Genomic DNA, 55,484 nt, shown 5'->3' with positions numbered 1-55,484 from the left:
GAGGACGACGTGCACCCGGTCGTAGCCGGTGGCGGTCAGGCCCCTCGTGGCGCGGTCGGTAACGTCCTGGTCGATGTCCAGGGTGGTGACCTCGCCGTCCGGCCCGACGATTTCGGCGATCATCGCGGCGTTGGTGCCGCTGGAGCCGATCTCCAGGACGTGGTGGCCGGGCTGGAGGTCGGCCTGCTCCAGCATGAACGCTTGGATGCGGGGAGCGGAGACCGAGCTGATCGCGACGCCGTGCTCGTTCCGCTTGGTGATCACGACGTCGTCCACGTCGTACGCCTGCTTCGCGGGTGCCTCGGGGACGAAGAGTTCGCGGGGCACCGTGCGGAACGCGCGCTCGACGCCTTCGCTGGTGATCTTGCCTTCCGCGAGCAGCTTGTCCGTCATCGCCGAGCGCAGCTGCTCGGGAGTGTCGGTGCTGGTGACGTCGGTCTCCACCGTGTCGGGCATGGGGACTCTCTCTCGTGTGATGATCAGTCAACTGCGCATATCGAGATCGCAGTTCGAAGCTGACAGCGTACGGTTCGCCACTGTCGGTGGTGGCCGGTGGGCGGCGGCGTCGTTGGCGCCGCCCACCGGGTCACCGGTGGACATTCGGCCAGGTGAAGCGGGATGGGCCGGGGAGTCCGGGGGCCGGCTGCCCGGGGTATCACACCCTCAGTGGTTAGCCAGGGCAGTCGGGGTCATCGGGGTTGCGGTCACGGGCTGTTTGCCCGGGTGATCCGGGCGTCCAGGCGCTCCATGTCCCGGACGGAGGCCAGCGCGGCATACCGGTCGAGACTGGCGCTGTACCAGGCGAGCGCCGCCTCCTTCGACCCGGAACGCTCGGCGTCCTGGCCGAGGAACTCCGTGGCGTGGGCGGCCCAGTGGGCGTGGCCGATCGCCTCGAAGCCCTCCAGAGCCTGGGTGAGGGCGGTGACGGCGAGGTCGTGTCGTCCGGCCAGGGAGTGAGCCTCACCCAGGAAGGCCAGGGCCCGGCTGGCGTTCAGCGGGTCCGGCGGCTTGAGCAGGGCCAGACTCGCGTGGGCCTCCGAGAGCGGCGCCACTCCGTCATCGGGGAATCCTTGGCGGGCGGCGGCCGAGCCGAGCAGGATGTCCGCCAGCGCGGCGCCGCGGAGGTCTTCGAGGTCCTCGTAGATGCGGGCAGCCTCACTGAGGTGGGTCACCGCGTCGGCGTACTGCCCGCCGGTCCACAGGCACGCGCCGATGCCCATCGTGCACTGGGCGATCCCACCGAGGTCCTCGTCGGCACTCGCCAGGTCGAGGGCTTCCTGGTAGCGCTGGCCGGCCTCGGCGAGCCGACCGGTGCCTTTCAGCGCCAGGGCCAGGGTGGTGGTCATCTCGCGGATCGCCAGGCGGTCGCCCCAGATCAGGGCGGATCGCAGGCCCTGCTCGTGGACGGCAGCGCTCAGGTCGAGCCGCCGCAGGCGGTGGAAGAGCGGCCAGAGGTCGTAGATCAAGGTGACCAGCGCCTGGTGCTCGCCGAGGGCCCGCGCGGCGTCGAGGGCGGGCTGGACGGCGGGCGTGATGCTCTCCAGCCACGCCAGGGCGGTGTGATCCGAGTCGAAATGGACTGGCTCGCTGGGCAGGTGGCGGTACTCGCGGGGCAGCACGCGGTGGTGCGGGGTGAGCTGCTGGACGGTGGCGTGCGCCGTTGCGATCAGGACGTCCAGGTAGCGCTGGACGACCATGGTCCGGATCTCGTTCGGGTCCGTGCCGAGAGCGGCGGCGCAGAACTGATCGCGCAGGGCAGGCCGGAACCGGAACACCTCGCCGCGGCCGGCGAACCGGCCGGCGTGCTCCAACAGGTGCCGGGCGGTGAGGTCCTGGAGCAGTTGCACGGTTTGGACGACCGGGGTCGCGGTCGCCGCAGCGGCCGTGAGCACGTCGAAGTCGGGTGCGGGCAGCAGCGCCAGGAGCCGCAGCAGCCGGGCCTCCGGCTCGGGCAGCGACTCGTAAACGAGCGCGGTCGTCATCGTGACAGCCTCCGAAGTCGTGGGTGCGGCAAGCGCCGGGTGCTCACTGAGGGGCCGGGCCGGGTCGAGGACGGCCTCCCCTGCGGCCAAGCCGACCGCGAGCGGGATGCCGCCGCACGCCCGCGCCAGCGCGGCAGCGGCCTGCGGCTCGGCGTGCACCCGCTGTTGGCCGACGATCCGACCGAGCAGCAGCAGGGTGTGCTCGGGTGAGAGCGCCTCCAGCCGGTGGTGGTGTGCGCCGTGGGCGGCGAGGGCGGGCAGCGGCATCGTGCTGGTCACGACGACCGCGCACTGCGAACTGGCGGGCACCAGCGGCAGCACCTGTTCGGCCGCGTCGGTGTCCTCCAGCACCACCAGCAGCCGCCGGGTGGCGCTCACCGACCGCCACAGCGCCAGAAGCTCATCGGTATGCCACGGCAGTGCCTCGCCGTCGCCGAGGCCGAGTGCCCGCAGCAGGGCCCGGGTCACCTCGGCGACCGGAGCCGGGCGGCCGGCGGCGCGCAGCCGGGCGACCAGCTGGCCGTCCGGGAAACGGGCGGCGGCCCGGTGGCCCCAGCGGGCGGCGAGGGTGCGCTTGCCGACGCCGTCCGGGCCGCTGATCACCGCGACCGGTGCGGTGGTCGGGGGCGGGTCGGCCAGTGCAGAGTCGAGGAAGGCGAGCCCCTCCGTGCGGTCGGTGAACACCGCAGGCACGGCGGGGAGTTGCCGCGGGGTCGGCCAGGCCCGCCGCTCGGGGTGGAAATGGATGGTGTGGACGTCGCGCGCCTGGACGGCGTTACGGACCTGGGAGGAGCCGTCGATGCGGTTGCTCACCGAGCTGTGGGTCACTACGCCTCCACCCCCGTGAGGATGGGCAGCGCCGGGCCGGCACCGGTTCCGGCCTGCGCGGACCTGCGCTGGGCGGGCAGTGCGACAGCCTGGTGCTGCTGGGCGAGGCAGGAGTCGACCAAGGCGAGCATGGAGAACGCCTGCGGGAAGTTCCCCAACTGGCGCCCGGCCACCGGGTCGTACTCCTCTGCGAGCAACCCGAGGTCGTTGCGCAGCACCAGCAGACGGCCGAGCAGCTCAAACGCCGCCTCCTCGTCGCCGATGGCGTGGAGGGCGTCGGCGAGCCAGAACGCGCAGGGCAGGAAGGCGCCCTCGCGACCGGCCAGGCCGTCGACGTTCGCGCCCGAATCCTGAGTCGGGTAGCGGTGGACCAGACCGTCTGCGTTGGCGAGTTCGCGCTGCACCGCCTCCACAGTGGCGATCACCCGCTTGTCGTCGCCGGGCAGGAACCCGAGCGCGGGGATCAGCAGGAGAGCGGCGTCCAGGTCCTCGCCGCCGTAGTACTGCGTGAACACCCCACGCTGGTCCAGACCCCGCGCGCACACGTCGGCGTGGATCTCGTCGCGCACCGCGCGCAGGTGCTCCAGCCTCGCCGGGGCGGCCTGGGCCCGGCGCTCCAGCAGCGTGACGAGCCGGTCGAAGAACACCCAGGCGAGGATCTTGGAGTGGGTGAAGTGCCGGCGCGGCCCGCGCACCTCCCAGATACCCTCGTCCGGCTCGCGCCACCGCTGCTCCAGTACGTCGGCCTGGAGGAGCAGCCACCGGTCGGCGTCCGGGTCCGGGTCGAGCCCGGCGTCCTCGGCAGCCAGCAGGGCGTCGACAACCTCGCCCGCGACGTCGAGCTGGAGCTGGCCGGCGGCGCCGTTGCCCACCCGGACCGGACGGGAGCCCTCGTAGCCGGGCAGGTGCTCCAGGACGTACTCCTCCATGCCCATCTCGCCGCCGATGCCGTAGAGCACACCCGGGTCGGTGGGGTCGACGAAGGCCAGCAGCCAACCGCGGAACACCCTGGCCTCGTCCAGGAATCCGCACCGGCTCAGGGGCTTGATCGCCAGCGACCAGTCGCGCAGCCACGCGAAGCGGTAGTCCCAGTTGCGCTCACCGCCCAGGGCCTCGGGCAGCGACGTCGTGGGAGCGGCGACCATCCCGCCGAACATCGAGCACATGGTCTTGAGGGTCACGACGGACCGCAGGACCACCGACCGCAGCGGGCCGCCGTACGTGCACGCGGACGCCCAGGACTCCCAGAAGCGCAGGGTGTCCGCCAGCTCGGTCAGGCCATCGTCGGGCGCGGGCAGCGGCAGTCCGGCGAGCTGCCAGGACAGGGAGAGCACCACCTTCTGGCCGGCCGTCACCGTGAAGTCCGCCTGCGCCGGGCCCTGCTGGCCTACGGAGTGCAGCGGGCCGTCGAGCCAGTAGACGTCGTGTCCGCTGGTGGCCACGAGCCGGGTCTGACCGGTGCACTCGACGCGGTGGAAGACCGGGCTGAGGCTCCCGTAGCCGGGGCGCGGATGGAACTCGGAAGCGAACGCGGTCTGGCCGGTGAGCCCTTCGACGATCCACACGAGCCGGGCCGGGGCGAACCCGGTCGCATCGGGCGCCGGCATGAACACCGTGACGCGGGCCGAGCCCAAGGGGGTGCTCCACTCCTGTTCGAGCACCGAGGAGGCCCCCACGTAGCGGCGCCGAGTGCCGGGCGTCGGCGCACCGTCGCCGTCACGCGCGGGGGCGACGCGCCAGAACCCGTGCTGGTCGCTGCCGAGCAACGCGCTGAACACGGCGTCGGAATCGAAACGGGGCCAGCACATCCAGTTGATCGTCCCGTCGCGGGTGACGAGAGCAGCGGAGCGGGTGTTGCCGATCAGGGCGTGGTCCTCGATCGGCGGGGCGGACAGGGTGCGGGGCATGGTGGGTGGTCCTGACGGTGGGTGGAAGGGAGGCGGGGCAGCGCCGGGTCAGCTCTCGCTCGGCGGGGGCGACTGCTCGCCGCCCCCGCTGAGCGGGACGTCCGGCCAGCCCTCTCCAAGGACCCGTTGCGTCACGACGCCGGACAGCAGTGCGACGGCCGCCGCCTCCTCGCGGGAACGGACGCGGAGTGCGACGAGGATCTGGTGGATGTAGGTCCTGACCGTCGCCTCGCTCAGGCCCAGCCGCGCGGCGGTCGCCGGCATGGCCTCTCCCGCGACGAGGGCGGTGAGGATCTCGTGGTGACGGCGAGGGAGCCGGAGGTCGGTGAGGTCGCGTGCGGGCACGTCCTCGGCTCGAACGAACCCCCAGCCCACTCCGAGGGCGGCGGCACGGTAGCGGTGCGGCGTACCGAGTTTGGCCGTCAACGCGGCGATGGCGGCGCCGACAGCCGACTTCTCGATACCGGTGGCGCGGCTGACCGCAGCGTTCAGAGATCCGCGAGCCACCTCACGGAGCAGCAGGACATCGGCCTCGGACAAGTCGGGCCTGGCCATCATGAGAGGGGGCATGACAACACTCCTCGTAAAGGGATGAGGTGCGGGGGCAGGGGGCCGAGCGGCTACTGGGTGGACTGGGGCCGGTCGAGCGCGGCCAGCAGGTGGGGGCCGATCCGGCGGGCGCAGTCGCGGCCGATGGTGACGATCAGGTCGCCGCGGTGGACGAGGGCGGCGGCCAGGGCCTCGGGGGCCGGCTGGTCGGGTCCGGGCTCGGGCGCCACGAACGTGCTCTCCGAGCTGGTGCGGAGGAGCGCCTCGGTGCCGTCGTCGTAGTGTCGCTGGGATCGGGAAGGGGTCGAGCAGACGGGCAGGAGCACGGTGTGGTCGGCGGCGGTGAGGGCTTCGGCGATCCGCCTGGCGAGCGCAGCGGTGCGCAGGTGGCCGACAGGCTCGTAGAGCGCGACCACCGCGCCCTCGGTGAGCATCCGGGCACCCTGGAGGTCGGCCGCGATCTCGTCCGGGTGCTGGGCACGGGACTCGACGACGGTGACGCCGCCTGCTGAGCCCAGCCGGGTGAGCGAGCCCTGGACGCCCGGGAACGCTCCGAGTCCGTCCGCGACGTCGGCGAGGGGCAGGCCGAGCGTCCAGCCGGTCGCGCAGGCCGCCGCGACGCCGAGAGCGGCCGTTTTGCCGGTGACGGGCACGGTGAGAGTGGCCCGGTCGCCTCCGGCCTGGATGGTGAGGTGGTGGTCCTCCCCGCTCCACAGCTGCTGGAGGACCTGCACGTCCATGCCCTGGCCCCGGCCCACTGTCACCACCCTGGGGCCGGGAGTCAGGCGCAGGCGCTCCAGCAGCTCGTCGCAGCCCGGCTGGCCGGCCCACACCACCACGCTCTCGCTGCGGCGGGCCAGGGCCTCGATCTCGTCCAACGCCTCCTCGTGGGTCCTGAAGGCCGGCGGCGCCGCATCCACTGCGGTGACCAGGGTGACCGCCGGGCGCAGCCCGGCTCCCAGGGCGCGGTGAGTCCAGCCGGGTAGCGGTGCCTCGTGCAGAGCGGAGTCGGGGACCAGGTCCACCACCAGGACGTCGCCGCTGCCGTCGTAGCCGGCCGCGTCGCCGATCGGGGCAGCGTCGAGAATCCAGCCCGGGTCGCGAGCAGTGAGGGCACAGGTCAGCGCGGCGGCGGCGGTCGCGACGGTGTGGCTGCCCACCACGGCCACGGTCGTGGGCACCGTCTTGGCCAGCAGCTCCACCGCGCGGGAGTAGCCCAGCGACGGCAGACCCCGGCCCGTCGCCAGGTTCAGGATCTCCGGCACCGCCGCGTCGTGCCCGCCCCAGATCAGCGAGGTCGTCGTGCCCGGCACCACCGGGTGCAGCATGACGCCGGTGCGGCCGAGCCGCCGAAGCAGTTCGCCCCCAGGGCCCTCCTGCTCCGGCGCGACCGTCACCCGAGCGCCGCGCCGGACGAGGTACGACGCGAGCCCGGTCATCCCCGGGCTCTGCGGGTCGACAAAGTGAGGGGCGCCCAGAACATCCGGCAGGGGAGCCGGCCGCGGGCAACCCCGGCCGGCACGCCCGACCGGTGCCGCCTTCACGCCGCCACCAGCGCGAGGACGCCCTGCTCCGCAAGGCCGATCATCCGCTCCAGCAGCTCGCCCAGATCCGTGTCCTTGGTGCAGACCACGGCGAGCATCGACTTGTCCGGCGCGCCCACCAGCGTGAGGTTCTGGCCGTACCGGTCCTCGATGATGCTGTGCCCCCACCCGCCGCCGCCACCGGAGGCGACGCGCCCCACGATGTCGACGCCGGTGGTGCTCACGGCACTCAGCGCTGCCATCGCGGCAGCCCACTTGTCCGCCTCGTCGCGGTCGACTCCGGGCGAGGTGCCCGCAACGAGCCCCTCGGGGCTCACGTGGACGGCGGCCACGGCGCCAGCGGTGCCAGCTACCAAGTCGCCCAGGAAGGGCGGCTGCGGGTGTGATGGCTGCACGATTGCTCCTTGGACAGACGGTGTGCGGGGGTGGTGGAAGGAACGGCTGAACGTAGAGGGCCACCCGTCACGGGCTGCCCGGTTCGCGTGCGGGCGCCGACCGTGGGGTGCCGGCGCGTGTGGCGCGATGCGCATCCGGGCGACGGCTGACGGGTACCTGCTCCGAGCGGCGGCCGTACAGGGCCTGGCCAGGGGTGTCGAGCGCTCCGGCCGCCAGAAACGAGCCCAGCTCACCGACGACCACCGCCAAGCACTCCCAAGCCTCGGCGGTATCAACCAGCATCGAACGGGTCCACGTCACCACGCCCTGCGCGGTGCCGGCCTCCAGCGTGTCCTGCACGCCACGCCAGCCCACTCGTTCCTCCACCGGGGGCAGTAGCCCCGCGTCGATGAACACGGCAGCAACCACCCACTCGCGGGTCTCCGCGTACTGGCGGCAGTGGGTCTCCAACACGCCGCCCGGGTCTCCACCCGGCGAGGCGATGTAGATCGCTACGGGCACCCGGCCCGGCGATCGCGGCACGTCCGAAGGCATGCCACTACTGTCACGGCTACGTCGCTCTAAGCGAACCCGCGAGCCGTACGACTTCCGAAGATCGCGGAAGGGTGAAGTCGTACGGGGCATACGACTTCCGCTGCAGCACCATGACGCAGCGTCAGATGCAGGCCGCTGGGCTCGGTTCGACCGGGTCCACGTCCAGCAGCTGGGCCACCTTGGTGGCGGTGCCGGGGCCGTCCGCGAGAACGGTCGTGATCCCCAGGGCTTCGGCGGGCACCAGGTTCGGTCGGTGGTCGTCCACAAAGACGCACTCGGGGCCGACCAATCCCATGCGCTCCAGCGTGCGCTGGTAGATCACTGGGTCCGGCTTCGCGACTCCCTCAAGTCCGCTGATGACTCGCACATCGAAAAGGTCCCAAATCCCCGTCTCCAAATACGGGTTGTAAGGGTCGAAGCCGTAGCTGTTCGACAGCAGGGCCACGACGATGCCGGCGGATCGGGCGCGCTCCGCCAGCTCCACCATCTCCGGCACTGCCCTCACCCTGCCGTGGGCGCGCCCCATCAGGTTCTCCCCGGAGACGCCCATGAGCGCCGCTGTCTGCCGGTTCCATTCGACCTGCGGCATCCGGCCGAGCTCCAGCTCCACGTACAGTGCCCGCCCTGCGGGATCGTCTTCCAGCGTCCGCCGCCAGGCATCGGCCGGCAGCCCCTCGCTGGTGCACCACACCCGCGAGGACTGGCCGATCGGAGTGGTCATCACTCCCGCGAAGTCGAGTATCAGGCCGCGGTAGGACGACAACGGGCACTCCCAGGCTGAGGGGTCGGAGCAGTGCTCACCGGACGACCGGCGAGGTCCCCAGGATCTCAGACAATTTGCGGATTCGGCTGTTCCCAGCGCGACCTGCCCGTTGGATGATCACCCCGGGGATGGCCTGGTGCTTGGCCCACTCCGGATGCGCCGAGCAGACCTCAAGCAGGGTGTCGAGGGAGGATTCCCACTGTCGCGAGTCGCACTGGGCGAGCGCGATGTCCAGCTGCATCCGGTTGTGCGCCGCCTGCGTAAGGCCGGACGGATCGAACCGCCGGGAGAGGTCCAGTGCCTTGGCCGCGTTCCCGAGGGTCACATTGATCCCCACGGCCTGCGCACCCGCATAGCTCGGACCGTACTGCATACCGTTTCCGAAGACGTCGCGCCCCAACCGCGCCGCCACCGCATGCGCCTGGGAGAGCAGATCAGCAGCCCGGTCGGAGTCCCCGAGCCGGCTCGCCGCGACGGCGGCGAAGGTGATGTTCTTTCCGTACGCGGCCAGCAACCCTGTTCCGGCCTCGGAGAACCTCGGCTCGGCACGGGTCGCGGCGGCTTCGGCCTCCCGCAGCGCCTGTTCCACCCGAGCGTCCCGCAGCAGCACCCGCGCCCGCGCGGAGCCCAGCATCGACACTCGCACCGGATCGGCTGCCAGCTTCGCGTGCTGGAGGGCGTGGCCGACCGACGAGTAAGCCAAATCCCTCGCACCAAGGAAGTTGGCGATCAACCCGGCTGCACGATAGGCATCTGACATCAGGCCGGCCGCAGCTGCTTCCTGGTCGACCGACGCCGCTTGGGCGAACAGCGCCACCGACCGCAGGAAGGGCGCTACCAACGAACCGGCCTCGGCGTACGCCCCGCGCCAGTAGACCCGCCACATCCGTTCGGCGGCCTCGGCGAGGTCGGCCTGGCCCGGAGCCGCGCTTTCGGCCGGGTCGGCGAGGACACCAGCAGCGGTGTCGTGAACCGTCCGGGACAGCTCGCGCAGCATCGAGCGCTCGTCCCGTCCCATCCCGCGCCGCGGGGCCTGCTGGCCGAGAATCACCGAGACGTCGGAGTGCAACGCCTCCGCCAGTAGCAGCAGCGTCGGCAATGACACCGTCTTGTCCTGCTCGGCTTTCTGGATCGTGTGCTTCGACAGCCCGCTACGTTCCGCCAGTTCGGCCTGCGTCTCCTTCCCTCGGAGCATCTTGATCCGCTCGCCCGTGGTGAAGTCCTGCCACTGACTCACTGGTTTCCCCTCCACTGCTTCTGCTCTTGGACCGTAGCCGCCTTAGTGCGCCGGCGGAGGGCGCTTACCTAGGAACGGGGTTCCTGTGCGGTGAAAAATAGAAGGATCAAGCTATGCGCGCTGGAACTTCCCGTTCCTGATCCTGTGGAAGAAGTCTTCGGTTCCGACTCGGCGAACATCAGGGGTTGCTGTTCCGGGTTCTGCGGGGACCGCGGTGATGGCTCGCGGCAGAAACGTGACCCTGACTCCCCCGGCTGCGACATCCGGCGCGATCGGCTGCGCGGCCTCGCCCTCAGGATGGGCGTAGTCGGACGTAGGCCAGGCCGGGCGCACGGTCGAGGTCGAGGGTGAAGCCTTCGATGTCGTCCTGGTCGCTGGGCAGGGTGAGGGTGTAGCCGGTTCCTGCCCAGGTGGCAGGCCCGGAGGAAATGAGCCGGTCGGGGGTGCCGCGGCGCCACAGGTGGAGGGTGTCGCCGGTGCGGGTGAGCCGGAGGGTGCCCGGGACCTGGTCGCAGGCGAAGCGGCCGAGTTCGCGGCGGGGCTGGTTGCCGTCGTCCTCGCGGTGGTCGGCGGCGGCCGTCGTGACCGGGTGCCGCGCGCGCCCGGCCGCCAGCGGCAGCAACTGGTCCAGATCCTGGCCGGAGTGCTGTTCCAGCGAGCGGAGCACGGCGGCTCCGGCGTGGCCGGCGGCCAGGTCGGTGGTATTGGCCAGGCAGATGATCCGCAGTCCGTCGCGGGTGAGGTGGGTGGCGGCGGAGAAGCCGTGTTCGTGGCCATAGTGGAAGACGGCGGTGTGTCCGGGGCGGGGGTCGGCGTACAGGCCGGGCCCGTACAGGTAGGGCTGGTGGTCGGCCGTCCGGTAGCCGAGGGCCTCCTGCCAGGGCAGCGGGTTGGTGTCGTGCTGCCACAGCTGGTGGAGGTGGCCGAGCCAGCGGTCGAGGTCGCCGGTGGTGGTGAACAGGGTGCCGGGGCCGGGCAGGGCGACGGGGGTCTGGGTGTGCTGCCAGCCGTCCCGGGTGGGCCGGTAGGCGGCTGCGGCGCCGGGGATGACCTGGCGGGGGTCAGTCTGGAACCAGGTGGCGTGCATGCCGAGCGGGTCGAAGATCCGGCGGCGGGCGAGGTTGGGCAGATCGGTGCGGTGGACGGTTTCGAGGAGTTCGGCGAGCAGGAGGTAGTTGGTGTTGCTGTAGAGGAACTGCCCCTCGGCCGTGGCGCGTTCGCGCTGCCGGTAGGCGAGGGTCCGTAGGTCGGCGGTGGTGTAGTGGTCGAGGTCACGCATCCCGGCGAGGGAGAGCAGGGATTCGGCGTCGCGCAGGCCGGAGGTGTGGGTGATCAGGTCGGCGATCGTCACGTCGGCGAGCTTGAGCTTCGGCAGCAGGTCGGCGGCCGGCTGGTGGAGGTGGATCAGGCTGTCGCGGGCCGCCAGCAGGACCAGGTGGGCGGTGATCTGCTTGGCGACGGAGCCGGTGTTGACGACGGTGGCGGGCCCGATCGGGACCTGGTGCTCGATGCTGGCCAGCCCGGTATGCCAGCAGGCCGGCTCCTGACCCGGGCGCCGGACGAGCAGGGTGAGGCCGGGGGCACCTTGGCGGTCGGCGGTCACAGGGTGAGCGCCTGGCGGTGGACGGCGGCCAGCCGCTCGCGCAGGCCGTCATCGCGGACGAGTTCGAGGGCATGCGGGTGGTCGGCGGCGGTGGCGGCGAGGTGGCCGCGCTGCTGGTCGAGGTAGGCGACCAGGAAGCTCCGCACATTGCCTTCGGCGTGCTCCAGCACCTTGGCGGTGTAGAGCATGGTGAGGGGAAAGGCCCAGCAGGCGTGGAGGAATCCGAAGGCGGGCCTCATGCTCTGCTTCCACGGGGAGTAGAACTCGGCCTGGTCGTCAATCTTGGTACCGGTGGCGGCGAGGGCGTCGTTCAGCCAGTTGTGACCGGCCTCGTGGATGAGGTCGCGGGCCAGGACGACCGGTTCGCCGACGTGGTCGGTGAAGACGGTGCCAGGCAAGCGGGTGATGGTCCAGCTGTCGAGGGTCTGGCCGAGCTGCCTTGTCCGCAGCAGGACCACCACCACGGCGTGGGCGGCCAGCAGCGTGCCGAAGCCGGTCAGCTCCGCCATGGCGAACGCGCCGACCGCCAGGGTCCGCAGGGGGATCGGCGCCTGTTCGGTGTCGGGGCCGAGCACGTAGTACGGGGTCTCCGAGATCGGGGAGCGGGGCAGGTCGGTGAGGTCGGGGGCGATGACGATGCGCGGGCCGACCGAGGCGGAGATGAACGGGGCGTCGACGTGCGGGTTGGCGGTGTACCAGTCGAAGGTGGCCCGCTCACCGGAGCGGGCGGCCCTCTCGGCTCCTTCGAGGACGTGGTGGGCCAGGCAGTAGTCGGCGGCCTGCCCGAGGCCCGAGGGCGCCGGTTCGGTGCCGGGGCGAAGGACCGTGTGGATCTTGCGGGTGCGGTCGTGGTGGAGGCGGGTGATCGGCGGGAAGTCGAAGACGCCGGGGTTGTCCACGCGAGGGCTCCTGTCTGGGAAGGGGGTGGCCCGGGGCCGGGCCCGCCGCGGTCGGGTCCGGCCCCGGGTTGGTCACCGCCGGCGTTCAGCGCGCCGGACGGCTACGGATGTTCAGGAGGCGTCGGTCGGCCAGCCCTCGGCGGAGACGCTGGAGGTGTGGGCGGTGGTGCGGACGGTCTCGTCCTCGCCGCGCAGGTCCTCGACGGCGTCGAGGAACTCGGAGATGCGGTCGTTGTCCATGTGGGGTCCTTCTCCTTCTGAGCGATTCGGATGGTGCTGTTGCGTGCCCGTGCGGTGGTGCGTGCTCGGGCAGCGGGCGGTGATCGCGCCCGGGTCACGTGGGCCTCCCCGGTCAGTGCTAGGCGGTGCGAGCGGCGGTGCGGAGTGCGTCGGCCAGGTCGGCCATGGCGGGGCGATCGCCGGGCTGGTCGGCGAGCGCGGCGACGACCAGGGTCCGCAGCACTGCGGGGATGAGGGCGAGGTTGGCGTGGCCGCCGAGGCGGGGGATGTCCGCGCTCAGGTAGCGGTAGACGAGGACGGCGAGGCTGAACACGTCGGCGGCGGCGGTGGCCTGCTGGTAGCCGGTGATGTACTCGGGCGGCCAGTGGACCTCGGGGGCGCGGTGGTTGGGGCCGCGCGGGATGCTGAGGCGGCGGGCGGCGCCGAGGTCGGTGATCAGCCCTCGGCCCTGGTGGATGAGGATGTTCTCCTGGTAGACGTCCCGGTGGACGATGCCGCGCTGGTGCAGCGCGTCCAGGCCCTCGGCGACGTCGGCGAGGATGTTCAGGCCCTCGTCGGTGTCCTTGTAGGAGGCCATGAAGGTGCGGAAGTTCCCTCCGTCGCACAGCGGCATGGTGTACCAGTCGAACCGCTCGCCGGTGCCGTGTTCGATCAGGGGGACGACGTGGTCGGTGCCGGAGGCGGCCTGGGTGAGGTCGCTCTCGTGGCGGAAGTCCTCGCGGGCCAGGGCCCGTTCGGCCTCGCTCATCTGCGCGTACCAGTAGAAGCCGTAGGCGGCGGGCCGCTGGTCGGCGGGCAGTTCGGCCAGGACGTGGTTGCTGCCGAAGCCGGCCTTCAACACGACGGGCTGGCCTCCGGTGCGGTGGGCGGCGACCAGGGTGCTGGCGCGGGTGAACGCGAGGAGGTCGCTCACGTGCCAGCCGTCCGCGCGGAGCTGGTCGAGGACCCAGGCGGCGGGGTGGAGGGGGTGGAGGTTCATCAGCTCGCTTCCTCAGGTCGCGGACGGGCGGGTGGAGCCATGCAGGTGGGCGAGGCAGTCGGCGGCCAGCTGGTCGAGGTCGGCCTTGGTGGTGCAGGGCCGCTGCCAGACCTCAAGGCCGGTGCAACGGGTCCAGGCGGTGGCGGCCTGCGGGTAGAGGTCGCCGAGCCGTTCGGCGGCCTCGGGGCGGTCGGTGAAGCGCGGTGCGGTCTCCCGGCCAGCCAGACGGGCCTGGCACAGGTCGGGCTCGGTGGTCAGCAGGACGGTCAGCTGCGGGCGGGCCTGGTGCTGTTCGGCGAGGCGCTCGACGCACTCGGCGACCGAGCGCCGGTGGACCAGGGCGAGCAGGCAGGCCGTGGACAGGCTCAGCCGGTCGGCGAGGACCGGGCCGCGGGCGAGCGCGGGGGTGAGGTTGAAGCGGGCGTGGAGGGTGAGGTCCCAGCAGGCCGCTTCGACGGCTTCCTCGGGGTCGTCGGAGCTGTGTCCGGCCCGCAGCCGCACCAGTGTGCGGGTGGCCGCGAGGGAGAGCCAGGAGAACTGGCCGGTGTGGTCGAGCGGTATGCCTCGGGTGCGGGCGTCGGCGAGGAGTCGGTCTCGCAGGGTGCTCTTTCCGGCGCCGGGTAATCCTTCCAGGGCTACGAGCACGGGCGTCAGCTCCTCGGTTCTTCGGCGGCGAGCCAGCTGATGAACTTCGCGCACCGCCCGGCGGTGACCGGCAGGGTGCCGTGGGAGAGCTGGGAGCCATACAGCAGCGCGGTGCCCGGCGCCGGGGCCACAGACCAGCGGGTGCGGGGCATCTGCTGGAACCAGGCGGCGGAGTTGTCCGCGCCGTCGTGGGCCAGCCACATGCCCTCCGCGTAGCCGTTCGCCGTGGCGTCGGGGGCCTGGCGGTACCAGAGCCGGTCGCTGGAGGCGGTCTCGACGTAGAAGTCGCCTCCGGCGTCGGCCTGGGTGATGACGACGCTGATGCCGGCGATCTGGCGGGGCCAGGCGAGCGGGTCGGGGGCGATGCCGTCGAGGTGGCTGGTGATGTGCTGGCCTTCGCCGTACTCGACGTACGTCCACGGGCGGCACACGGTGATGGAGGGCATGACCCGGGCCAGGGCCGGGCGGGCGCGCTCGAAGGCGTCCTGGAGGATCTTCTCCGCCTCGGCGGGGATGCCGGGGATCTCGACGCGGCCGGCGGGCTCGTAGACGGCCATCGCCTGCTCGTGGCTGTGGCCGGGGATCTCGTGGATGGAGGTGCGGCGCTCGTCGCCGAAGCGGGTGGCGTCGTCGGCGGCCAGGACGTCGTGCATCAGGGTGGCGAGGTGGAGCCGCTCGGCCGGGTCGAGGAAGTTCTCGATGCTGCCGACGCCGGTGGTCTCGGCAATGTGGATCACGGGGTGGGCCTCCTTGTTTCGAGGACGCGGCGGATGTCGTCGAGGTCGGTGCAGTGGTTGAGCCAGCTCACGACCGGGCTGCCGCCTCCGGCCAGGGGGTCGCGCCACAGGGCGAGGAGTTCGCCGGTCAGCGGCAGCTCGCCGGTGCCGGGCAGCAGCCAGGATCGGGCCGTCTCGCCGGCCTGGGCCGCGGGGCAGGGTGCGTGGTGCTGGTGGACGAAGACGCGGGTCAGCCGGGCGGCGGCGGCCTCGCGGCACGCCTGCCGCATCGGAGCGTTGGGCTCGGGCCGCTGGTAGGCGCGGTGCTCGGTGGCTTCGACGACGGCGGTGGCCGAGGCGGCGACCCTGCACGTCGCACAGCAGGTGGGCCCGTGCGACGGGCACCGTCCGGCCCGCGCGCCGAGGGTAGCGGCGGCCTCGTCGAGGACCGCCCACGCGCTGTGGGCCAGCAGCCCGCCCGCGTCCGGCCGCGCAGGTCCGGACGGGGTGCGGTGGTTGCAGCACGGCTCACCGCCGGCGGCGGCCGGGGCCGGGGCGAGGGCGGGTTCGATGAACAGCGCGTGGAAGTAGGAGATGCGTCCGAGCAGTTGGTGGACGGTCACCTCGTCGCCGGGCCTCATCCCGCCACCGCCCGGTCCACGGCGGCCGGGGCCGGGAGCGGGCAGGAGCACGTGGTGCCGGTCGGGTGCTCAGCCGTCAGCGCGGCGGCCAGAACGCGGGCGGCGGCGCCCAGGTCGGCGAAGTAGGCGTCCCAGTCGTGCCGGTGGTCCGGGTGGAGGCTGAGGTCGAGCACCGGGACGGTGGTGCCCGACGTCTCGCAGGTCAGCTCGGAGCGGGCGACCCGGACCTCAATGCCGCCCGGCAACGCGGGGGCGGCGGCGGTGGCCGCGCGGCACAGGGCCGCGGCGGTGCGGGCGTACTCGGCGCGGTCGCGCGGCAGCAGGCCGACCCGCAGTTCGGCCGGGTCCAGGTCCAGGCCGCCGTACTGGTGGCCCTCGCAGCTGTCGTAGGTGATCAGGCCCCAGCCGATGGTGAGGGCATCGACCAGGGGCCAGACGCCGTCCTCGATCGCCTCGCGCCACTTCGGGTGGGCGGGGTCGAGGTCGTCGGCCTCGTGGACACCGGGCAGGCCGACGGTGTTGATGTTGCCGTGCTCGCTCGCCTGCAGTCTTACCTCGGCGCGGGTGGCGGCGGGGTCGTCCCAGCGGGCGGTGAAGGCGTTCACGTCACGCATGCTGTTCGGCGTGCGGGGGTGCCAGCGAAGGGTCCGGCACCAGGCGCCCTCGGGATGGGCGGGCTGGGCGAGGAGCGCGGCGATGCCGTCGATCACGCGCATCCGGTAGTCGCAGTAGGCGTCGCCGTCCGCGGCGGGGTCCTGCCGCCAGCGGGTGGCGATGCAGCCGCCGCCGCAGGTGCTGCGGTAGTCGCAGCCCGCGCACTTGGCCATCAGCGCCTTGCCCTGGCTCAGCAGCAGGTTGCCCTGCTGGAGGCGGGCCAGCTCGTCCTGGCCGGTGACATCGTCGAGCTGGGCCAGGCGGGCCTGGGGCCAGGGCAGTTCGTCGCAGCTGCCGAACCGGTTGTCGGGGTAGAGGGTGAAGACGTGGTCGCACTTGAGGTCGGAGAAGTGGCAGAAGCCGCTGCCTAAGCCGCGCAGGCGCCGGATCGTGGAGACGGCCGGCTCCAGCTTGAGGCGGGTGAAGTGCCCGGCGCTGATCCAGTGGGCGGTGGCGGCCAGCACGAAATCGGCGTACTCGTCCGGGTGGATCGCCCACGCCGGACCGCCCTCCCCCGCGAGAGCGGCCTGCTGGAACAGGCGGCTGGCCGGGACGCGTCGAGCCCGGACCGCGGTCGAGCGGCGGATGGCGCTGTCGAAGGCGGGCACGAAGCTGACCGCGTTGACCGCCGCGAAGGCGGCGAGGTGGTCCAGCACCTGCTCGGCCCGGCCCAGCACGGCCGGGGTCACGGTGGTGATGACGCCGACCTTGCGGCCCCGCTCGGCCAGCAGCTCCAGGGCCGCCGCGACGCGCGAGTAGACAGGCTGGCCGTCGTAGCCGAGGCGCCAGGCGTTGCCCTGGGCGTCGCCGTCCAGGGAGACACCGATCTGCAGGTCCGGGTACAACTCGTCGAACAGGTCGAGCCACGCGGCGTCGAGCTGGACGCCGTTGGTCTGCATCGACACGCACACCACCTGCGGCTGGGCGGCGAGTTCGCGCAGGACCTCGGCGATGGCCTCGCGGCCGGCGGTCAGCGGCTCCCCGCCGTGGAGCTCCACGGCGAGCGGGCGGTGCCGGAAGAGCCGGGCCAGCTGTCCGATCTGGTCGGCGCTGATCCGCGCTCCGCCGGGCACCTCCTTGCGCTTCTCGTAGCAGTGGGGGCAGTCGATGTCACAGGTCTCCCCGCGCAGCTTGACGATCACCGACACCGCGGTGCTGGTGTCCTCGGGGTCCAGGCTCCGGTAGAGCCGGTCGATCGGGTGCTGTTCGGTGGTGCGGTGCATCGGCTGCCTCCCATGCTGCCGTGACCGGTCGGGATCAGTCGGACAGGCGTCCCAGCAGGGCGCCCTGGCCGGACTGGAGGATGTGCGCGGCCTCCAGCGGAATCCAGAAGCACTCGAAGTGGGTGGGCTCCTGCTCACCGTCGTGGTCCTCCTGGCTCATCCACCGCTCCGGGGTGGGCTCGGTGAGCTCCAGGTGGAAGACGTGCCGGCGCTGGATCTCGAACCGGTACGGGCTGAGGTCGTACTCGGCCTCGCCGAGCTTGCGCACGATCTTGAAGTCGTTCAGGCCGGTCTCCTCCCGGGCCTCCCGCAGTGCGGCGGCCTCCGGGGTCTCCCCCGGGCGGATGCTGCCGGCCGGGACCTGGATGCCGACCTCCTCGTAGCTGTAGTCGGTGTGCCGGAACACCAGCAGCCGCCCGTCGCGCACGACGTAGACGAGCACCTTTTCCTTGGTGACCTTCTCGGGCATTGGAACAACCTCCACGCGGTCGGGACTGATCGTCTGGAGCTTGCGGGAGCGCGGCTCCAGCCCCTCGGCCCGGCCGACGGGACGGGCTGGGGAGCCCACGAGTCTAGGTCACCTGAGTGTCCGTCAATTCACCTTCGCCCAGCTCGCGCCAGGGCAATCGGACCATTGCGCGACGGGATGATCAGCCGGGCGCCACGGCCATCGCCCGCGACTCCCCAAAGGCACCCGCGCCCTCGCGGGCGGTGGGGCCGATGGTGAACCGAACCTCCTTGCCCCGCGGAAGGAGCTCGGTCTCCAGCTCGCCCACGAGGCGAGAGAGCAGGAGGAGCCCTCGCCCGCCGGTCGCATCCCGCTTCGGCACCCGGGCCAGCGGCGGCCGGTCGTCGAAGTCGGTGACGCCGACGCGGACGCCGCCCGAGGTCTCCCGCACTAGCAGTTCGCCCCCGCCTCCGGTGTGCAGGAAGACGTTGGTCAGCAGTTCGGTCACCCCCAGCTCCGCCACATCGCTGAACTCGCTCTTGCACCACATCCGCAGCTGGGCCCGCACGATCTCGCGCACGTGCCGCATCATCTCGGGGCGGATCACCGGGATGGCCAGGCGGAACTCACCGAGCTGATCGACGGTCTCGACAGACATGGGCCCTCCGGATGGCTGCGGACACAAGGCTGACCATTGCGCTCTGTGTCCACTGGAGCACTCTGCGCTTGGTCGGGTTTCGATGATGGCCCCGCCATTGCTGAAGGGCAAGGCCCCCTGAGAGGAAAACCTTTCCTTCTGGCGATCTGTCATATGCACCTACTGGCACCGGCACTACCCTTTCGTTGGGACAGTTGAGGACCAGGAGGTGCGATGCCCGTCGAGCCGACCCCGCGCCGAAGGCGCCTCGGGACCGAGATCCGCCGCGCCCGCGAGGCGCTGGGGTGGAGCCAGGACGAGGCCGCCCGGCAGCTGGGCTACCGCGCGCTATCGACCGTCAGCAAGATCGAGAACGGTACCCAGGGCGTCAAGCTCCAGGCCCTCGCCCACTTCTTCGAAGTCCTCCAGATCAGCGACGAGGCTCAGCGCAACCAGTGGCGCGAGCTGGTCCGCCGCGCCGGCGAGCCGGACTGGCACCAGCGCTACCAGGGCGTCGTCGACGACCCTCTCAGTGACTACCTGACCGAGATCGAGGAAGCCGTCGATCTGTTCCACTGGAATTCGGGCGCCTTGCACGGCCTGCTCCAGATCCCCTCGTACGAGCGAGCGATCGTCGAAGGCAGCCGGGCCTGGACCACCGCCGAGGACATCGAGCGCTTCCTCGCCATGCGCACCGAGCACCGCCAGGCCATGGCCGAGCGCCAACCACCCCTGAAAATATGGTCCGTCATCCCCGAAGGGCTCCTGCGGCAGGAGGTCGGCGGGCGGGCCGTCGCCAAGGCCCAGGTCGAGTACCTCATTGACCTGCTAAAGAGCGACCCGAACATCACGATCCAGGTCCTGCCGCTGAGTGCCGGCGCGCACGCAGGCATGGACGGGCCGTTCATGCTCATGTCCTTCGCCACCGGCGCCGACACGGTCACCATCGAGGCAACCCGCGCACGGCTCCACCTCACGGACCCGGAGTCGGTCGAGGTCTATCGCACCACCAGCGACCACCTGAAATCCGATGCCCTCGGCCAGAAGGCATCGCTGTCCCTGCTCAAGACGATCGCCAAGGAACTCGCGTCATGAACAAGAACGACCTCGACCCCGCCTGGCTCGACGACCAACTCGCCAGGGCCGAGTGGCAGACCGCCAGCAGCGGCGGGACCAACTGCGTAGAGGTCGCCTTCCTCGAAAACGCCATCGTCGCGATCCGAGACTCCAAGAACAAGCACAGGCCGCCGCACATCTTCGACGACGCCGAGTACGACGTCTTCGTCGCCGGCATCATGCGCGGCGAACTGCGCAGGCGCTAACCATCCTCGAAGGCGGCCCAACACAAGGTTTCTGGGCCGCCTTCTCACGCCACCACTCTTCTCGTCATGGTCTCCTCCAATGGCAGGTTGGCCCGGCCGAGACCGTGGTCGCCACCACCACTTGGAGCGTGAACGCGTGATCACCCGCCGAGACGCCAGTAGCATCACCGCCGACGCCGAGAACCAGCTCCTCGAAGCCCGCGGACTCACCCCCGTCGACCTGATCGCTGCCGGCACCGAGGCCCGCGTCTACGCCCGCAGCCAGGACCAGGTACTCAAGGTCTACGCCGACCCCGACCAGCTCGGTGCGCTGGAGACCATCGCCGACCTCTACCGGCGCTTCGACCGCACCAGCGTCCCCTTCGCCCTGCCCGAGATCCAGCGCATCGAGCAGCACGGCCCCCTGCTGGCCGTCACCGAGACCCGCCTGCCCGGCACCCCGATGGGCAACGCCCTCGACCTCACCGACCCGGCCACCGAACGCGCCTACCTGGCCGCCGTCCGCGACTTCACCGGCCTGCGCCTGACCAGCCCGCTCGACCGGCGCATGCTCCTCGCCCCCATCCCGGCCCACCAGGGCGACGACTGGCACGCGTTCCTGCGCCGCCTCCTCGCACAGAAGCTCCCCAAGGTGCTGACCCACCTTCGCCTCGACGTCCCGGCCGTGGACCACATCACCGACCGGCTCAGCGCGCGGCTCGCCCACCCCTACACCGGGCCCGAAGGCGTCATCCACGGCGACCTCTACCCGGACAACATCCTCGTCGAAGAGGGCAAGGTCAGCGCCGTCATCGACTTCGGCACCTTCACGCTGCTCGGAGACCCGCTCTACGACCTTGCAGGGGCCTGCGCCTACTACCGGATGTACGACCCGGACCGCGATGAGGTCCGAAACCGCCTGCTCGCCGCCGCCGCCCAGGACCTCCCCACCGACCGGCGCGACGCCCTCGCCGACTACCTCCACACGATCGCCCTGCTCAGCTGCGACCTCTACCCCGAGCAGGACAAGGACATCCGCGTCACCGGCCACTACCAGTGGGCCGCCGGCGTCCTCAACACCCCTATCGTCTGGAAGGGCCGATGAGCTTTCCGCGCGAACACGACCCACAGTCGCGGGGCGTGAGTGCTCCCGCCTACGGCCAAACGCCCTCACCCCCTGCTACGGAGAACTGCTTGGTCGGCGAGTCGCATGTTCGCCTCCATGAGGTCCAGTCCGGCGGCAACGTCCGCTCTGGTGACCTCCCACCAGCCTGCCCGGTCGAAGATCCACCAGGACTCCCGGTAGCGGGCGAAGTCCGTGATCGTCTCGCTGAGGTGATGGGCGCTGCCGTCCGCGAGGGCGGCGTCCATGACGGAGTGGCTGAGGTCAGCGATCATGCCCGCGTCGGAGTTGGTCATCTTGGTCCCCCTCACGGCCGGATGTTCGGCTGGATGCTGGGGGCCTGCTGCACCGGCGGTGGTTGCAGAAGCGGCGCCGGCTCCACCGGGGCGGTCGACGTGACGGCCCTGACGGCGAGGTCCACCTTGGGCTCCGCCCCGGAAGTGCGGGCGGTGACGTCGACGGCGGCGAAGTCCGTGGCGAGCTTCGTCCGGATGTCCTCCGCCATCATCTCCCCCGACAGCTCGATGGCGGCACCGACGACGACCGCCGTGGCGGCGAGACGGGCGAGGTAGTCCAGGCGCTCCTCACGCTGCTCGACGCGAACCTCCACGGTCACCTCGTACGCCTGGGGGTCCTGCTGGTACACCTCCCACTCGACGGTCAGCTGGTCGACCGGTTCGCCCCGCTCCGCCACGACCACGATCGCCTCGTAGACCTCGCGGCGGGGGCCCTCCTCGAACACCTCGGGGTACAACCATGTGCTCACCTCCCGGACCTGCTCCGGGTGTTGGAGCAGGTCCGCCAGTACGGCGTCCTGGCGCTCAAGGTGGGTCTCGACTCGGACCTCCCCCTCCCCTGCCAGCCTCGCCCGTACCTCGTACGGCGCCGGGGCGGGCTCGTTGTACTTGGCCACGGGGGCGGCGTGCTCGGTGTGGCGCATCGCCTGGGCGAGGCGGTCGAGCACTGGGTCCGGTCCACGCAAGCCCGGCGTGGCTGTCCGCAGTCGGTCGACGTGCTGTGCGAGCTCGCGCCGGACGGCCGCCTCCTGGACCATGCGGGAGTAACTCGCGATGGCCCGGGGCTGCGGCGCGGCGTCGGCGAGACGGCGCAGATAGTCGGCGGTGACCCCGGGGATGGCGGTTCGCTGGGCGATCAGCTCCGGCAGCTGGGCGGTCGGGGTGGTCGGACTGCTGGTCCGCGAGTCGATCAGCGCGGTCAGAACGGCACGGTGGGTGGGGTGGGCCATGCGGTCGGGGGTGAGGTAGCCGATGTCGTCCAGCCGCTGGCGGTCGCGAAGTGCAGCACCGATGACGGCTTGTTCGGCACGCAGCACGAGGTCGGGGTGGGTCATCGGGTTGTCCTCGACTTCGTTCCGGTGGTGGCTTCGCGGTAGCGGCGGGCGGCGTTGTCAGCGGCGGCCATCCGGGCGGCGGCGTCTTCGAGCCGTTCCATCAGCTCCGGGTTGACGACGCGCAGCCAGTCGCCGTCGATGTCGACGGCCCACCAGGCCTCGGCGAACTGCACGTACTCAGGGATTCCGGGGCTGATCGGCTTGGCGAGGCCGCGGGCCCGGGCGTCGTCCATCTGGGCTGCGGTGAGGCGGTCCGGGCTACCGGCCTCGGCGGTGTCGGCGTGGGCGGCCAGCAGTCGGCTGGGAATGCCGGCCCAGGGGTCCGCGCCGGCCCAGCGCTTCTGGAGCTCCCGGTCCTCGGCGGCCGGGAACTCCTGTCCACGGTGGCCTGTTCGGCATGCGGTGGCGTAGACGGCGGTCGCGTTGGCCACCACGGTGCGCAGTTCGGCGTGCCAGTAACGAGCGGCCTGGCCAACCTTCTGGTCCGGGGCGGCACCGTAGATTTCCTCCCGCCAGACCTTGAGGGCCCACAACTCTTCGATCAGGCCGGGGTGTTCGGCCCAGCAGCGTGGCAGCCTGGATTCGATGGCCAGCTCGTAGCGGTCGTGGAGCCAGGTCACCCAGTCGCAGAGGCCGCCCCAAGCCGCAATGCGCTCCGGTCCGGTCATCGTGTGCCACTCGACCAACCGGGTACGGGGGCTCGCCTCGGTGGCGGCCGGCTTGGTGCCGGTGACGGGTCCGGGGGTGGCACGGCGCCCGCGCGAGCGGCGGATGCGGGCGTGCGGGCGGTGCTTGACCCTTCCGATCGGCGTGATCGCGGGCTCGGTCATGGCTGTTCCTGGAGCTGGGTTGGCAGGTGCGGGCTGGTCTCGGCAGGGTCGTCCGGGAGCCTGGTGTACTGGTGCCTCGTGTCCGGACGGCTGGCGATCGATGCGGCTTTCCAGTCCGCCATCACGAGGTGCACGGCGGCGTCGAGCGCTTCGATCGACGTGCTCGGGGTGAGCATGAGCCGCCGAAGGTAGGCGGGGGTGTCCATGGTGTCCGCGGTCAGTCGCGCAAGGCGGGGCGACAGTTCCTCGATGCTCCGGCGCACGCGCTCCTCGACGGCGGCAGGGGTGACCGGTTCCGCGTCGGTGTGCAGCGCCAGCATGGCCTCGAAGATGCCGTAGCGCACGTGGGTGGTGAAGGTGTCCACCGGCACCCACCTGCCGAGGTCGTTCAGCTCACGCGGGCGCTGGACGAGGTAGGCGAGCACCAGGTCCTCGTAGTCCGCTCGCGCCCGGCGCCAGTCGCTGAGGGCCACGAACTGCCCATCAGTGAGCGCCCGGTGCTCGGCCCAGTCGTCCGTCGCCCACGAGACGGGGACGACCTCCTGATAACCGGGGCTGAACACGGAGATCACCGGAGCACCCGTGTGGTCCTCGCCGGCGTGGTAGAGGGCGCCGTCGATTCCGCGCACCGGCCCGCTCCACCGCAGGATGTAGTCGGTCTGGGTCTCTGGACGGCGGTGCAGGCCGCGGCGGTGCCGCTGGTCGAACCGGGACTCCCATCGCCGGTCGGCATCGGTCCGCGCGTCGCCCTGGTGCCCGCTCCACGCGGGTCGGACGGTCATGCGGCGTCCTTGATGAAATCGAGGTCGCCCGCCCGGTACCGCTTCGACCAGTCGTTGCTTTCCTCGTACAGCTTGCGGTCGGGGCCTTCGTAGTGGCGCTGCATGCGGACCTTGGTGATGGGGGTGGTGGCGTGGATGACCAGGGCTTCGCGCTTCTCCTCGTCGAGGGTGCGGATCTCGTCCGGGGTGACGGTCTTGCGGTCCTGGAGGGTGGTCTGCATCGTGGCGCCCTGCGCGCCGCTCTGGTAGGTCGTCAGGGACTCGCGGAAGATCCCGGCCAGCTTCGAGAACTCTTCGAGTTCGTCGCCGCCGAGGCCGCCGAGGGCGATTTTGACGGTGGAGCTTCCCCAGAGCATCTCGGCCCCTTCGCGGCCCCAGACCTTGCGGGCCTGGGCCATGTTCTGGAGGACGGCGACAACGTAGATGCCTGAGCCGCCGGCGAAGGACATCAGGTCGGGCAGGTTCGGCAGCGGCGTGACGTTGGCAACCTCGTCCAGGAGCGCGCCCATCGGCGGGTCGAGTCTGCCGCCGGGCGAGCGGTCGGCGAGGCGCTTGGCGGTGCCGAAAACCTCGGAGACGAAGGCCGAGATCAGGGGGGCGAGCGCGGTGGCGTCTTCCTTGTCGACCAGCAGGTAGATGGTGCCGTTGCTGCGCAGCCAGTCCTCGATGTCGATGCCCTGGCCGGCCTTGGGGACGAAGGTGGCGCGGGCCAGCGGCGAGAAGAGGGGCGTCAGCGCGGTCTGCACGGTGGCGAAGAGGTTCGCCCGGGTGTCACCGGGGTTGCGGTAGAGGCCGTCGAGCATCTCGGCGACACCCGGTTCCGCGCGGCGGGACTCGGCGAGCAGCTTGATCGGTTCTTCGAGATGGGCGTTGAAGCCCCAGCGCAGGACGTGCTCCATGCTACGGCCGGTGATAGCTGCGGCGTGCAGCCAACCGGCAAGCAGGGAGGTTGCGGTGGCGCCGAAGAAGCCCGCTCCGCTGGAGTCGGTGGTCTCGCTCTTGCCGATCTTGACCATGAGGTCGGCTCTCTGCATGGCCTTGCCGAAGTCCTCGCAGCCGCTGGTGGGCGACCACTGCACCTGGTCGGGCCAGTCGACCATGCCGGTCGGCAGCATCGCCAAGGTCGGGCCGAGCCCGCGTCGGATCAGCGCGGTCGCGTCGAGGACGTCAGCTCGGACGCTGGTGATGAGCATCGGGCCGCGCCATGCACGAATCCAGGGGATGATCACCTGGCTGGTCTTGCCCTGGCGCGGGGCGGCCAGCATCAGCACGGAGTTCTCGATGCATACCCAGAGCAGCATGCCGGCCACGGTGCGGCCGAGTTGCACCGCGACGTCGTCCGCGGTGATCCGGTGACCCTTGAGCGAGGGCCGGACGATGGGCCCGCGCTTGACCACTGCGGCGGCGGACAGGGTCTTCGACAGCTGGGAGACGGAGGCGAAGCCGCGCACAGAACGGCTCCGCCGAAGACGGCGCAGGGCGAAGGCGCCCGCGGCGACCATCGCGCTGGCGACGATCGCGGCGGCGACGGCGAAGCCGACCGGGCCGGGCAGGTCACGGCGGACGTTCCCGGGCCAGGCTGCTCTCGGGTCGTCCAGGTGGTGCGGCAGTTGCTTGGCGACGCTGAACGCGTCGCCGAACGGGACCGCCGGCCAGACGGCATGGGTGATCAGCCCGGCGACCTGACCGGTGGCCCACGTCCCCACGGTGACGGTGACCATAACGATGATCAGCAGGACGATCAAGTAGTCCGCGGGGCCGTCCAGCACCGGCCTCCGCGCGACGGTCGAGTTCGAGGCGGAGGCCATCTCACACAGCCATCCGCTCGTTGGTGTAGTACAACTGCCGCTCGGCCGGACTCAAGATCGTCTGCACGACGTGGCTGGAGTTCCTGCCGATCTTCCAGATCGCGCGGCCGATCTGTTCACCGCTCCAGGAGGCGATGTGCGCGCACTCGGTGTCGGTCAAGCCGATCACGTCGCGCGTCATCGCCAGCGGTGCGGTGTCCTGGCGCAGGCAAATCCGCACGTCGCAACTGGAGATGAGGTTGCGGGCGATGCTGACCTCTTCGCTGCCCTGGGCGCCGACTGCCTCGAAGTCACTCAACCTGTGCGTGCTCAGAACCTGGATGGTGCCCTGGGCCCGGGAGAGCCGGAGATCGGAGTCGAGCTTGCGGATCATGGCCGGCACGCGCATCGCGCGCCAGAGCTCGTCACGCACGATCAGGCGCACGGGGCCGCCCGGCTCGTCGATAGCCGCTTGGCCCCAACTGCTGACACAGGCAAGGGTCATGGCCACGGTCTCGTCGCCGCGGCCGTCGATCCGGGACAGGTCGACGGTCTGGATCGGCGCGCCGAAGTCGGGCCGTACGGTGGTGGGTCCGTCGAACAGGCCCGACAACGAGCCTCTGACCATGTTGCCGAGGGCGTCGGCGGCCGGGCGGATCATCTCCCGCAGCTCGGTGACGTCGGTGTCCCGGACGCGCAGGTCCTGGGCCATTTCGGGCAGCGGGTCGCGCAGCAGGGCCCAGACCTGCGGGATCGTCGGGTCGGTCAGATGGGTGGCGCCGGTTGCCTGGCCGGAGGCGTGCTTGATGGCGAGGGAGAGCGCGGCTTCCTCGGTCGGCGTGAGGTTGCGGCCGAGACGCATCACCAGCAGGGAGGAGAGCAGCGTGATCCGTCGACGGTGGACTTCGTCCAGGCGCTCGCGCAGTTCCTCCGGGTCGGACGGCAGGTTGGTGCCGAGCGGTCCGCTGTCCAGCGGGTTGAGCCGGTGACGCAGCCCGGGGCCGAGTTCGACCGGCTCGACGCCGAACGCCCGCGCCAGGGAGGCGTATTCGTTCTTGATGTCTCCGAGGATGAACGACCGGACGCCGTAGGCGGCCAGGCGGGTCACCAAGGACTTGATGGTCGCGCTCTTGCCAGTGCCGGGGACTCCGGTGATCAGCAAATTAGGATTTGTGATCAACCCACGATGCAGCCACTCGATCGGATGGCAGGAGAAGGCGCCACCGGAGAGGCAGTCGACGCCGATGTAGGCGCCGGCCGGAGGCATGGAGGCCCCATACAGCCAGGGGTACAGCCCCTGGACCTGCCCGGTGCTACCGCGGAAGACCGGGATCTCGGGCATCCGCGGTGCTCGTCCGGCGAACGGACGGGCGTAGCCGCGCCGGGGCGCGACCGGTTCCCGGCGCGGCTTCGGCGCCTTCCGGGACGCGGGCTTCGGCTGCACCGGCACCGGGCGGCCGAGCACGTCGGTGAGGTCGAGGACGGGGAGGGCGGTGGCGGTTCGACGACGGAACATCAGGCCGCCCTCTTCTTGGGCAGGCCCATGCCGACCGGCAGCGCGCCGATCGCGAAGCCCACGTCCTGGGCCATCCACATGCGCTGCAACTCGATGCTGCCGCTGTTGGCGTCGGCCAGGAGCTCGCTGCACGCGTCCTCAAGGTCCGCGGGGTCGGTGACGGTGACGGTGCAGTAGGCGGTGTAGCGGACCATGCCGTGACCGGCCGCGCGCTCCTGGTCCTGCGCCTCCGCGCGGCGCAGCGCCTGCTTCTCCGCTTCCGGAACGATCTGACCGGTCTTGTGCCGCATGTTGACGGCGACCTCGCGGGCGGTCCGCTCCTGCATGATCTCGCGCTCGGCGGCACGCGGGCTGCGGGGCTCGAAGTGGAGGTTCAGCGTCCGGCGGTACTTCCCTTCGCCCAGCAGCGGGGCGAGGGCGGTGGCGTACACCTTGTTCTTCGGCCAGCTGTGGACGGCGTAGGTGACCGAAACCGCCCCGTCGTGCTCGTACCGGCCGCGCCAGGCGTGGGCGGCGGACGGGCCGGCCGCTGTCGGGCTGACTCCCGCCGCGAAGGGGACTTGGTCGCCTCGGAGGGCGGCGGAGGTGGCTGCGGCGCGGCGCTCTGCGAGCATCCGGCCGGCATGCGGATCAAAGGCGGTCCTCATGACCTCGGCCAGCTCTCGGGGGTTGAGCCAGCTCTCGACCTGGAGGTCTGCGGAGGCGATCGAGGACGTCATGGCCCGGAGATGGCGGACCAGGACGGCGGCGGCTCCGGCGTCGCCGCCGCCTGCCGCCTTGATGGGGCTGGCGGCACGGGCGGCGGACATCGTGATCGCGAGGTACGCCTCCCGCTGGCTGGTTGCCAGCGTGGCGGTGGAGAGCAGCGACTTGGCGACGTCGACCGCGACGGCGGGCGCTTCGGCGGCGACGTGATCGGCGTGCCAGCGCTGGAGCGCGGCACCGGACTCCGGGACGATCCGCTGGAGCGCCTGAATCCGGATGATCGCGTTGCCCTCGGTGCACTGGGACTGGAGCAGCGAACCCCAGTTGGCCACCCGCTGGTCGCGCCTGCTGGAGTCGGCAAGGCCGATGCCGGGGACGCGTACCCGGGCGACCGCCGTGTAGGTGCGGTCGAGACGGTGGTGGATCACCGCGATCGGGGCTCCGCTGCCCCCGTCCGCTTCGAGCACCGCCAGCGGGGCGAGGATGCCGGGCAGATCCAGCCGGGGCTCGTCCGTCTCGGACGCGCGGGGTGCGAAGGCGCCGGAGAGGAAACGATTCTGCCCACGGAAGCGGAGGATTTCGAAGGACATGAAGGCGACCGCCCATTCATCGACCGTACGGCCGGCGATCCGGACGAACGCGAGTAGGAAGAGGACAAACGACACGGGCCAGGTCACAAGTCCGGCCCGGAGGTAGGAGATTGCGAACGGCCAGATCAGCCCGAGGACCCCGGTGCCGACCATCACGGCCCTCTGGGCCGTGAGCCCGAAGAGGAAGGCGACTTTCTCCTGCTGCCACCCGAAGTACGTACGGGTAGCGGTCTCGGTGCTCATGACTTGCCGCCTCCTTCGGAGTGGTCAGGACGGGTGATCTTGGTGGGGGGAGCAGCGGGGCGCTCGACCGGAGCGGCCTGGGCGCGCGGCGTGCCAGAGCGGTCTGCCGGGGCCGGTGCGGGCGCGGTCTGCCCCTGAGCCGACTCGGGCCTCGGGCCGGCTGCGGGTTGGCTGGCCTGGAGCGGCGCGGCGCTGGAGGCGGAGCGGGTCGCAGCGGCCGGTACCTGGGTGGACGTCTCAGGCCCGGCAGGAGCGTCCGCGCCTGCCGACGAACCTGCACTCGGGCCTGCGGACACCGGGGGCATCTCGATGGTGGGCGGGTCGCTGCGCGGGGCACCGGCGACTGGCAGGTCCGGGGTGCTGTCCTGGAGCGCCTGCTGGTGATCGGGTTGCGCGCTGGCCGGCCCCACCGCGTCGGCCTGCGGCTCTTGCTGGTCCGACCAGTCCGGCTTCGGCTGGTCGGGCAGCAGACCGCCCGCAGTGGGCAACGGTGCGCTGGCATGGCGGTTGACGTACCCGGCGGGCTGCGCCGCGTATGGGTTCGCACCCTGTACCCCGGCGTGGCCGGCCATCTTCTCCATGCCACCGGCCAACGAATTGACCGCTTGCTGGGCGGCCTTGACCGCTGCGACGGCGATCATCCCGACCGGCCCCGCTGCGGCGCCGGCTCCACCCGCCGCAGCGCCTCCGGCGCCACCTGCCGCACCACCACCGGCACCACCGGCAGCGGCGCCTCCGCCCTTGCTGGCGAAGCTGTTCATCGTGCGGCCGGCGCTCTCCTGCCCGAACGAATCCGGCGAGGCGCCGGTCGGCGGACCGCCCGCGGTGCTGAGTCGGCCTCCGGCGAAGCCGAGCAGAGCGGCGAGACCGGCACCACCACCGACCTGGACCGATGCAAACGTAAAGAAGCGTGCGATCGCCGGCCACGCCAGGGCAGCGAGCAGCAGGATGAGCATCCCCGACAGGGTCGTCTGGAGGTCCTTCGAGTCGCCCGCGACGTTGAAGCCCAGGGCGAAGACCAGGGCGATGATCGGCTTGAGGATGATCAGCTGGACGGTGGAGGAGACGAGCTTGGACCACCAGGTCTTGGTGGAGTCGGACACCTGGCCTGCCGCCGAGATCGGCGAGGTGGCGACCAGCACGACGATCGCCGCATTGCGCAGGAGCATCTCGAACCAGAGCACCAGCGTCAGCAGGATGCCGATGATGGCGATGATCAGCAGGAGCGAGGCCGCCGTCCCCGGCGTGTAGGAGACGAGCTTGGCGATCTTGTCGCTGAGGGCCTGCTCTCCGCCGAGTGAGTTGTCGACGATGTACTTCGTCAGTTCGTCACTCGCCGCCAACGCGGTGGAGGCGACGACCAGAGTGAGAAGGAACGCCAGCGCCGCCTTGCCGACGCCTACCGCGGCGGTGGCCAGCGGGCGGCCGTCGTGGGTGATCACCGTACGGATGACCTGGAAGACGACCAGCAGGCAGGCGACGAGGGCGGCAACACCGAGGGATATCGCGTAGACGCTCCTGACTCCGTTGCTGGCGAGGTCTGGCGCCGGAATCTTGACGAAGGCCGTGGCGAACGTCTTGAGCAGCTCGGTCGCGGCGTCCGCGAAGGACTTACAGATCGAATCCCACGCGCTGCTCGCCACCTTGCCGGCGGCGTCGCCGGCGAGTCCGCCGAGGACGGTGTCGCCGATGCCAGGAACGCAGTCGAGGGGACTGGTCAGGCCGCAGGCCATGCGAGCCCCCTGGTGGTGGTACTGGTGACCATGGTTATCGCTTCAATTCCTGCCAGCCCTTGGCCACAGCTTGGGGGCTGCCCGGCTCGGCGACGAGGCTGGTGTAGTCGGTGGTGGAGTTGCCCGAGGGGGCAGGGATGCGCCAGTCGTTGGCGGACCAGGTGAGGTCGAGCGGATAGACGCCCATGCGGGTCTGCATCCCGGTGCCGGGAACGCTCGTGGTGTAGGTGGCCAGCAGCAGGACCTGGACGTTGTCGGGGCCGACCGAACGCACCTGGTACTCGATGGGCGACAGGACGACGGAGGTCCCGGGCTGCAACTGGCCATTCTGCGGCAGGCCGAGTCCCTTGCGGGTGGCTGCCGGCCCCTTGGCCAGGGCGTCCGCAGCGCCGGACCAGGAGTCGACGGCGACGAGCCGGGCGACGGCCGCCGCGCGGTCGGACTCAAGGGTGGAGCCGAGCTGGCGCCAGTACTCGACCGCCGCCGAGACAGCGCCTACCGTGGAATGCGGGAAGCCCAACTGCACCCCGTTGACGAGGCGCTCTCCGCGCACGAGCTGGAGCGGGCCGGTCAGCCCGGGGGTGGGCGACCCTGTGGAGTCCACTCCGGTGACCGAACCCGGTGGCGGGATGGCGGCCGGCGGTGTGAACACCTTGGGCCCGCGGGGCTCGCTGCCGGACTCGATGGCGACCCCGATGGCGACGAAGGCGAGCAGGCCAACGACACCGAAGAGGAGCAGCGGCAGAATCCGGCGGCGGGGGCGGTGGTCGAGGAACTGGTTCATGGCGCGCTTAGGCCGCCGCGCCGAACACGGTGTTCACGAGGGGGATGGCGCACGCGGTCACGATGACGCCGCCCAAGGACCAGACCAGGGAACGCTTCCCCTTCTCGGCGCTGTCGGGCCGGTTGGAGAGGTGACCAATGCCCATCAGCCCCCCAGAGACCACGGCGGCGACGGCGCACGCGATCAGCGCGCCCCACTTCGCGTAGCTGAGCAACAGTTCCGCGCCCTTGCTGCCGTTGGTCGGGTCGGCCGGCGCGGGGTTCTGGATATCCGCGAGGTAGTGGACGTCTGCAAGGTGGTGAACGGCTTGCAGGGTGAGGGACATACCGGGCTCCCGGAAGGCAGACATGCCAGCGATCCCGCAGGATCTGTCCTGGTCAGAAGGAGCCGCCCCTGCTGTCGGGCATGGGGAGGCAGATGAAATGGCCTTCACCTGGGTTCAGCACGTGAGGTCAGTGCGATTCACTCTGGCTAATTTCGGCCGTGAGCAAACGATAAACGCCCGCAAGCCCAGCGCGTCAACCAAAGTGAATGTGACTAGCCTCACCCGACCACTCTCTGTTTACAGTGGCTAATCGGCGTCACTGTGCGCAACGATGAGACCAAGTCAGCAGCAAGGAGTGCTACGCGCGTTATGCCAGTCGAAGAATCCGCCGGGGCCGGCTCGGTTGCGAGCCGCTTGGAGCACTTGTTCGCGACGGTTCACCCCGCGGACCGAGGCCCCTACACCAACCCCGAAGTCGCCCAAGCGATCAACGAGAAGGCGGGCCACCAGGTCCTCGGAGCCACCTACCTGTGGCAGCTGCGCAAGGGCAAGCGGACCGACCCAACGCACAGTCGCCTCACGGCAATTGCCGACTTCTTCGGCGTCTCCCCGCTCTACTTCTACGAGGAGGAGACGGCGAAGCGGACCGACGAGCAATTGCGCCTTGCGAGCGCGCTGCGCAGCGCGTCGATCAGGCAGATGGTGCTCGACATGGACGGCCTCTCGGAGCGCAGCATGGCGGCCATCGCCACCATGATCCAATCGGCCCGGGCGATGGAGGGTTTGCCCGACTCCGGCGCCGCACCTAAGTGACGAGCCCCACACGCGACCCCAACCACCTGATCATCACAAGTTCACACGACGGGCACACTCCCGGTGTCCATTCGCATACAGTTCTGCGAGCCGGGAGGAGTGACCGGCCGACCATCGTCGCCCGCTCCAAGGACCACCTCCCGACCAGGGAGGCATCTTCATGAGCGCGTCGCAGCTCTGCGGCAATCGACAGCTGGACCACGGCGCCCCTTCGCGGCCGTCCCGGCCGTCGCCGGCGGCAGCCGCTCCGCCGACACCCACCGGAGCGCCGCAGAGGCGGCACCCGCTCGCACTGGCGGACATCCGGCCCCACGCGGCCGAGGCGAAGGGGGTCGCCGAAGCAGCCCTTCGCCTGGCCTTCCCGGACCTGAGGCCCGCCGCCCTCCAGCACCTCTTCGGCCGCCCCGGCGCCTGAGCCACTTCCAGCACCTAACGCACCCACCCCTCGGCGGCCCAGCCCCCTCCCCGCCTTCACGGAGCGAGGCATGCCCGAGAAAATTTACTTTGGCTAACCAGTGGCATTGATCACGCTCACTCTGGTTGACCTGAGCACTCCGCATCAGCCTATGGTTCGAGCAAATCCGATTAGCTGATGTGAATTGGCCGTGCGCTGCTACGCGGTGCCGGCCACAGAGGTGGCACGTGAAAAAGGCAGCTCATCTGGCCCTGGCAGGTGTCCTGGCGCCCTTCGGGGTGGTCCTTGGCATCGCGCTCTCCGGCGGAGGAACCGCCGCCGCCACCCCGGCCGCCCCCGGCGCGAACGGCGGATTGGGCTGCTTCAAGCCGGTGGCAGCCGGGCAGATCACCGCGGACGGACAGCAACTGACCACCGAGCAGATCAACAACGGCCAGATCATCTATCAGGTCTCGGTACAGCTCCAGCTCCCCCCGCAGGCGGCGGTGGTCGCAATCGCGACCGCCCTGCAAGAGTCGACGTTGCGGAACCTCAGCTCGGGTGACCTGGACTCGATCGGGCTGTTCCAGCAACGCCCATCACAAGGGTGGGGCTCACCCACGCAGATCATGGACCCCGTCTACGCCGCGACCAAGTTCTACGCCGCGCTGGTGAAGGTTCCGGGCTGGGAGACCCTGCCGGTCACCGTGGCCGCCCAACGGGTCCAAGCGAGCGCGTTTCCCGACGCCTATGCGAAGTGGGAGAGCACCGCCCGGCAGCTGGTGGCTACCTACAGCGGGAACGCCACGGGCTGCTCTCAGGGCAACGGCGACGGCCAGACGACGACCGACGCCATCAGCCTCCCCGCCGGCTTCTCCCTCCCCGCCGGAACACCCGTCCAGGTCGCCACCGCGATCAAGTTCGGCATCTCGAAACTGGGCATGCCCTACCAGTGGGGCGGAACCGGCGATCCGAGCTACGACTGCTCCGGCCTCATGCTGCGCGCCTACGAGGCCGCCGGGATCACGATCCACCGAACCACGTTCGAGCAGGTCTTCGACGGGACACCGGTCTACGCCGCATCGCAGCTCAAGCCGGGCGACCTGATCTTCCTGGCCGGGACCGACGGCACCCCGACCTCCCCCGGACATGTCGGGATGTACCTCGGGTCGAACCTCGTCCTTGATGCTCCACGGACGGGCAAGAACATCCAGATCACGAACTTCACCGGCGGATACTGGGACAAGGAAGCGGTGGCCTTCCGACGCATCGTTCCCTCGTAGGCCCCGGTTGACCTCGCTGGCCAACCGTGACCGCGCCGCGGTTTGGGAGCGGTCCAGAGCGTACAGCGCCGCGGTGGTGGGGCTGCTCGGTCGCGTCGGCTGACCCGGCCAGCGGGCGTGTCGGCCTACGGGATCGGCTCGCGTACATAGGCAGAGGGCCGGGGCCTCACCGTTCGTGGTGAGGCCCCGGCCCCCTGCATGTCGTCACTCCCTGGCCAGCGTCCCCCTATCGGTGGTGGTCCACTCGGCGTGTTCATCACGGCCGCCCGAGGGGGGCCACTGGACGTGAATGCCTCCGGGGCGCACGTCGATGATCAATCCGCGAAGGTACTGGCCGGAGCCGTCCTTGGTCGTCGCCATCCAGTGCCGGCCTATCCAGGCGGCGGGAGGCTGCTCGGCGTAGCGGTCGTAGGTGATGTTGTTCATGGTGACTCCTGCGGTGATGGGAGGCAGCTTCGGCGCCGGTCTGTCGGGAGGAGCAGTTCCGGTCACGGGGGGCGGGGCGCGCGCGGGCATCCCGCTGGGCTGGTCGGCCGACGAGCGGGCACGCTGGCTCGCCGTCGCGTCATCGGGCGTCCCTGTTCCATCCGCAGCTGTCGCGCACCAGGCCCGCCGAGGCCCAGAGCCTCACGTCGGATGGCCGGTAGCGCCGCAGGCCGTCAGTGCTCTCGGTGTACCTGGGGCCGGTGCCGGCAGCAGCCAGGTCCCGCAGGTCCGTGCTCGTGATGCCGAGATAGATCGCCGCGTCGTCCACGGACCACCACGGCCGGCGAGTCGTGCAGCGCTGTCGCTTCATCGCTTGCTCCCCGTGTCGGAGGAGCGGCCTTCCAGCCACTGCCGCACGTCGTGCGGGTCGTACCGCCTGCACCGCCCGACCTTGTAGCTCCGCGGTCCGGTGCCCTTCCAGTTCATCTGGTAGATCGTCTGCGTCGGCACGCCCAGGAACTCCGCGAGTTCCTTCAAGGTCCACAACCTGTCCGTACTCATGAGCACTCACATCTCATTCATGTGTCATTTCGACAACTCTGCTTGTCGTTTGGACAACCGAGATGAGCATCAGGCAGCACTGGCGCCATTGTCAATACGACATTCAAAGTTGTCATTTCGACAACTACGTCACAGCCTGCCTGCCTGCTTTGGCGGTAGCCGAGGTGCGCTTGTCGAATCGACATGCACCGAACGCTGCGAAGTTGTCGATTGCGCAATCGAGAGGTGGTGAGTAGAGTCGCCGATACGACAAGCAAGGAGGCCAGATGTCGAGCGACTCGGCCCCGCCGACTCTGTCGGTGAGCGACGCGGTGGCTCTACGGGTCAAGGAGGCCCGGAATCGGCGCGGGTGGACCATGAAGCAACTAGCAGCCGCCTGCCACGATGCCGGCGCGATCAAGCTGACGGCCCCCGTCCTGGCCAACATCGAGACAGGTCGACGTGACGCGAACGGCGTTCGGCGGCGCGAGCTGTCGATCGACGAAGTCGTGGCCCTCGCAGTGGCGCTGGACATCTCTCCGATGCATCTGCTGGGCCTTCCGGAAGAGGCCGCACCTGGCACGGCGGTCCTGCTGACTCCAGAAGTGGCTGTCAGCGACGGCGAGTTGCTGATGGAGTGGTTCTCCGGGCAGAAGGCTTTGCCCCAGAGCGACGCCAGGCAGTTCTACTCGACCGCCATCCAGCGAAGGCCGGCTGGCGACAGCCAACAGGCCCTCGCCGACCTCACCAGCTCGGTTCTCCAGGATCGGGCCGCCGCGATGACCGCCGCCTTCAACTCGGAGATGGCGGCAACCCTGGCGAAGATCAACGCTGCGGTTCAGTCGGGCGCAAGCCCGGATGAAATCACCGCCCTGCTCAACCCGGGCGACTCCGGCTCGAAGTAGGACCCCAGCAACCAGCAGGCGTTCGGCACAGCCGCAGCGCCAGTTCAACGAACCCGAGGGCGCGACCGACCGGTCCCGCACCCGTACGGGCAAAGAAGAGGAACCCTTATGGCATGCACTCATCAACGATTGGCAGAAGATCATGCTCCACGCTCGGATCGAGGACCGCGGTAGGCACGCGGACTACCTGCTGGCCGCCGCACGCGCTCGTGCAGCCGGCCACACCCCACCGGCCCGCTACCGCGTCCGCTGGCGCGACACATCGGGCACTTCCCACAGCCTGAGCTTGCCGACCCCCCAACTCGCGGTAGCCATGCGGGCCGATATCGCCCACGGCCGGGCGCCGCTGACGCTCGGCGACCTGGTCGATCACTGGTCGTCCCTGCCGGTGCGGTCCACCAAGCCGGGAGCGCCGAGGTTCCCCAACCGCAGGCCGCTCGACCGGCACGTGCTGCCGTGCCTCGGGCGCAGGCTCGCCATCACGATCACCCGGGCGGACGTCGAGAGCCTGGTGTCGACCCTGCGCGCCGAGGGCCAGCTGCGCGCCGCCACGATCAACAGCCTCCTCGCAGCGCTCAAGCGCGTCTTGCAACACGCCGTCCGCTACGGGCACTTGCCCAGCAACCCCGCATCCGGCGTTCGGCCGATCCCCCGGCCGACCTGACCTCCAGCACAGCGTCAGCGCCTCCGGCCTCCACTCTTCCGCACCGCGCCGTCGTCACCGTCTGCGCCACGTGCGGATCACCGATAAACCATGAACCCGAAATGCGGCAGAAGCCGCGCATTCAAACGGGCAGAAAGAAGGAATGGATATGACAATGAACACTGCAAGGCAGACCCAGGTGATTTATGTCCCGCGTATGGATAGAAGACCGAATTAACCATGCCGACTTCAAGTCGGCAGTAACGAAGGCAAAGTCCAGCGGACGCACAGCTCCCGGCAGGTACCGCGTGCGATGGTACGACCCGGACGGCCAGGCTCGCATGAAGACCGTCCAGCGCAAGGTCGATGCCGAAGCCGCTCGGACAGAGCTGGAGGAAAAGCTCGGCAATGGAACCTATCGAGACCCATCCGCGGGCCGCACGAAGTTCGCAGAGATTGCGGAAGAGTGGTTCACGGCCAAGCTCAATGTGAAGCGTTCGACGCGCGCCAGGTACCGAATCGCACTGGACACATACGTGATCCCCAAATGGGGATCGACTCCGGTCGCTCGCATCCAGTTCGACGGCATCGCCAAGTGGCTCGGCGACATCCTCGCGGACTCCGCAGCCAACGGAAAGCCCCTCTCTGCAAGCACTATTCGGAAGATCCACGTCGTCCTTAAGGGGGTTCTGGACTATGCAGTGCGTGCGCGCCGGATTGCCTATAACCCGGCAATCGGAATCCCGCTCCCTCGCTATGTCCCACCGGAGCACGTTTACCTGGACAACATGCAGGTGGAAACCCTCGCTGACGCCTGCGGCGAATATCGGGCGCTGATCCTATTTCTTGCCTATACCGGAGTCCGCTGGGGTGAGGCCACGGCAATCAAGATCAGTCGTGTAAACCTTGCCACCCGCCGCGTTCGAATCGCCGAGACATGGAGCCGAGACAAAGGCGGCCTATACCTCGACACTCCGAAGAACCATGAGCGCCGCTCGGTTCCAGTGCCCGTATTCCTTCTCAAGGAACTCGAATCGCTGATGGTCGGCCGCGATCCGGACGGCCTTCTCTTCACAGCCCCCGAGGGCGGGAAGCTGATCGTCGGCAACTTCACGCGTCGGCGATTCAAGAAGGCCCTGGAAAGCGCTGGCTTGGCAGACCTCGGCATCACGCTTCACAAACTGCGGCACACTGCGGCTTCCCTGGCAATCGCCAGCGGCGCCGACGTCAAGGTGGTCCAGACCATGCTGGGCCACAAGACCGCGACCCTGACGCTGGACACGTACGGTCATCTCTGGCCGGACCGTCTGGACGAGGTGTCAGACCGGCTCGACAGCCAGCGGTCGAAGGTGCTCAAGCTGGCGAAGAAGAAGGCCGAGAAGGCGCAGAAGAAGGCGGCCAAGCTCGCCGCCGAAGTCGCCGCCTTGGAGGCAGCTGCCGACGCCGCTGCGGCGTGATGTGTTCTAAATGTGTTTCGGGCCGTGGTGCCAGCTCCTTCGAGCTGCCACCACGGCCCTCTGACCTGCATGTTTGTTGTGGGCGCGGACGGTTTCGAACCGCCGACATCTGCTTTGTAAGAGCAGCGCTCTACCACTGAGCTACGCGCCCCCGGTCGTGGCCCGGTGGGCGCACGACGAGTGCCTAGGGTACCTGGTCCCGGGGGGTGGTGGGGGCCGGGCGCCGGGTGGGCGGGTGGGAGGGGCGGGGGCGGGAGGGGTGGGAGGGGGTGACGGGCCGGTGGGGTGATCGGGGAGAATGGGGGCGGATCAGCGGGTCGGAGCAGGGAGCGCGCAGTGACGGTGGCCGGCGGGAGCGGGCGGGGGCGGCGTCGGGCGGGGAGTGCGCTGGCGGACGCGCTGGTGCTGCCCGTGGTGCTGGCGGGGGCGCTGGGCGCGGTCGGGCTGGCGTCGGCCGGGACCGGCGGCTGGTGGGGCCGGCGCGGCGGGGGCGAGGGCGTACGGGCAGGGGCCAGGGAGGCCCGGGCCGCGGCGCAGGAGGCGTTCTACGAGCTGGAGGAGACCCAGCGCGAGGTGCAGCTCGCGATGGAGACGGTCCGAGCGGCCGAGGACGGGCCGACGGCGCAGCGCGCGCTGGCCGACCTAGCCGCCATCTCCGGCCGGGTGGACCAGGTCACCGTGAACTACCTGGGCGCGCTCGATGCCCACAACCTGGACAGCGAGACCCTGGACGCGGGCGCGGCGGCGCAGGCCAAGCGCCAACTGGAGGACGTGAAGGGCCAGCTCGGCTCCGCGCGCGCCGAGCTGAACGACTTCCTGCACCGCCTGCAGCCGACCCTGCAGCACGCCGAGCAGCAGCTGATGCGGGTCACCCCGGCGGTCGAGCAGGCCAAGCGCGCGCTGCTCGCAGCTTCCAACGCGCTGGACGAGGCGCGCGGCGCCGGACTGCGGGCGGACGACCTGGCGGCCCGGCTGGCCGAGCTGGCGCCGGAGCTGGGGCGGCTGAACGAGGGCCCGGCCCGGCACGGGGTGGCCGGCACCCTGCAGCGCGCGGACGACGTGAAGCAGCGCGCCGAGGCGATCGCCGCCGACGCCGCGCAGCTGCCGGAGCGGGCACGGGAGATCGACCGCCGGGTGGCGAGCCTGCGGACCCGGATCCAGGCGCTGGAGACCAAGGCCGAGTCGGTCCAGCCCGCCCTGAGCGAGCTGCGGCGCCGGTTCAGCACCGCCTGCTGGCAGGACCTGCAGCGGGTGCCGGACCAGGTCGCGGAGACCGGGCGCGCCGCCGAGCAGAAGCTCGCCGAGGCCGCCCGCGCGCGCGACGAGCAGCGCTGGGCGGACGCCACCGCCGCGATCGGTACGGTGCGCGCGCTGCTGGAGACCGCGGACGGCTCGGTGGCCGCGGTGAACGACCGGCTGCGGCAGCTGAACGAGGTGCAGCACGACCCCAACCGGGAGATCGAGCGCGCCCGCTTCGCCATCCGGGACGCGCAGCGGTTGGCGATGGCCGGGCGCAGCGCGCCGGACCCGCGGCACGCCGCCCCGCTGGACGAGGCGGTGGCCCGGCTGGACCGCGCGGTGGCCACGCTGGAGGCGGCCGGCCGGCACCCCGACTACTGGGCCTTCCTCACCGAGCTGGCGGCGGTGCGGGAGACCTCGGCGCGGGTGATCGGGCTGATCCGCGGCGACCTGGGCGGACACCGCTAGGACATCTCCGGGACACCGCTGGGACACCGCTGGGACATCGCCGGGACACCGCTGGGAACGTCCTCCAACCGAAGACGGCGGGAGCCGGCACGGCTCCCTGGGTACCCTGCCGGTATGCCACGCTACGACTTCCGCTGCCGCTCCTGCGGCGCCACCTTCGAGCTCCGCCGCCCGATGGCGCAGGCCAACGACCCCGCCGTCTGCCCGCAGGGCCACGAGGACACCGTGAAGCTGCTGTCCACCGTCGCCGTCACCGGCGCTGCCACCGCCGGCCGACCGGCCCCCACCGCCGGGGGTGGCGGCGGGGGCGGCTGCTGCGGCGGCGGTTGCTGCGGCTGACCTGAAGGCCGGTGAACCGGAAACCGGAGCGCCGGAGACCCGGAAGGCCGGAAAAGAACCGGAACCGGAAGACCGGAGCCCCGGAAGACCCGGGCAGACCCGGCCGGACCGCTAACCCGCCGTAGCCCCCGCCAGGAAGCGCCGGACGATCTCCTCCCCCGCCGTCACCCCCATCTCCTCGAGGGCGGTGACGCCGGGGGCCGTCCAGCCGCTGTCCGCGAGTTCGCCGTGCCCCGGCCGCCAGCCCGCGTCCGCCGCGAGCAGCAGGTCCGCATCGAGCAGCGAGTCCCCGGCGGCGAGGACGGTGGTCGCACCGCTGCGCCGGACGACCTCGGCGAGCGCGGCGCTCTTGGTGAGCGGCGCCGGGACGGCGTACACCTTGCGGCCCTGCAGCGAGACCGACCAGCCGCGTCCGGCGCACCAGCCGGTCAGCTCCTCGAGCCAGCCGGCCGGCAGCGCGGCGCGCTCGACCACCAGGTAGGCGAACAGCTCGTCGGCGACCTTCCGCTTGTGCGTCCACTCCGGGTCGGTGCACAGCGCGAGCCGCTGGACGACCTCCTCCAGCGGGGCCGAGCCGTCGGCGATCCGCGCGGTGATCTCGGCGCGCCAGTCCCGGTCCGGTACGCCGTCCACCAGCAGTTGCCCGCCGTTGGCGCAGATCGCGTACTCGGGGACCCAACCCGGCGTCGGGCCGGGCAGACTGATCCGCTGGTACTGCTCCGGCGTCCGGGTGGTGGTGGGGACGAAGCGGGCCTGCCGGGCGAGGTCCGCCAGCAGGCCGGCGGCCCGTTCGGTCATGTAGGACAGCGGCCGCCCCTGGTACACCTCGACGCAGAGCAGCCGCGGCGCGAGCCGGTCGGGGACGTCCAGGTAGAGGGCCCGGTCGGAGTAGATCAGCGTCCGGTCGAGGTCGCTGGCCACCAGAACACCCATCAGGACTTCTCCTCCGTCAGACGCACAACAGATGAAACGGATGCCGCCGACCGGCCGTCGGCCCCGGTCGCCCCACGGCTGTAGCGGGGGTGGATCAGACCGACGCAGGTGTACGGCAGGCCGTCCACCTCCTCGACCTCGACGCCGCGCTGGGCGGCGAGCAGCCGGACGTGGGCCAGGTCCGCGCCGGCGCCGCGGCGGGCGAGGATCCGCCAGGGGACGCGGCGCAGCAGCACCCTGGTGGTCTCCCCCACGCCGGGCTTGACCAGGTTGACGTTGTCGATGCCGTACTCGGCGCTGATCCGCTCGACGGCGGCCCAGCCGGCCCAGTCGGGCGTCCGGTCCGGGTCGGCGGACAGCCGGTCGGCGCCCTCGGCCGCCGGGCCGCGTACCTCCCCGAAGAACGCGGCCACGGCGTCCAGGAAGGCCGCCGAGACGTCGCTCCCGGCCAGCTCGGCGTAGTGCTTGGCGCCGTGGAAGTCGTCCGGCCCGATCAGTCCGGGCCGCAGCACGGTGCGCGAAACCAGCCCGGACACCGTGGAGTTGAGGCAGGCGGACGGGATCAGGAAGTCGTCCCGGGTGCCGTACGTACGGACGCAGCGGCCCGGGTCGGCGAGCACCGCGAGGTCCGGGTCGAAGCGGGTTCCGGCCAGCGCGTCGGCGAGTTCGCGGGTGATGGCGCCCTTGCCGGTCCAGCCGTCCACGAAGACCACGTCCTCGGCCCGGTGGTGGGCGGCCAGGTACCGGAGCGCGACGGGGTCGATGCCGCGGCCCCGCACGATCGAGACGGCGTAGTGCGGTACGGACAGACCGTGGGCGAAGGCCAGCCAGCGGCGGACCAGGATGCCGACGGGCGTGCCGGCCCGGGCCAGCGAGGCGAGCACCAGCCCGGGGCCCCGCTCGCGCAGCAGCGTCTCGGCGACGGTGCCGACGGCGAGCGCGATCCGGCGGGCGGAGCCGCGCAGCGCCTGGTGGAACAGCTCCTGGTACTCGGGGCTGGGCTGGTACTCGACCGGCAGCGACTCGGCGTAGTGCGCGCCGCCGTGTTGGACGGCCTCCTCGCGCTCCTCCGTGGGCGCTTCCAGCGCGACCCCGGAGAGGTCCTTGAGCAGCCAGGCCACCTCCTCGGCCCGGTACGAGGAGAACCCGGGCCCGTACAGGGGCGCGGGCGCCGCCGGCACACAAACCGCGGGCACGGGCTCCGCCGGCACACAAACCGCGGGCACGGGCTCCGCAGACACACAAGCCTCCGGCACACAAGCCGCAGGCACCGGCCCCGCCGGCCGGTGCGAGGGCAGCACCACGAGCACCACCCGGTCGGTGACCTGCCGCAGCTGGCCGAGCAGTGCCCGCTCGCCCCGGTGCAGCGCCGGGGTGTCGGCGACGTCGTCCACGACCAGCACGACGGCGTCGAAGCGCCGCGCCGGGTCGCTGCCGGGGGCGACGTTGTAGGCGTAGCGCTCGCGCGAGGCCTCGTCCTGCGGGTCGTCGTGGGCGGGGAAGGCCAGCCGGGTGCGGATGGCGTAGCCCGGGTCGTCCACCGCCAGGACGGGCGAGCGGGTGGTGGTGGAGTAGCGGACGCGGTCGCCGCCGAGGTGCTCGGACAGGGCGTCGGCCAGGCGCAGCGGCGCGTACATCAGCTCCTCGAAGCCGAGCACGAGCACCCGCCGCGCCTCGGCGGGCAGGGCCTCGGCCAGTTGCCCGGCCAGCCGGGGCAGTGCGGCGTCGAGCCGGGCGCGGTCGCGGGCGGTGAAGCCGTGCCGGCCGCCGTCCGGGAGCCCGGCGGGCCAGTCCAGCCCGACCCGGACCAGCGGCGCGGGTTCGGCCGAACCGCACGGAGCCGCCGACGAGACAGCAGAGACAGCAGAGTCAACAGAGGTAGCAGAGGGAGCACTGGGGACCGAGGAGACGGCAGCCGCTTGCGCGATCAGCCGCTCGGCCCGCTCCAGGAGGTCCGCGGGCAGCTCGACGCCGCCGCTGGCGGTGGCCACCAGGTCCAGCCGGACGCCGAGTTCGGCGGCGGCGTCGGCGAGTCGGCCCCGGTCGGCGGCGGAGCGCAGGTCGACCAGGGCGACCACGACGTAGTGGTCGCGCGGGTGGCGGGCGTGCAGTTCGCGGATGGTGTTGAGCACCGTCCGGCCGGTCGAGAACTCGTCGTCCACCAGTACCAGCGGCCCGTCCCCGGCGAGGAGTTCGGGGTCGGCCGGGAGCAGCAGGTGCGAGGTGGCGTGCGAGTGCTCCTCCTCGAAGCCGCCCAGCGGGGTCATCCCGGGCACCGGGCGGCGGGTGGAGTGAAGGTAGGGGGCGTCGAGGCCGTCGGCGACGCTGTGACCGAGGCCGGTGGCGGTCTCCGCGTAGCCGAGCACGACGGCCCGCGCGGCCGCCTCCTCGCCGAGGAGTTCGCGCACCCTGCCGCCGAGTTCGAGCCCCGCGCCGTGGACGACCGAGGGTCGCTGCGGCACGTGCTTGCCGAGCACGTTGGAGACCAGCAGGTGGGCGCGCTTGCGGTTCTCCCGGAGGGCCAGGCCGACGAGTTCGGGGAGGCGCTCGGAGCCGGTCAGCGCGATCCCGGTCCGGTCGGCGACCCAGCGCCCGGTCCACGGCTGCGGTGTTGCTGTCACTGCTGGTCCTGCCTTCGGTGGTGCGTCGGTGCGTTGGTCATGGGTTCGGCGGCTCGAAGGTCAGCCGCACAGACAGGCCGACAGCAGCTCGGCGAAGCTCACGTCCTCCCGGGCCACCCCGAACACCTGCGCCCGCAGCAGTACCCGCTCCGCCCAGGCCCGGTGCGGCCGGGCCTCGTTCATCTTGTTGGTGTACGCCGAGCGCAGCACCCCTCCGCCGTCCTGCTCCTGTCGGAGGATGTCACGGGCGTCGCAGTACTCCTCGTGCGTGACCACGGAGAGGGCGTGCACGGCGGGTACGTGGCTGGGGTGGATGCAGGTCTTGCCGAGCAGGCCGTTGGCCCGGTCGAGTTCGACCTCCCGGATCAGCCCGTCCAGGTCGTGCTCGATGATCCGTCGACGGACCTCCTCGCCGGAGGCGGGGGCCGTCCCGAGGGCAGCCGTCCCGCCGACGGCAGTCCCGTGAGCAGCGGCAGTCCCAGGAGCCGCGGCAGTCCCAGGAGCCGCGGCAGTCCCGAGAGTCGCGGCGCCGAACGAGGCCTCGGCGAACGGGGTGCGGCGCAGCTGCGGCTTGAACATCCGCTCCTGCACCGGGAAGTACTCCCAGACCGGCCCGGTGACGGTGTACCCCGTGCCGTCCGCCCGACCGAGCACGTTGACCACGTCCCCGATCACCGCCGCGACCAGCGCGACGTCGTACGCGGTGAGGTCGGGCGAGCGCCGCAGCCCGTACGCGGAGCAGAGATCGGTGACGCCGAGCCGGACGGCGAGCACCCGCTCCCGGTGCCCGGAGAGCAGCTCGGCGATGCCGAAGAGCTGCTCGCGCCGGGTCTCCAGGTGGGCGAGCTCGGGCGATTCCAGGACGGGCATGGCGAACAGCCGGCGCCCGGTCGCCGCCTCGGCGGCGGCGAGCGCGGCCAGGTAGGCGCCGCCGTTCTCCGGGGTGAACTTGGGCAGCACGAAACCGCTGAGCAGCTCGACGGCCGGACCGAGCCGCTCGGCGAGGTCGGGAATCTGGGAGGCGGCACGGACTCTGATGAAGAGCAGTGGATGACTCTGTGCGCAGTCGGTGAAATCCTTGACCAGGTCATTCAACTGCTCGACCAGGTTCCGCTCCCCGGCATCCACCTCGTGGTCGGCGATCGCGTCCTCCAGGCAGAGCACCATCGACACCACGCCCCGAGCAGCCTGTTTGCGGATGTCGGCGGCCAGCGCGGGCCTGGTGGCCGGGGAGTACAGGGTGCCGCCGAGCGCGGTGGCGAGCACGTCGGGCTCGCTCTGCGCGGTGAACGTGCGCGGCTGCTCCAGGAAGAGCCGGCCGCGTACGTCCTCGGCGAGGTGGCCGAAATGGCGCAAGGTGCTCTCCTCCAGGAAGTGGACGGGCCTGCGGGCCCATGACCGACGGCGCCCCAGCCGACGACGCCCCTCGTCGAGCGGCAGACGCCCTCGTCGACCGCCCGACACCCTGGTCAACCGGCCGACCGGGCGCCTTGGTTCCCGGGACGCGCCACCGGCGGACGCCCCCGCACCGAAACCGGCCGGCGCCCTCCGTCGAACCCCCCGGGAGCCTTACGACCGCCCATCGTACGGACGGGATCCGGCCGTTCCCGGTTCCCCGGCACTGAACTCCCGGAACATCCCGGTCCACTTGGTCGATCATGGGCACGGCGACGGCAAACCCCGGGAAGCGCAAGTCTTGGCAAAGTCCGCCCCGACGCGAACCGCTCAGGTCACGTTGTCCGAAGGGGTGGCGAACAGGCAGGATGGTCCGCTATGACGCACGTGATGGCCAAGGGCGCCAACATCGCACTGCCGGCGGCGGCGGTCCGCGCCGTGCTGCGCTGGAGCGCCACGCCCGGTGCGCCGGACGTGGACGCGTCCGCGCTGCTGCTCGGTGCCGACGGCAGGGTCCGTTCGGACGCCGACTTCGTCTTCTACAACCAGCCTCGCCACCCCTCCGGCCTGGTCCGCCACCTGCCCAAGCAGCAGACCTCCGGCGGGACCGAGATCATCGACACGGTCGAGGTCGAGCTCGGCAAGCTGCCCGCCGACGTGGACCGCGTGGTCCTGGCCGGCTCCTCCGAGGGCGGGTCGTTCCGCGCGGTGCCGGGCCTGCGGCTGCTGCTGTTCGACGCCGGCGCCGGGGAAGGCGCGCCCGCGCTGGCCGAGTTCGAGATCAGCGACGCCGAGAGCGTCACCGCGCTGGTCGCAGGCGAGCTGTACCGCCGGGCCGGCTCCTGGAAGTTCCGGGCGATCGGCCAGGGCTACACCTCCGGGCTGATCGGCCTGGCCACCGACTTCGGCATCACCGTCGAGGACGAGACGGCGGAATCCGCGCCCGAGCAGGCGTCGACCCCGGCGCCCGCCTCCACCGCCGCCCCCACCGGCGCGGTGGACCCGCGCAGCACCCCGGCGCCGGACCGGCGCCCGATCGCCGAGCCGGGCACCTTCACCCTGGCCCCGGCCGTCCCGCAGCCCCAGGCCCCGGCCACCCCGGCCCCGACCCCGGTCGCCGCCGCCACCGGCACGCCGCCGACCCCGCCGCCGCCCGCCGCCCCGCCGACGGTGCCCCCGACCGTCCCGCCGGCCCCGCCCACCCCGCCTCCGGGCCACCAGCCCGGCACCGGCTACGGCTACCCCCAGCAGCAGCCCGGCACGGGGTACGGCTACCCGCCGCCGCAGCCGGGCACCAGCTACGGCTACCCCCAGCCCACCCAGCCGTACCCGCAGCAGCAACCGGCCACCGGCTACGGCTACCCCCAGCCGAACCAGCCCGTCCCGCCGCAGCAACCCGTCCCGCCGCAGCAGCCGCACCCGGGCGGCTACGGCTACCCCCAGCAGCAGCCCGGCACCGGCCAGCAGCCGCCCGTCCCGCCGCAGCAGCCGGCGCCCGCCGGCGAGGAGTTCGCCCTGCCCCCGCAGGGCCCTCAGTTCCAGCCCCGCTGAACCCCGTGCGGGCCGGCGGCCGCCGTCAGTCGGGCGGCCGCCGTCAGTCGCCGCCCGGCTGGTTCTTGTAGCCCCGCTGCCACTGCATCCCGAACCCGTACAGCCGGTCGATGTCCGACTGGAACCCGTTGACGTACCGCACCTCGCGCCGCACCGTCAGCTGGTTGTCCCCCGCGTTCTCGATCAGCACCACGGCGCAGGAGCGCGCCGCCCGGGCCCGCTCCTCCAGCTTGATCTCGATCCGCGGTCCGGTCTGCGGCACGATCGTCACCACCGCCTGCGACTGCTCGAAGGCCGGCGTGCCGTCGTAGATGTAGACGAAGATCAGCAGCCGCTTGAACTTGTCCTTCTTCTCCAGGTTGACGTACATCGTCTCGCCCGACGGCGCCCCGTACTGGTCGTCGCCGCTGAGCTTGACGTACGGGGCGTTCTGGAGGTCGCCGAAGAGGCCGCCGAGCGGCTGCACCACGCCCGTGGAGCCGTCGGAGAGTTCGTACATGCACGCCAGGTCGAGGTCGACGTTCATCGGCTCGTTGCCCTGCGGCGAGTCCGGCTCCAGCGGGCTGAGGATCCGCGGGCTGAAGAACCGCTTGAACGAGTCCCGGGTGCTGGGCCGGCCGGCGCCGGCGCGCATCGACCAGTGCAGGTTGACGTAGAGGTAGCCGGTGGTGGCGGCCGACCCGGTGATCGCGTGCTGCGGGGCCGACTTGGTGAGTATGACCTTGTGCTGACCGCCCGGGTTGTCGAACGTGTAGCTCTTGTCCCCGCGCAGGTACTCCCAGATCGAGACCATCCCGTCCTCTCCCCTGCCCCCGTCAGGAGATCTGACGGTCCGCCGACCAATGATCGGGCATCGGCCCGGCCGACGGATACCCCGTCCACCCCTGCGCCACCCCGCCCGGCCACCCGCCGGTCACCAACAGGCCGAACCGGTGGGGCGATTGGCCGGAGCAAGCCGCCCTCCCGTAACATGCCGCCCCTTCGGACGCGATATCGTCTAGCCGCACAGGTGTCCCGGCCGCCCCTGCCCGGGCGCGGCGGGCATACCGTGCGGTGACGAACCGATCGTCAGGCAGCGCCAGCCCGGCAGGACCTGACCGCCTGTGTGTCGCACCGTGTACCTGTCCCCTGCGGAAACCCGAGGCCCGACCCGCAATGAACCTGACCTCCATACAGCTGGTCTGGACCGTCGTCGGCGGCGTAGCCCTGCTGTTCGTTGCCGTCCTGATGGCGACGCTGCGTTTCAAGAGCACGAAGAAGGACGAGGCCACCGACTCCTGGGAGCGCAGCGAGGAGCGCCGCCGCCGCAAGGAGATGATCTACGGCATCTCCTCGTACACGCTGCTGTTCTGCTGTGCCGGTGTCGCCGCGGCGCTGTCCTTCCACGGCCTGGTCGGCTTCGGCAAGGAGAACCTGGGCCTGTCCGACGGCTGGGAGTACCTCGTCCCGTTCGGCCTGGACGGCGCCGCGATGTTCTGCTCGGTGCTCGCCGTCCGCGAGGCCAGCCACGGTGACGCCGCGCTCGGTTCCCGCCTGCTGGTCTGGGTGTTCGCGATCGCCTCGGCCTGGTTCAACTGGGTGCACGCCCCGCGCGGCTTCGGCCACGCCGGTGCCCCGCAGTTCTTCTCCGGCATGTCGATCTCGGCGGCGATCCTGTTCGACCGCGCGCTGAAGCAGACCCGCAAGGCCGCGCTGCGCGAGCAGGGCCTGGTGCCCCGCCCGCTGCCGCAGATCCGCATCGTCCGCTGGCTGCGCGCCCCGCGCGAGACCTACGCGGCCTGGTCGCTGATGCTGCTGGAGAACGTCCGCAGCCTGGACGAGGCGGTCGAGGAGGTGCGCGAGGAGCGCCAGGCGAAGCTGGACGCCAAGGTCCGCGCCCGCACCGCCGACCGCCGCGAGCGCGCCGAGCTGAAGGCCATCTCCCGCCAGGGCGGCGGCATGCTCTCCCGGGCCCGCAACGGCCGCCAGGTGCCCGCCCTCACGGCTGCCGGAGACGGCCCGAGCGCTACGGAGCCTGCCCTAGCCGCGGAGTCCGACGCCATCTCCTCGACCTCGCAGACCTCCTCGGCCGCCACCGCCTCGCTGGAGCACGCCGCCCTGGACAGCGGCCGCCGCCCCCGCGCCGCTGTCGGCTCCTCGTACTCCTCCTCCTACTCCTCCTCCTACTCGTCCCCCACGACGTACTCCTCGTCGTCGTCCTCGTCCTCGTCCATCGACCTGACGGCCGACGACGACACCCTGTCGATGCCGAAGCTGGACTCGCTGGAGCGCAAGCTGCGCGCGATCGAGCAGCAGCTCGGCTGACCCGCCTCCCGCACGACACACGAACGGCCGCCCCCGGGAAACCCCGGAGGCGGCCGTTTCGCTTGCCCGGCAGGCTACTTGCCGGTACTGACCAGCTCCGGTTCCTCGCCCGCGCCCTCGCGCCGGTTGCGCAGGATCGACGAGCCGAGCGCCAACCCGATGAAGGCGACGCCGATCAGGCCGGTGACGATCTCCGGGATGTGGTACTTGATCCCGACCAGCAGGATCACCGACAGGGCGCCGATCGCGTAGTGCGCGCCGTGCTCCAGGTAGACGTAGTCGTCCAGGGTGCCCTTGCGGACCAGGAAGACGGTCAGCGAGCGGATGTACATCGCGCCGATGCCGAGGCCCAGGGTGATCTGGAAGATGTCGCTGGAGATGGCGAACGCGCCGACCACGCCGTCGAAGGAGAACGACGCGTCCAGCACCTCCAGGTAGAGGAACAGGAAGAACGCGGCCTTGCCGCCGACCTGGACGATCGACTTGCCGGCCTTCTCCGCCTCCTCCTCGCGCTCCTCCTCGGCCTCCAGGCCCGCTTCGAAGATCGAGGAGAGCCCGTTGACCGCGAGGTAGGTGACCAGGCCGAGGACGCCGGCGAGCAGTACGGTCTCGGCGTGTTCACCCGCGAAGAAGTTGGAGGCCAGCAGCAGGGCGACCAGGGCGACCACGGTGGAGAAGGCCTCCAGCTTGCCGACCTTCTCCAGCGGGCGCTCGATCCAGGCCAGCCAGTTGTAGTCCTTCTCCTCGAAGATGAAGTCGAGGAAGATCATGAGCAGGAAGACGCCGCCGAAGGCGGCGATGGCCGGGTTGGCCGCCTCCAGGTACTGGGCGTAGGTGAGGCCCTCGTACGTCTTGTCGGAGTGCAGCGCGAGGTCGATGACGGTCGAGGGGGCGAGCTTCGCGGTGAGGCCGACGACCAGCAGCGGGAAGATCAGGCGCATGCCGAAGACGGCGATGAGCACGCCGACGGTCAGGAAGATCTTCTGCCAGAACGGGTTCATCCGCTTCAACACCGTGGCGTTGACCACCGCGTTGTCGAACGACAGGGAGATCTCCAGGACGGAGAGGATCAGCACGATGCCGAAGCCTTCGGCTCCCCAGATCAGGCCGGCCGCGATCAGGCCGATGACGGTGATCGCGAACGACCAGCCGAATGTGCGGAGGAACACGGGAGTTGGCTACCTTTCGGGTTCTGGCCGTGCCGGGGGCGGCCTCGTCCCCGAGACGCCCTGACCGGGCCGGGCCCGGTCAGGTCACCCCCGCACTGCCCTTGGTTCTCATGATCGGGTCGGGTGCGATGGTCCGATATCCGCCCTTACTGTACGTTCACCCCGAAGTCGAGCGCGATGCCGCGCAGGCCGGAGGCGTACCCCTGGCCCACCGCGCGGAACTTCCACTCACCCGCGTGACGGTACAGCTCGCCGAAGATCATCGCCGTCTCGCTGGACGCGTCCTCGGACAGGTCGTAGCGGGCGATCTCCTGGCCGTCGACCGAGTTGACGACCCGGATGTAGGCGTTGCGGACCTGCCCGAAGTTCTGCAGCCGCGCCTCGGCGTCGTAGATCGAGACCGCGAAGACCACCTTGTCCGCCTGAGCGGGGACCAGGTCCAGGTTGACCAGGACCACCTCGTCGTCACCCGTGTCGTCGCCGCCGGTGAGGTTGTCGCCCTGGTGCTCCACCGAGCCCTCGGGGCTCTTGAGGTTGTTGTAGAAGACGAAGTACTCGTCACCGAGCACTCGCCCGCCACCGCAGAGCAGGGCGCTCGCGTCGAGGTCGAACGGGGCGCCCGTGGTCGAACGGGCGGACCAGCCGAGGCCGATCTGGACCTGCGTCAGGTTCGGCGCGGCCTTGGTGAGCGAGACGTTGCCACCCTTGGCGAGCGTGACCACCATGACGTTCTTCCTCCCTTGCTTCTCCCGGGGCGCGCCTTCCAGGTGTAGTCCCCCGCGGCCCCGGCCGACCGGCTTTGGTCGGCTGAACTTCCTGAACTCACATCCTCGCAGCGCGGCGGGCCCCCGCGGCACCCGGTCGGACGAAGCCGGGGCGGCCCCGGACCACGGAGGTCCGGGGCCGCCCCGGGAAGCGGCGCCGCACGGCGTCGGCGAGGAGTCGGACGCCGAGGAATCGGCTGTCGACGACTCAGACGTTGACGCCGAAGTCCTGCGCGATGCCGCGCAGGCCGGAGGCGTAGCCCTGGCCGATGGCGCGGAACTTCCACTCACTGCCGTTGCGGTACAGCTCGCCGAAGACCATCGCGGTCTCGGTGGAGGCGTCCTCGGAGAGGTCGTAGCGGGCCAGCTCGGTGTTGTCGGCCTGGTTCACCACGCGGATGAAGGCGTTGCGCACCTGGCCGAAGTTCTGGCCGCGGGTCTCGGCGTCGTAGATCGACACCGGGAAGACGATCTTCTCCACGTCCACCGGGACGCCGGCCAGGTTGACCTTGATCGCCTCGTCGTCGCCCTCGCCCTCACCGGTGAGGTTGTCGCCGGTGTGCTCGACCGAGCCGTCCGGGCTCTTCAGGTTGTTGAAGAAGACGAAGTTGCCGTCCGAGGCGACCTTGCCCTGGGCGTTGCAGAGCAGTGCGCTGGCGTCGAGGTCGAAGTCCGCACCGGTGGTGGTCCGGACGTCCCAGCCCAGGCCGACGATGACGGCCGTGAGGCCCGGGGCCTCCTTGGTGAGCGAGACGTTGCCGCCCTTGCTGAGGCTGACTCCCACGTGTCCTCCAAGAATCGGGAGGCACGTCCTGTGGTGCCCCCGGTGGTGCGGTCCGGGGCCCCGGGAGACGAATCGGCTCCCGCACCCCACTCCGCCAACGGCCCGAGCGTAGTACGCGGTTCCCGTCCGCAGCGCGGTTCGGGTGGGACACGACCGTTCGACACCCGGGCGGACGGACCGCCCACGCACCGGGCGGCCGGACCGCCCCCACGCACCGGGCGGCCGGGCAGACCCCTAGAGCCCGGCGAGGACCTTCAGGTACTCCTGCTCGTCCCGGGCGTCCGGGAGGCCGTTGACGACGCTCCAGCGCACCGTGCCCGCCTTGTCGATCACGAACGTGCCGCGCAGCGGGCAGCCCCGCTCCTCGTCGAGGACGCCGTACGCCCGGGTGACCTCGCCGTGCGGCCAGAAGTCGGCCAGCAGCGGGAACTCCAGGCCCTCCCGGTCGGCGAGGACGCGCTGGGAGAACTGCGAGTCGCAGGAGAGGCCTAGCACCTGGACGTCGTCGTTCTGCAGCCCGGCCAGCTCGCGCTGGATCGCGCCCAGCTCGCCGGTGCAGACGCCGGTGAAGGCGAACGGGTAGAAGACCAGGACGACGTTCTTCTCGCCGCGGAAGTCGGCGAGCCGGACCGACTCCCCGTGCTGGTTGTTGAGCTCGAAGTCCGGAGCCTGGGTGCCGACCTCGACGGCCATGGGCGGGACCTTTCTGACGCGACCGCGCCGCGCGGCGGGCGCAGCTGGCCACATCCTCCCATTCGTCGACGGCCGTTGCGCCGAACGAGTGAGGAGGCCGCCCGACGCCCGCCCGCGTTCGCCCTGGGCGAACGTGGCGGGCACCCCCGCGGGGGCCGCGGAAAAGCGCCGGGCCCCGTCGGAGCCTGGAACTCCGACGGGGCCCGGCGCGGGGCTTCAGAACCCGTTCAGCGCTTGCCGCTCGGCTTCGCCGTGGACTTGGTCGCGAGCCGCGTGGCCGCCCACTCCTTGACGATGTTGATCGAGCTGGTCTGGGAGAGGCCGGCGGTCTTGGCCGCGTCGCTGATTTCGGACGCCTCGATGTGGCCGTCCCGCCCGGTCTTGGGCGTCATCAGCCAGATGACGCCGCCCTCGGCGAGGTACTCCAGCGCGTCGACGAGGGCGTCGGTGAGGTCCCCGTCGTCGTCGCGGTGCCACAGCACGACGCCGTCGGCGACGTCGTCGTAGTCCTCGTCGACGAGCTCCGTCCCGGTGATCTCCTCGATGCCCTCGCGGAGGTCCTGGTCAGTGTCGTCGTCGTAGCCCAGCTCCTGGACGATCTGGCCCTCATCGAAGCCGAGACGAAGTGCCGGGTTGGACTTGTCCGCGGGGTCCGCGGTCGCGCTCACGGGAATAACCTCCAGTATTCGGCTCGGCGTCCATGCCGAGGCTGTGGCCGTAGTCCACACGGGCGCGGCGGTTCGCGCAAGTACCCGACCCCCGATCCCCTCCAAAGGTTGACGTGTCGCACCGGGACACGCCGTGGGACGTGTCTGGAATCACACCGATTTGCCCTTCTCTGCATAGGACAAGGATGCTTCGGGTGGTCCCGGCCCACAGGCCGTACGTGTGCCCGAGATGCGAACGGCATTCGGGGTCCGCACGTGCGCGGGCGTAAAGTCTCCTGTTGGCCCTCACCCCGGCCGCCCGCCATCGGGCGGACGGGACACCAGGTCGGACCACCTCTTTTCGTAACACCCGGGGGTGTGCGGAGCGGACGAAGACGCCCGCGCCGTGCACCGCCAGACCGGCCCGCCCACCAGGCGGAACGGTTACCGATCGGTAGAGATGACGGATCTCCGAGCGCGGTAGCACGATGGAGGCGGCGCGACACACCTCAGTTTCGACCGACAGTGAAGGAACAGCGTGGCTTCCGGATCCGATCGCAACCCGATCATCATTGGCGGCCTTCCGAGTCAGGTCCCGGACTTCGATCCCGAGGAGACCGCGGAATGGCTGGAGTCGCTCGATGCGGCCATCGACGAGCGGGGGCGTGAGCGTGCCCGCTACCTGATGCTGCGGCTGATCGAGCGCGCCCGCGAGAAGCGTGTCGCCGTGCCCGAGATGCGCAGCACGGACTACGTCAACACCATCGCCACCAAGGACGAGCCGTTCTTCCCCGGCAACGAGGAGATCGAGCGCAAGATCCTCAACGCGACGCGATGGAACGCGGCCGTCATGGTCTCCCGGGCGCAGCGCCCGGGCATCGGCGTCGGTGGCCACATCGCCACCTTCGCCTCCTCCGCGTCGCTCTACGACGTCGGCTTCAACTACTTCTTCCGCGGCAAGGACGCCGAGGGCGAGTCCGGCGACCAGATCTTCTTCCAGGGCCACGCCTCCCCCGGCATCTACGCCCGCGCATTCCTGCTGGACCGACTCACCGAGCAGCAGCTCGACGCGTTCCGCCAGGAGAAGTCGAAGGCTCCGTACGGCCTGTCCAGCTACCCGCACCCGCGGCTGATGCCGGACTTCTGGGAGTTCCCGACCGTCTCGATGGGCCTCGGCCCGCTCGGCGCGATCTACCAGGCCCGGATGAACCGCTACCTGGAGCACCGCGGCATCAAGGACACCTCCGACTCGCACGTGTACGCCTTCCTCGGCGACGGCGAGATGGACGAGCCCGAGTCGCTCGGCCAGCTCTCCCTGGCCGCCCGCGAGGGCCTGGACAACCTGACCTTCGTGGTCAACTGCAACCTGCAGCGCCTCGACGGCCCGGTCCGCGGCAACGGCAAGATCATCCAGGAGCTGGAGTCCCAGTTCCGGGGCGCCGGCTGGAACGTGATCAAGCTCATCTGGGACCGCAGCTGGGACCCGCTGCTCGCGCAGGACCGCGACGGCGTGCTGGTCAACAAGCTGAACACCACGGTGGACGGCCAGTTCCAGACCTACGCCACCGAGTCCGGCGAGTACATCCGCGAGCACTTCTTCGGCTCCGACCTGCGCCTGCGCAAGATGGTCGAGTCCATGACCGACCAGCAGATCCAGCACCTGGGTCGCGGCGGCCACGACCACAAGAAGATCTACGCCGCGTTCAAGGCCGCCCGCGAGCACAAGGGCCAGCCGACGGTCATCCTGGCCCAGACGGTCAAGGGCTGGACGCTGGGCCCCAACTTCGAGGGCCGCAACGCCACCCACCAGATGAAGAAGCTGACGGTCGAGGACCTGAAGCGCTTCCGCGACCGGCTGCACCTGCCGATCACCGACAAGCAGCTCGAGGAGGGCTACCCGCCCTACTACCACCCGGGCCGCAACTCGGAGGAGATCCAGTACATGCACGACCGCCGGCAGGAGCTCGGCGGCTACGTGCCGACCCGCAAGGTCCGCCCGCGCAAGCTGGAACTGCCCGGCGACGACGCGTACAAGGCGGTCAAGAAGGGTTCCGGCAACCAGACCATCGCCACCACCATGGCGTTCGTCCGGCTGCTCAAGGACCTCATGCGGGACAAGGGCATCGGCAACCGCTTCGTGCCGATCGCGCCGGACGAGTACCGCACCTTCGGCATGGACTCGCTCTTCCCGTCGGCGAAGATCTACAACCCGCTCGGCCAGACCTACGAGTCGGTCGACCGGGACCTCCTCCTCGCCTACAAGGAGTCCCCGACCGGCCAGATGCTGCACGACGGCATCTCCGAGGCGGGCTGCACCGCCTCGCTGATCGCCGCCGGCTCGGCCTACGCCACCCACGGCGAGCCGCTGATCCCGGTGTACGTCTTCTACTCGATGTTCGGGTTCCAGCGCACCGGCGACCAGTTCTGGCAGATGGCCGACCAGCTGGCCCGCGGCTTCGTGCTCGGCGCCACCGCCGGCCGCACCACCCTGACCGGTGAGGGCCTGCAGCACGCCGACGGCCACTCGCACCTGCTGGCCTCGACCAACCCGGGCGTCGTCGCGTACGACCCGGCGTACGGCTTCGAGATCGCGCACATCGTCCAGGACGGTCTGCGCCGGATGTACGGCTCCAGCGCCGAGCACCCGAACGGCGAGGACGTCTTCTACTACCTCACCGTGT

55 protein-coding genes and 1 tRNA gene (2 of these 56 only partly in view) are annotated in these 55,484 nt (G+C 70.8%); 14 read left to right on the top strand and 42 right to left on the bottom strand.

Translation table 11 applies throughout. The features are described from left to right. The 19 genes from fxlM to ACZ3TI_RS05535 all read right to left on the bottom strand — a co-directional run. On the bottom strand, positions 1–456 hold the beginning of the coding sequence (gene fxlM, locus ACZ3TI_RS05625; protein ID WP_465723699.1) for a methyltransferase, FxLD system. 768 nt of this gene lie to the left of the window's left edge; 456 of the gene's 1,224 nt are visible here — the first part of the coding sequence; its start codon is at positions 454–456; its stop codon lies beyond the left edge, outside the window. 248 nt (positions 457–704) lie between these two features. Next, positions 705–2,795: a tetratricopeptide repeat protein gene (locus ACZ3TI_RS05620; RefSeq protein ID WP_465723697.1), complete on the bottom strand. Its 2,091-nt coding sequence runs from the start codon at positions 2,793–2,795 to the stop codon at positions 705–707. A 14-nt stretch (positions 2,796–2,809) separates the two neighbouring features. Continuing rightward, positions 2,810–4,717: a glycoside hydrolase family 15 protein gene (locus tag ACZ3TI_RS05615; protein ID WP_465723695.1), complete on the bottom strand. Its 1,908-nt coding sequence runs from the start codon at positions 4,715–4,717 to the stop codon at positions 2,810–2,812. Between the two features lie 48 nt (positions 4,718–4,765). Continuing rightward, positions 4,766–5,287, bottom strand: a complete 522-nt coding sequence (locus tag ACZ3TI_RS05610) for a helix-turn-helix transcriptional regulator (protein WP_465723693.1) — start codon at positions 5,285–5,287, stop codon at positions 4,766–4,768. Positions 5,288–5,337: 50 nt separating this feature from the next. After that, complete coding sequence (locus ACZ3TI_RS05605) at positions 5,338–6,705, bottom strand: Mur ligase domain-containing protein (RefSeq protein ID WP_465723691.1); 1,368 nt, start codon at positions 6,703–6,705, stop codon at positions 5,338–5,340. 101 nt (positions 6,706–6,806) lie between these two features. Continuing rightward, positions 6,807–7,205, bottom strand: coding sequence for a hypothetical protein (locus tag ACZ3TI_RS05600; protein WP_465723689.1), 399 nt, complete (start codon positions 7,203–7,205; stop codon positions 6,807–6,809). A 67-nt stretch (positions 7,206–7,272) separates the two neighbouring features. Continuing rightward, a complete protein-coding gene (locus ACZ3TI_RS05595) occupies positions 7,273–7,740 on the bottom strand; it encodes a hypothetical protein (protein WP_465723687.1) in 468 nt (155 codons plus the stop codon). 121 nt (positions 7,741–7,861) lie between these two features. After that, positions 7,862–8,503: an HAD-IA family hydrolase gene (locus tag ACZ3TI_RS05590; protein ID WP_465723685.1), complete on the bottom strand. Its 642-nt coding sequence runs from the start codon at positions 8,501–8,503 to the stop codon at positions 7,862–7,864. A 34-nt stretch (positions 8,504–8,537) separates the two neighbouring features. Further along, on the bottom strand, positions 8,538–9,740 hold the full coding sequence (locus tag ACZ3TI_RS05585) for a helix-turn-helix transcriptional regulator (protein ID WP_465723683.1): 1,203 nt from the start codon (positions 9,738–9,740) through the stop codon (positions 8,538–8,540). Between the two features lie 292 nt (positions 9,741–10,032). After that, positions 10,033–11,343: a serine hydrolase domain-containing protein gene (locus ACZ3TI_RS05580; protein WP_465723681.1), complete on the bottom strand. Its 1,311-nt coding sequence runs from the start codon at positions 11,341–11,343 to the stop codon at positions 10,033–10,035. After that, entirely contained in the window at positions 11,340–12,242 is a 903-nt protein-coding gene (locus ACZ3TI_RS05575) for an aKG-HExxH-type peptide beta-hydroxylase (protein ID WP_465723679.1), read from the bottom strand. The genes ACZ3TI_RS05580 and ACZ3TI_RS05575 overlap by 4 nt, the downstream gene beginning before the upstream one ends. Positions 12,243–12,353: 111 nt before the next feature. Then, complete coding sequence (locus ACZ3TI_RS05570) at positions 12,354–12,482, bottom strand: hypothetical protein (RefSeq protein ID WP_360012922.1); 129 nt, start codon at positions 12,480–12,482, stop codon at positions 12,354–12,356. A gap of 118 nt (positions 12,483–12,600) precedes the next feature. Beyond that, positions 12,601–13,461, bottom strand: a complete 861-nt coding sequence (locus tag ACZ3TI_RS05565) for a protein kinase domain-containing protein (protein WP_465723677.1) — start codon at positions 13,459–13,461, stop codon at positions 12,601–12,603. Between the two features lie 12 nt (positions 13,462–13,473). Beyond that, positions 13,474–14,106, bottom strand: coding sequence for a nucleoside/nucleotide kinase family protein (locus ACZ3TI_RS05560; protein ID WP_465723675.1), 633 nt, complete (start codon positions 14,104–14,106; stop codon positions 13,474–13,476). A 5-nt stretch (positions 14,107–14,111) separates the two neighbouring features. Then, the gene (locus ACZ3TI_RS05555; RefSeq protein WP_465723673.1) at positions 14,112–14,843 is read right to left on the bottom strand and encodes a hypothetical protein; all 732 of its coding nucleotides are present in this window, start codon (positions 14,841–14,843) and stop codon (positions 14,112–14,114) included. Continuing rightward, the gene (locus tag ACZ3TI_RS05550) at positions 14,840–15,463 is read right to left on the bottom strand and encodes a hypothetical protein (protein ID WP_465723671.1); all 624 of its coding nucleotides are present in this window, start codon (positions 15,461–15,463) and stop codon (positions 14,840–14,842) included. Before ACZ3TI_RS05550 ends, ACZ3TI_RS05555 begins: the two co-directional genes overlap by 4 nt. Beyond that, complete coding sequence (locus tag ACZ3TI_RS05545) at positions 15,460–17,340, bottom strand: radical SAM protein (protein ID WP_465723669.1); 1,881 nt, start codon at positions 17,338–17,340, stop codon at positions 15,460–15,462. Before ACZ3TI_RS05545 ends, ACZ3TI_RS05550 begins: the two co-directional genes overlap by 4 nt. A gap of 34 nt (positions 17,341–17,374) precedes the next feature. Beyond that, entirely contained in the window at positions 17,375–17,809 is a 435-nt protein-coding gene (locus ACZ3TI_RS05540; RefSeq protein WP_465723667.1) for an NUDIX hydrolase, read from the bottom strand. A gap of 181 nt (positions 17,810–17,990) precedes the next feature. Then, a complete protein-coding gene (locus tag ACZ3TI_RS05535) occupies positions 17,991–18,446 on the bottom strand; it encodes an ATP-binding protein (RefSeq protein ID WP_465723665.1) in 456 nt (151 codons plus the stop codon). 213 nt (positions 18,447–18,659) lie between these two features. On the opposite strand from ACZ3TI_RS05535, the gene ACZ3TI_RS05530 reads away from it, so the two are divergent. The 3 genes from ACZ3TI_RS05530 to ACZ3TI_RS05520 all read left to right on the top strand — a co-directional run bounded on the left by ACZ3TI_RS05530 (position 18,660) and on the right by ACZ3TI_RS05520 (position 20,831). After that, on the top strand, positions 18,660–19,520 hold the full coding sequence (locus tag ACZ3TI_RS05530; RefSeq protein ID WP_465723663.1) for a helix-turn-helix domain-containing protein: 861 nt from the start codon (positions 18,660–18,662) through the stop codon (positions 19,518–19,520). Continuing rightward, the gene (locus tag ACZ3TI_RS05525; RefSeq protein WP_465723662.1) at positions 19,517–19,747 is read left to right on the top strand and encodes a DUF397 domain-containing protein; all 231 of its coding nucleotides are present in this window, start codon (positions 19,517–19,519) and stop codon (positions 19,745–19,747) included. The genes ACZ3TI_RS05530 and ACZ3TI_RS05525 overlap by 4 nt, the downstream gene beginning before the upstream one ends. A 136-nt stretch (positions 19,748–19,883) precedes the next feature. Then, positions 19,884–20,831 (top strand): phosphotransferase family protein, encoded by a 948-nt coding sequence (locus ACZ3TI_RS05520; RefSeq protein WP_465723660.1) that lies wholly within the window; start codon positions 19,884–19,886, stop codon positions 20,829–20,831. 65 nt (positions 20,832–20,896) lie between these two features. Here the strand turns inward: ACZ3TI_RS05520 and ACZ3TI_RS05515 are convergent, their stop codons facing one another. From ACZ3TI_RS05515 to ACZ3TI_RS05470, 10 genes are all read right to left on the bottom strand, one after another. After that, positions 20,897–21,145 (bottom strand): hypothetical protein, encoded by a 249-nt coding sequence (locus ACZ3TI_RS05515; RefSeq protein ID WP_465723658.1) that lies wholly within the window; start codon positions 21,143–21,145, stop codon positions 20,897–20,899. An 11-nt stretch (positions 21,146–21,156) separates the two neighbouring features. Continuing rightward, positions 21,157–22,200, bottom strand: a complete 1,044-nt coding sequence (locus tag ACZ3TI_RS05510; protein WP_465723657.1) for a DnaB-like helicase N-terminal domain-containing protein — start codon at positions 22,198–22,200, stop codon at positions 21,157–21,159. Continuing rightward, entirely contained in the window at positions 22,197–23,030 is an 834-nt protein-coding gene (locus tag ACZ3TI_RS05505; RefSeq protein WP_465723656.1) for a hypothetical protein, read from the bottom strand. The genes ACZ3TI_RS05510 and ACZ3TI_RS05505 overlap by 4 nt, the downstream gene beginning before the upstream one ends. Further along, positions 23,027–23,812 carry a DnaB-like helicase N-terminal domain-containing protein gene (locus ACZ3TI_RS05500; protein WP_465723654.1) on the bottom strand — a complete coding sequence of 262 codons (786 nt, stop codon included), beginning with the start codon at positions 23,810–23,812 and terminating at the stop codon, positions 23,027–23,029. Before ACZ3TI_RS05500 ends, ACZ3TI_RS05505 begins: the two co-directional genes overlap by 4 nt. Further along, positions 23,809–25,620, bottom strand: a complete 1,812-nt coding sequence (locus tag ACZ3TI_RS05495; protein WP_465723652.1) for a type IV secretory system conjugative DNA transfer family protein — start codon at positions 25,618–25,620, stop codon at positions 23,809–23,811. Before ACZ3TI_RS05495 ends, ACZ3TI_RS05500 begins: the two co-directional genes overlap by 4 nt. Position 25,621: 1 nt before the next feature. Further along, the gene (locus ACZ3TI_RS05490; protein WP_465723650.1) at positions 25,622–26,941 is read right to left on the bottom strand and encodes a VirB4 family type IV secretion system protein; all 1,320 of its coding nucleotides are present in this window, start codon (positions 26,939–26,941) and stop codon (positions 25,622–25,624) included. Positions 26,942–27,114: 173 nt separating this feature from the next. Further along, positions 27,115–28,653 carry an SCO6880 family protein gene (locus tag ACZ3TI_RS05485; protein ID WP_465723648.1) on the bottom strand — a complete coding sequence of 513 codons (1,539 nt, stop codon included), beginning with the start codon at positions 28,651–28,653 and terminating at the stop codon, positions 27,115–27,117. Then, entirely contained in the window at positions 28,650–30,386 is a 1,737-nt protein-coding gene (locus tag ACZ3TI_RS05480; protein WP_465723646.1) for a hypothetical protein, read from the bottom strand. The genes ACZ3TI_RS05485 and ACZ3TI_RS05480 overlap by 4 nt, the downstream gene beginning before the upstream one ends. A 34-nt stretch (positions 30,387–30,420) precedes the next feature. After that, on the bottom strand, positions 30,421–31,170 hold the full coding sequence (locus tag ACZ3TI_RS05475) for a DUF8175 domain-containg protein (RefSeq protein WP_465723644.1): 750 nt from the start codon (positions 31,168–31,170) through the stop codon (positions 30,421–30,423). A gap of 7 nt (positions 31,171–31,177) precedes the next feature. Next, on the bottom strand, positions 31,178–31,495 hold the full coding sequence (locus ACZ3TI_RS05470; protein ID WP_465723642.1) for a hypothetical protein: 318 nt from the start codon (positions 31,493–31,495) through the stop codon (positions 31,178–31,180). A 309-nt stretch (positions 31,496–31,804) separates the two neighbouring features. Between ACZ3TI_RS05470 and ACZ3TI_RS05465 the strand changes: the two genes are divergently transcribed. The 3 genes from ACZ3TI_RS05465 (at position 31,805) to ACZ3TI_RS05455 (ending at position 33,925) form a co-directional block, all read left to right on the top strand. Further along, positions 31,805–32,248 (top strand): helix-turn-helix domain-containing protein, encoded by a 444-nt coding sequence (locus tag ACZ3TI_RS05465; RefSeq protein ID WP_465723640.1) that lies wholly within the window; start codon positions 31,805–31,807, stop codon positions 32,246–32,248. Positions 32,249–32,408: 160 nt separating this feature from the next. Further along, positions 32,409–32,663, top strand: coding sequence for a hypothetical protein (locus tag ACZ3TI_RS05460; protein ID WP_465723638.1), 255 nt, complete (start codon positions 32,409–32,411; stop codon positions 32,661–32,663). Positions 32,664–32,890: 227 nt separating this feature from the next. Continuing rightward, positions 32,891–33,925 carry a C40 family peptidase gene (locus ACZ3TI_RS05455; RefSeq protein ID WP_465723636.1) on the top strand — a complete coding sequence of 345 codons (1,035 nt, stop codon included), beginning with the start codon at positions 32,891–32,893 and terminating at the stop codon, positions 33,923–33,925. A gap of 204 nt (positions 33,926–34,129) precedes the next feature. On the opposite strand, the gene ACZ3TI_RS05450 is transcribed toward ACZ3TI_RS05455, so the two are convergent. The 3 genes from ACZ3TI_RS05450 to ACZ3TI_RS05440 all read right to left on the bottom strand — a co-directional run bounded on the left by ACZ3TI_RS05450 (position 34,130) and on the right by ACZ3TI_RS05440 (position 34,912). Beyond that, positions 34,130–34,351, bottom strand: a complete 222-nt coding sequence (locus ACZ3TI_RS05450; protein ID WP_465723634.1) for a hypothetical protein — start codon at positions 34,349–34,351, stop codon at positions 34,130–34,132. A 139-nt stretch (positions 34,352–34,490) separates the two neighbouring features. Then, complete coding sequence (locus ACZ3TI_RS05445; RefSeq protein ID WP_465723632.1) at positions 34,491–34,721, bottom strand: hypothetical protein; 231 nt, start codon at positions 34,719–34,721, stop codon at positions 34,491–34,493. Then, the gene (locus ACZ3TI_RS05440) at positions 34,718–34,912 is read right to left on the bottom strand and encodes a helix-turn-helix transcriptional regulator (protein ID WP_045700776.1); all 195 of its coding nucleotides are present in this window, start codon (positions 34,910–34,912) and stop codon (positions 34,718–34,720) included. Before ACZ3TI_RS05440 ends, ACZ3TI_RS05445 begins: the two co-directional genes overlap by 4 nt. A 266-nt stretch (positions 34,913–35,178) precedes the next feature. Between ACZ3TI_RS05440 and ACZ3TI_RS05435 the strand changes: the two genes are divergently transcribed. The 3 genes from ACZ3TI_RS05435 (at position 35,179) to ACZ3TI_RS05425 (ending at position 37,896) form a co-directional block, all read left to right on the top strand. Further along, positions 35,179–35,796: a helix-turn-helix domain-containing protein gene (locus ACZ3TI_RS05435; protein ID WP_465723630.1), complete on the top strand. Its 618-nt coding sequence runs from the start codon at positions 35,179–35,181 to the stop codon at positions 35,794–35,796. A gap of 142 nt (positions 35,797–35,938) precedes the next feature. Then, positions 35,939–36,460, top strand: coding sequence for a hypothetical protein (locus ACZ3TI_RS05430; protein WP_465723628.1), 522 nt, complete (start codon positions 35,939–35,941; stop codon positions 36,458–36,460). A gap of 320 nt (positions 36,461–36,780) precedes the next feature. Further along, positions 36,781–37,896: a tyrosine-type recombinase/integrase gene (locus ACZ3TI_RS05425; RefSeq protein ID WP_465723626.1), complete on the top strand. Its 1,116-nt coding sequence runs from the start codon at positions 36,781–36,783 to the stop codon at positions 37,894–37,896. 79 nt (positions 37,897–37,975) lie between these two features. On the opposite strand, the gene ACZ3TI_RS05420 is transcribed toward ACZ3TI_RS05425, so the two are convergent. Further along, positions 37,976–38,047: transfer RNA gene (locus tag ACZ3TI_RS05420), tRNA-Val, on the bottom strand. A 185-nt stretch (positions 38,048–38,232) separates the two neighbouring features. On the opposite strand from ACZ3TI_RS05420, the gene ACZ3TI_RS05415 reads away from it, so the two are divergent. Beyond that, positions 38,233–39,603 carry a coiled-coil domain-containing protein gene (locus ACZ3TI_RS05415; RefSeq protein WP_465723624.1) on the top strand — a complete coding sequence of 457 codons (1,371 nt, stop codon included), beginning with the start codon at positions 38,233–38,235 and terminating at the stop codon, positions 39,601–39,603. Positions 39,604–39,717: 114 nt separating this feature from the next. Further along, entirely contained in the window at positions 39,718–39,942 is a 225-nt protein-coding gene (locus ACZ3TI_RS05410; RefSeq protein WP_465723622.1) for an FmdB family zinc ribbon protein, read from the top strand. A 111-nt stretch (positions 39,943–40,053) separates the two neighbouring features. Here the strand turns inward: ACZ3TI_RS05410 and ACZ3TI_RS05405 are convergent, their stop codons facing one another. From ACZ3TI_RS05405 to ACZ3TI_RS05395, 3 genes are read right to left on the bottom strand one after another with little or no spacing between them, the layout of a single operon-like run. Next, complete coding sequence (locus ACZ3TI_RS05405) at positions 40,054–40,875, bottom strand: HAD family hydrolase (RefSeq protein ID WP_465723620.1); 822 nt, start codon at positions 40,873–40,875, stop codon at positions 40,054–40,056. After that, positions 40,875–43,496 carry a phosphoribosyltransferase gene (locus tag ACZ3TI_RS05400; protein ID WP_465723619.1) on the bottom strand — a complete coding sequence of 874 codons (2,622 nt, stop codon included), beginning with the start codon at positions 43,494–43,496 and terminating at the stop codon, positions 40,875–40,877. Before ACZ3TI_RS05400 ends, ACZ3TI_RS05405 begins: the two co-directional genes overlap by 1 nt. A gap of 60 nt (positions 43,497–43,556) precedes the next feature. Further along, the gene (locus ACZ3TI_RS05395) at positions 43,557–44,852 is read right to left on the bottom strand and encodes an HpcH/HpaI aldolase/citrate lyase family protein (protein ID WP_465723617.1); all 1,296 of its coding nucleotides are present in this window, start codon (positions 44,850–44,852) and stop codon (positions 43,557–43,559) included. Between the two features lie 417 nt (positions 44,853–45,269). On the opposite strand from ACZ3TI_RS05395, the gene ACZ3TI_RS05390 reads away from it, so the two are divergent. Next, positions 45,270–46,442, top strand: a complete 1,173-nt coding sequence (locus ACZ3TI_RS05390) for a TerD family protein (protein WP_465723615.1) — start codon at positions 45,270–45,272, stop codon at positions 46,440–46,442. Between the two features lie 43 nt (positions 46,443–46,485). Here the strand turns inward: ACZ3TI_RS05390 and ACZ3TI_RS05385 are convergent, their stop codons facing one another. Then, a complete protein-coding gene (locus ACZ3TI_RS05385; protein WP_465723613.1) occupies positions 46,486–47,235 on the bottom strand; it encodes a Tellurium resistance in 750 nt (249 codons plus the stop codon). Positions 47,236–47,597: 362 nt separating this feature from the next. Here ACZ3TI_RS05385 and ACZ3TI_RS05380 point away from each other — a divergent pair, with 362 nt between their 5' ends. After that, positions 47,598–48,746, top strand: a complete 1,149-nt coding sequence (locus tag ACZ3TI_RS05380) for a DUF2637 domain-containing protein (protein ID WP_465723611.1) — start codon at positions 47,598–47,600, stop codon at positions 48,744–48,746. Positions 48,747–48,820: 74 nt separating this feature from the next. On the opposite strand, the gene ACZ3TI_RS05375 is transcribed toward ACZ3TI_RS05380, so the two are convergent. The 5 genes from ACZ3TI_RS05375 to ACZ3TI_RS05355 all read right to left on the bottom strand — a co-directional run bounded on the left by ACZ3TI_RS05375 (position 48,821) and on the right by ACZ3TI_RS05355 (position 52,824). Continuing rightward, positions 48,821–49,915 carry a DUF475 domain-containing protein gene (locus tag ACZ3TI_RS05375; protein ID WP_465723609.1) on the bottom strand — a complete coding sequence of 365 codons (1,095 nt, stop codon included), beginning with the start codon at positions 49,913–49,915 and terminating at the stop codon, positions 48,821–48,823. A 146-nt stretch (positions 49,916–50,061) separates the two neighbouring features. After that, entirely contained in the window at positions 50,062–50,640 is a 579-nt protein-coding gene (locus tag ACZ3TI_RS05370) for a TerD family protein (RefSeq protein WP_465723607.1), read from the bottom strand. A gap of 247 nt (positions 50,641–50,887) precedes the next feature. Continuing rightward, the gene (locus ACZ3TI_RS05365; protein WP_465723605.1) at positions 50,888–51,463 is read right to left on the bottom strand and encodes a TerD family protein; all 576 of its coding nucleotides are present in this window, start codon (positions 51,461–51,463) and stop codon (positions 50,888–50,890) included. A gap of 234 nt (positions 51,464–51,697) precedes the next feature. Beyond that, entirely contained in the window at positions 51,698–52,156 is a 459-nt protein-coding gene (locus tag ACZ3TI_RS05360; RefSeq protein WP_465723603.1) for a peroxiredoxin, read from the bottom strand. A 227-nt stretch (positions 52,157–52,383) separates the two neighbouring features. After that, a complete protein-coding gene (locus tag ACZ3TI_RS05355; protein ID WP_465723601.1) occupies positions 52,384–52,824 on the bottom strand; it encodes a DUF3052 domain-containing protein in 441 nt (146 codons plus the stop codon). A 517-nt stretch (positions 52,825–53,341) separates the two neighbouring features. Between ACZ3TI_RS05355 and aceE the strand changes: the two genes are divergently transcribed. Next, positions 53,342–55,484 carry the 5' portion of a pyruvate dehydrogenase (acetyl-transferring), homodimeric type gene (aceE, locus tag ACZ3TI_RS05350; protein ID WP_465723598.1) on the top strand. It continues 608 nt past the right edge of the window, so only the first 2,143 of its 2,751 coding nucleotides appear in the window; it begins with the start codon at positions 53,342–53,344; its stop codon lies off the right edge, out of view.

The organism is Kitasatospora sp. NPDC023120, assembly GCF_055560835.1.
The sequence above is the reverse complement of the archived record's forward strand: the minus strand, read 5'-3'. Positions and strand labels throughout refer to the sequence as shown.

Coding starts and splice junctions, on each gene's coding strand:
- ACZ3TI_RS05615 (WP_465723695.1), bottom strand. CDS start 4,717: ATGCCCCGCACCCTGTCCGCCCCGCCGATCGAGGACCACGCCCTGATC.
- ACZ3TI_RS05610 (WP_465723693.1), bottom strand. CDS start 5,287: ATGCCCCCTCTCATGATGGCCAGGCCCGACTTGTCCGAGGCCGATGTC.
- ACZ3TI_RS05605 (WP_465723691.1), bottom strand. CDS start 6,705: ATGACCGGGCTCGCGTCGTACCTCGTCCGGCGCGGCGCTCGGGTGACG.
- ACZ3TI_RS05595 (WP_465723687.1), bottom strand. CDS start 7,740: ATGCCTTCGGACGTGCCGCGATCGCCGGGCCGGGTGCCCGTAGCGATC.
- ACZ3TI_RS05570 (WP_360012922.1), bottom strand. CDS start 12,482: ATGGACAACGACCGCATCTCCGAGTTCCTCGACGCCGTCGAGGACCTG.
- ACZ3TI_RS05565 (WP_465723677.1), bottom strand. CDS start 13,461: ATGAACCTCCACCCCCTCCACCCCGCCGCCTGGGTCCTCGACCAGCTC.
- ACZ3TI_RS05550 (WP_465723671.1), bottom strand. CDS start 15,463: ATGAGGCCCGGCGACGAGGTGACCGTCCACCAACTGCTCGGACGCATC.
- ACZ3TI_RS05545 (WP_465723669.1), bottom strand. CDS start 17,340: ATGCACCGCACCACCGAACAGCACCCGATCGACCGGCTCTACCGGAGC.
- ACZ3TI_RS05540 (WP_465723667.1), bottom strand. CDS start 17,809: ATGCCCGAGAAGGTCACCAAGGAAAAGGTGCTCGTCTACGTCGTGCGC.
- ACZ3TI_RS05535 (WP_465723665.1), bottom strand. CDS start 18,446: ATGTCTGTCGAGACCGTCGATCAGCTCGGTGAGTTCCGCCTGGCCATC.
- ACZ3TI_RS05530 (WP_465723663.1), top strand. CDS start 18,660: ATGCCCGTCGAGCCGACCCCGCGCCGAAGGCGCCTCGGGACCGAGATC.
- ACZ3TI_RS05525 (WP_465723662.1), top strand. CDS start 19,517: ATGAACAAGAACGACCTCGACCCCGCCTGGCTCGACGACCAACTCGCC.
- ACZ3TI_RS05515 (WP_465723658.1), bottom strand. CDS start 21,145: ATGACCAACTCCGACGCGGGCATGATCGCTGACCTCAGCCACTCCGTC.
- ACZ3TI_RS05510 (WP_465723657.1), bottom strand. CDS start 22,200: ATGACCCACCCCGACCTCGTGCTGCGTGCCGAACAAGCCGTCATCGGT.
- ACZ3TI_RS05505 (WP_465723656.1), bottom strand. CDS start 23,030: ATGACCGAGCCCGCGATCACGCCGATCGGAAGGGTCAAGCACCGCCCG.
- ACZ3TI_RS05500 (WP_465723654.1), bottom strand. CDS start 23,812: ATGACCGTCCGACCCGCGTGGAGCGGGCACCAGGGCGACGCGCGGACC.
- ACZ3TI_RS05495 (WP_465723652.1), bottom strand. CDS start 25,620: ATGGCCTCCGCCTCGAACTCGACCGTCGCGCGGAGGCCGGTGCTGGAC.
- ACZ3TI_RS05490 (WP_465723650.1), bottom strand. CDS start 26,941: ATGCCCGAGATCCCGGTCTTCCGCGGTAGCACCGGGCAGGTCCAGGGG.
- ACZ3TI_RS05485 (WP_465723648.1), bottom strand. CDS start 28,653: ATGAGCACCGAGACCGCTACCCGTACGTACTTCGGGTGGCAGCAGGAG.
- ACZ3TI_RS05480 (WP_465723646.1), bottom strand. CDS start 30,386: ATGGCCTGCGGCCTGACCAGTCCCCTCGACTGCGTTCCTGGCATCGGC.
- ACZ3TI_RS05475 (WP_465723644.1), bottom strand. CDS start 31,170: ATGAACCAGTTCCTCGACCACCGCCCCCGCCGCCGGATTCTGCCGCTG.
- ACZ3TI_RS05470 (WP_465723642.1), bottom strand. CDS start 31,495: ATGTCCCTCACCCTGCAAGCCGTTCACCACCTTGCAGACGTCCACTAC.
- ACZ3TI_RS05465 (WP_465723640.1), top strand. CDS start 31,805: ATGCCAGTCGAAGAATCCGCCGGGGCCGGCTCGGTTGCGAGCCGCTTG.
- ACZ3TI_RS05460 (WP_465723638.1), top strand. CDS start 32,409: ATGAGCGCGTCGCAGCTCTGCGGCAATCGACAGCTGGACCACGGCGCC.
- ACZ3TI_RS05450 (WP_465723634.1), bottom strand. CDS start 34,351: ATGAACAACATCACCTACGACCGCTACGCCGAGCAGCCTCCCGCCGCC.
- ACZ3TI_RS05445 (WP_465723632.1), bottom strand. CDS start 34,721: ATGAAGCGACAGCGCTGCACGACTCGCCGGCCGTGGTGGTCCGTGGAC.
- ACZ3TI_RS05440 (WP_045700776.1), bottom strand. CDS start 34,912: ATGAGTACGGACAGGTTGTGGACCTTGAAGGAACTCGCGGAGTTCCTG.
- ACZ3TI_RS05435 (WP_465723630.1), top strand. CDS start 35,179: ATGTCGAGCGACTCGGCCCCGCCGACTCTGTCGGTGAGCGACGCGGTG.
- ACZ3TI_RS05430 (WP_465723628.1), top strand. CDS start 35,939: ATGCTCCACGCTCGGATCGAGGACCGCGGTAGGCACGCGGACTACCTG.
- ACZ3TI_RS05425 (WP_465723626.1), top strand. CDS start 36,781: ATGAAGACCGTCCAGCGCAAGGTCGATGCCGAAGCCGCTCGGACAGAG.
- ACZ3TI_RS05410 (WP_465723622.1), top strand. CDS start 39,718: ATGCCACGCTACGACTTCCGCTGCCGCTCCTGCGGCGCCACCTTCGAG.
- ACZ3TI_RS05405 (WP_465723620.1), bottom strand. CDS start 40,875: ATGGGTGTTCTGGTGGCCAGCGACCTCGACCGGACGCTGATCTACTCC.
- ACZ3TI_RS05390 (WP_465723615.1), top strand. CDS start 45,270: ATGACGCACGTGATGGCCAAGGGCGCCAACATCGCACTGCCGGCGGCG.
- ACZ3TI_RS05385 (WP_465723613.1), bottom strand. CDS start 47,235: ATGGTCTCGATCTGGGAGTACCTGCGCGGGGACAAGAGCTACACGTTC.
- ACZ3TI_RS05380 (WP_465723611.1), top strand. CDS start 47,598: ATGAACCTGACCTCCATACAGCTGGTCTGGACCGTCGTCGGCGGCGTA.
- ACZ3TI_RS05370 (WP_465723607.1), bottom strand. CDS start 50,640: ATGGTGGTCACGCTCGCCAAGGGTGGCAACGTCTCGCTCACCAAGGCC.
- ACZ3TI_RS05360 (WP_465723603.1), bottom strand. CDS start 52,156: ATGGCCGTCGAGGTCGGCACCCAGGCTCCGGACTTCGAGCTCAACAAC.